Consider the following 49,288-nt stretch of genomic DNA (forward strand, 5'->3'; position numbering starts at 1 on the left):
CTTCATCCTTCATCCTTCCGAACAGAGGTTCCCTCTGTTCGGTCAAAGTCTCTGCAGGTTCTCCTGCAGCCGGTGCTCGATGCGTTCGAGGCGGGGGATGACGCAGCTGACACCGCTGGCGCGGACGCGATGGCCGAATTCGACCGCGTCCCCTTCCTCACTCTCCAGTGGTTCGAGATCGTGGTCGGCCACCTTGAGCGGATGGGGGATGCCGCGCACCTGGATGGCGTAGTACGACAGGCCGGGCAACTGCTCCAGACCGTGCATGACCAGCACGCGTTGCAGTCGGTTGCCGGTGGGTTCCGGCGGGGCGCCGAGCAGCGTTTCCATCGACACGACCGGAACCTGCTCGTTGCGCCACTCCACCACGCCGGTGAGCCACGGCGGCGCGCCGGGGACCTGGCGCGAGGACTGCTGCGTGATCACCTCCGCCACCACCGGTTGGGGCAGCAGCAGATGCTGCTCCGCGAGCGGCACGATGAAGCAGTTCAGGGTGTCGGACGGATCGCTCATGAAGTCTCGGTACCGGGTTCGGCTCGCAGTGAACTACGCAGGATCATGCGGGCAGAATGTCCTTGATATTCGCCAGCAGGTCCGCTTCCTGATAGGGCTTGCCCAGGTAGCGGTTGACGCCGATGTCCAGCGCCCGTTGGCGATGCTTCTCTCCGGTGCGCGACGTGATCATGATGATGGGCACGTTCTGCAGGCGGCTGTCATTGCGCATGTGCGTGGCCAGTTCGTAGCCGTCCATGCGCGGCATCTCGATATCCAGGAGCATGATGTCCGGGACGTTCTCCTGCAACTGGGCCACGGCATCCAGTCCATCCTTCGCCGTGATCACACGGAAGTTGTTGCGCTCCAGCATGCGCGCCGTGACCTTGCGGATGGTGATGGAGTCGTCCACCACCATGACCGTGGGCATGGCCGCCTCGGCGAGTTCCGCGTCCGGCGCACGGTAGACCAGCTGCACGCCGGCACCGATGCGCACCAGGGCCGGCACGTCGAGAATCAGCACCACGCGGCCGTCGCCGAGAATGGTCGCCCCGGAGATACCGCGCACCTTGGCCACTTGCGGACCCACGGACTTCACCACCACCTCGCGGCTGCCCAGGAGCCCGTCCACGTGCAGCGCGATGCGGTGGTCACCGGAACGGACCAGCAGCACCGGGTACATGATGTCCTCGGCATGCAGGTGGGGTTGTGACACATCGAGCAGCACGCCCAGGTGCTTCACCTCGTAGGTGTTGCCCGCGTAGTCGTACAGCGGATGATCCTGTTCGTAGTAAGCGGCCAGATCCTGCGAGCGCATGCGCACGATGCCTTCGATGCTGGACAGCGGCACCGCGTACAGATCCTCGCCCACCTGCACGAGCAGGGCCTGGTTGATGGCCAGCGTGAAGGGCAGGCGCACCGTGAAGGTCGTCCCCTTGCCCTGCACGGATTCGATGCTCAGGGTGCCGCCCAGCTGCTTGATCTCGCTGTTCACCACGTCCATGCCGACGCCGCGGCCCGAGATCTGGCTAATCTCGGCGGCGGTGGAAAAGCCCGACTCCAGGATGAACTGCATCACGTCCTCGTCCGTGAGCAGCGCCTCGTCGCCGCTGATCAGGCCGAGCCCGCGCGCCTTCTCACGCACCGCCTTGAGATTGATGCCCGAACCGTCGTCCTTGACACGGATGACCACCTCGGAGCCTTCCCGGCTGACCTCCAGGTCCAGATGGCCGGTTTCCGGCTTGCCCGCCGCCTTGCGCGCTTCGGGGGATTCGATGCCGTGATAGACGGCGTTGCGCAGCATGTGCTCCAGAGGGGCCACCATGCGCTCCAGCACGGAACGATCCAGCTCACTGCCCTCGCCGCGCACATCCAGGTTCACGCGCCTGCCCAGTTCCGACGCCGTCTGACGCACCACGCGCCGCAGGCGCGGCGCCATGTTGGCAAACTGCACCATGCGCGTACGCATGAGCCCTTCCTGAAGATCGGTACTGACGCGCGACTGCTGCAGGAGCAGCGTTTCGGAATCGCGCACCTGGTCGGACAGGATCTCCTGGATGCTCACCAGGTCGTTGATACTTTCGGCCAGCGCGCGGGAGAGCTGCTGGATGTTGGAGTAGCGGTCCATCTCCAGGGGATCGAAGTCCTCCTCGAGCCCCTGTTCCTCCTTTTCCTTCTCATACCGGAACAGGATCTGCGCCTCGGTCTCCAACTCGAGCTTGCGCAGCTGCTCGCGCAGGCGGGTCACCGTCTGCGCAAGCTCGGCCAGGTTGAAACCGAAACCGGTGATCTGCTGTTCAAGGCGGGCGTGGTAGATGTTCACCTCGCCGGCATAGTTGACCAGGTTGTCCAGCACCTCCGATCGCACCCTGACCAGTTCCTGGGCACTGGCGGCTTCACTCGTCCTGGCGGGCCGGGCGTCCTCCTCGGGTTCACGCGCGCCCGTCTGCGCTGCGGGAGCGGGGGCCTCGGCCGTCGGCGCTTCCTCGAGGCGTTCGGCGAAACCGCCGGGGGTGTCGTCGGAAGGCAGATCGTCCACGTCGAGAAGCACCGTCTCGGCCTCTTCCTCGTAGAACGATTCCGCATCCAGATCGAGGACAGGTGAGAGCTCATCCTGCGTTTCGGGCTCAACCTCGGCGACCGGCAGCGCCTCCTCGGCGGCACCGGCACTGAAGGCGGTGATGCGGGCGATCAGTTCGGGCGCCGCCTCCACGGGCTGTCGGCTGCGCGCCTGCTCCAGCTGGGTGCTCAGCCGGTCCAGAGCCGCGCCCACGGCGTCCAGCATCTCCGGCTGGGGCACGTTGCGCCCTTCGGAGATCTCGATGATCAGGCTTTCCAGGGCATGACTGAGGTCACCGATATTGCGGAAACCCGCCATGCGGGCACCACCCTTGAGGGTATGCAGCTGGCGCTGGATCTCGGCGATGGTCCCCGGGTCGGACGGCGACTTGCGCCACGCTTCCAGCAGGTTGTCCGCGGAATCCAGGATCTCGACACCTTCCTCCAGGAAGATGTCCACCAGTTCCAGGTCCTGTTCGTCTGCCACATCCGGGGGCGGCACTTCCACGGGAGCGGACACTTCGGCGACCGGCGGCTTCTCTTCCGTCTCCGCCGGGGCCGGCGGAGACGGCTCCTGCGCACCCCCGAACTCAGCCGCGAACGGCGGGGGACGCATGGCATTCTCCTGCCTCTGCGCCTCGATGCGGGCAAGTTCCTCGTCGAGCAGCAACTGCATCTCGCCGGCCAGTGCCTCGCCCGACGGCAGGGCAGCACCCCCCTGTTCCAGTGCCGACAGCACGTCGGCAACATGATCGACGAGGGCATGGAAACGCGGCAACACGTCGGCCGGCACGGGCAAGTCGCTGTCCTTTCGCGCCTTGATATAACGCTCGCAGGGCCCGCAGACCTCGGAAATCTCCGGCACCTCAGCTGTGCGTGCGGCCCCGTTCAGGGTATGGATGGCACGCAGCAGGGCATCGCTGACAGGCAGCCCTTCCTCGCCCCCCTGGCCTGCACCATGGATCAAACCCCGCAGGACTTCCAGGTGCTGACCCGTCTCGTTGCGGAAGATCTCCAGCAGCGTGGGATCCATGCGCGCCGGCGACTCTTCCTGCAGATCACCCAGCGCCCCGATATGGGCGACTCCGGATGCCGGTGCCTCCGCCTGCGCGGGCGCCGCGTCATCCTCCCATTGGCGGGCGCCGGCATCCTCCTGCGGCTCGAACCCGGCGGGCAGATCGTCGCGACGCAGCAGACGTGTCTCGTCGTCGTGGCCTGCCTGGCTCACCTCATCCAGCGCGGAAATGTCGGGCTGCGCCTCCCCGGGGACCCATTCGGACTCGAGTTCGAGTTCGCTGACCTCCGGCTTCTCGGTAACGACGGTATCGGCGTCCTGTTCGGCCGTCTCCGCCAGGGACTCCGGCTCTTCCAAATCCGGTTCGAACGGTTGCGGCGCCGTGTCCAGCGTGTCGCCACCGAGGCCGGGCAGTCCCTCATCGCCCACGTCCAGTATCACCGTGGGGGTGTCCTCGCCGGCCGCAACAAGCATCTCCAACGTGTCGTCGTCGCCGGAGGCGTCCTCGGCGGCGACGGGTTCGGCAGGCGCATCGGCGACCGGGGCGGCGGGCTGTGCCACCGGCGGCGCCGCCGGGGTCGGCACCTCGCGGTCTCCCCTGGCCAGCGCATGCGCCCGGGCCATGAGGCCGTAGACCTGTTCATCGTCGCCCGGTCCGCCGGTGATCTGCTCGCGCAGTGCCGGAAGCACACGCAACGCCTCGTCCAGGACCTGATGAACATCCGGCGACGCAGGCGCCGTCTGATCGATGACACGATTGAGCAGGTTCTCCATGGACCAGGCGAACTCGCCCAGCAGTTGCGCGCCCACCAGCCGTCCGCTGCCCTTGAGCGTATGGAAGGAGCGGCGCACCGTGGTAAGCGCCTCCTGATCAGCGGGATTGTTGCGCCACTGGGGCAGGAACTCGCGAATACGCTCGATCTCCTCCTGGGCTTCCTCCAGGAAGATCTCCAGGATCTCCTCGTCCGGCTCCCCGGACATCACCGCAAAGCGTTCCGGTTCCGGCTTCGGCTCCGCTTCGGGTGTCGGAGCCACCGCCGGCGTGCCCGTGTCATTCGGCAGTTCGGCAGACGCCCCCGCCTCGTCAGGGGCTTCCGGGGACGGCGTGCCCGCTTCCCGGACAACGGTATCCGCGTCGGATGACAACGACTCGCCCTGCGCCTCCGGCTCCGGACGGGTCACTACCCAGGTGGGCTCCTCGCTTACCGGCGAGACACCGGTGTAAACAGTCGTGGCATCGCTCGCGGCGCCGCCGTCGGTCGCCGTTCCGGCGGGCACCACCAGCCGCTCCAGGCACTGGCGCGCCGTGTCCAGCATCGGGCGCGGGTCGCCGCTGCCATTGTCCAGGGTTTCCAGGTACAGCTCGACGGCCGCGACCGATTCGGCCAGGGCCTCCTGCTCATCGATATCGGGCACGTGCCCGTGGGCAAGCACCCGTTGCTGAAGATAGCCCCGCACCCCGAGCAGCACGTCGGCCACGTCGTCCAGTGACATCATGGACAGTGCCCCCGCGACCCGGGAAAGCGTCTCGGGAACGTCGTTCAGCTGTTCCGTGCGGGCCGGTTCCGACATGAAGTCCAGGATCGCGCCCTTGGCCTTGGCGATATCCGCCAGCGCCTCGTGCAGGATGGTGGTGACGATGGTGCGTGATTCGCTGGCGGTGAGATCGCCGAAGGCGTTGGGCAACGGCCCGTCGCGCCCGGTGACCCGGCCGCGGGAGGCCACCAGACCGTTGATGGCCGTTTCCAGCTTGAGCAGGCGCGAGGCCACGTCCATGAGCACGACGTCATCGTGCCGCGACTGGTCCTTGACCATCTCCTCGATGACATCGGCCTCGCGCAGCGCCATCTCGCGCGGCTCCGCCATGCCCAGCATCGCCATGGTGTCCGCCATGCGATGCAGCTTCTCCACCAGCGGGGCAAGCTCGGACGCCGGCTGGTCCTCGTTGTGCATGAACACGTCCAGGCCGTCCTTGACCTCCGCCAGGTCCTCGCGGATGGCGCGGGACACGGTCTCCAGCAGCTGCTGGTTGGGGCCCCTGATGTCCTCCAGCGCCTGCTCGAGATCGATGCCTTCGGGCAGTAGTTCGTTGAGCCGGAAGGCGCGCTTGACGGCCTGTACCTGGTCGCCGCCGGGGCGCGAACGGCCCACGTAGTAAATCAGGTTCTTGAGCAGGTCCCCCGGCATCTGCCGGCTCAGGCCGCGCTCACCCTCCTGGATCAGCACGCGGATCTGGCGGTCCACGCGCCCCAGCAACTGCTTGACCGTGACGCTGGCGTCCAGGGCATCGTCGGCCAGCGCCTCGGCCACCGCCCCGCTGATCCAGAACAGCCGGCGCACGGCATCATCCCGGGCCGCGCGTCTCAGGCTCGAGATCACCTCCTGAATACGCCCCAGGCTCGGCTTGACGTTCTTGTGGCGGAACAGGCCGAGCAGGCCCAGCTGGTAGGCATGACGGCTGCGCCGTGCGAGTACCTGGATGTCCTCGCCGCGCTCGGCGCCCGGGGGTTCCTCACCCTCGTCGAGACCGGTGATGCCCTCCATTTCCGGGAAGAACAGCACGTTCTCCGACAGGAGGCTCGCATTGCGGGTGGTGCGCAGGTCGTTGAGCAGCGGGAGCAGGACAATGGGGATGTCCCGATGCCCGGTCTGGATGTGTTCCAGATAATCGGGCAGTTGGAGGATCGCACGCATCAGGACTTCATAGGCGTCGTCCCGGCTGGTCACGCCGCCCTCGCGGACGGCCTGCACCAGGTGGACCATCTCCTCGGCGAGCAGCGCCGCACCATGCAGCTCCACCATCTGCAGGGTACCCTGCGCCTGCCGGAGCTTGTCCGCACTCTCGACCAGCTCCTCGGAGCGGGCATCGTCCTCGATATAGGCCTCGAGCGCACCCCGCGCCTCGTCCAGCAGGGTGTCCAGCTCCTTCTTCACCCAGTGCAGCGCACTGTACTCGATGGTGTCATCCTGGCTCATGGCACACCCGGTTACGTGAGGCGACAGACAGCGGCGGAATCAATCCACATGCCCTGGTCAAGCCACCTTGTGCTCTTTCTCGTCCTGAACGTCCTGACCCCGTTCGGCCGCGGGGCTTTCGGGACCTTCGGTGCCTTTGTCTTCTTCCTCCGCCTCCTGGTCGAGGATGACCGTCTCGAGCTGCTCGGACTCGGGCAGCTTGAAGCCGGCCACCGACTTGCGCAGTTCGGTGGCAAGATTGGTGAGGTTGCCGATGGACACCGCCGTTTCGTTGGTGCCGTCGGAGGTCTGCATGGTGATCTCCTGGATCACGTTCATGGTGTTGGACACGTTCTGGGCCACCGCCGCCTGCTGCCGCGCGGCATGGGAGATGGTGGCGATCAGATCGGCCAGCTGGTGCGACACGCCTTCGATCTCGCTCAGCGCGTCGCCCGCGTCCAGGGCCAGCTTGGCCCCGTTCACCACGTTGGCGGTGGAGTGCTCCATGGAGATCACCGCCTCGTTGGTGTCGGCCTGAATGGTCTTCACCAGGGCCTCGATCTGCTTGGTGGCGTTGGCGGAGCGCTCGGCGAGTCGCTGCACTTCGTCCGCCACCACCGCGAAGCCGCGGCCCGCCTCGCCGGCCGCCGATGCCTGAATGGCGGCGTTCAGCGCGAGGATGTTGGTCTGGTCGGCAATGTCGTTGATGAGGCCCACGATGTCGCCGATCTCCTGGGACGATTCGCCAAGGCGCTTGATCCGCTTGGAGGTCTCCTGGATCTGCTCGCGAATGGTGTCCATGCCGTCGATGGTCTTGCGCACGGTGAGGGCACCCTTGCCGGCGATTTCCACCGACTTCTGCGCCACCTCCGCGGAGGTTTCGGCGTTGCGCGATACCTGTTCGATGGTGTCCGCCATGTCGGTAATCGACGACGATGCCGAGGCGATCTCGCGCGCCTGGTGGCTGGAGGCGTCGGCAAGGCGCAGCGCCGTGGACTGGGTCTTGACCGCCGCGGTCGACACCTGCATGGCCGTCTGGTTGATGGTGGTCACCAGGCTGCGCAGGGCGTCGATGGCGTAGTTGACCGAGTCGGCGATGGCCCCGGTGATGTCCTCGGTCACCGTCGCGTGCACCGTAAGGTCACCCTCGGCGAGGTTGGTCATCTCGTCGAGCAGTCGCAGAATGGCGCGCTGGTTACGACGGTTCTGCTCGGTGGTGACCGCGAGACGCCGGCGGGTATCCTGGTAGAGGATGTAACCCAACAGGATCAGGGTGGCCAGGGACAGGGCGCCGAACAGGTAGCCCGCGAACACCCACACGTCCAGGCGTCCACCGGCGCCCAGGAGACTCGACTCCAGTTCGGTAGTCACGTCGAGCATCTGCCCGGAGAGGCCCTCCACCTGCTCGGCCGCCTCCTTGATGTCGAACAACCGCGGCGCCTCCTCGAGAATGCCGCCCACGTTGTCGCTCACCATGCTGAACAGCATGGCCACTTCACGCAGCTTGTTCTGCGCTTCCGCGTCGTCCACCTGGACAATGCCAAGTGCGGGGAAGCCCCTGATCATGCCTTCCAGCACGCGACCGAACTCGGCCGCGTCCCGGCCGAAGCGGTCGGCCGCGCTGGCCGCCGCGATGCCGCCTTCGAGCACCCCGGTGAGGCTGTGCTGCACGCGCTGCGCCAGCATCAGCTGGCGGCTGGCGATGTAGATCTGCTCAGGCGCGGCATTGGCCGCCACGAGGCTTTCCACCACCTCGTCGGAGAGCGCCATCAGTTCCGGGATGGACTCGGTGATGACCTCGAAGTATTCCGACACGGCGAGCACCGCGTCCTGACCGTCGATGATGCTGTTGATATTGCCGCGGTACTCCGACCAGGCGGCCGCCACCCTATCCAGATCACCCACCACATCCTCGGGCGCCGCGGGCAGACCCGTTGCGGGATCACCCGCCTGCAGCTGCTGGAGCGCGCGGTCGAACTGGTCACGCAGGTTTCGCAGCTGCGGGAAGGCGGCCTGGTTGCCTGCCGCCGACTCCAGGGCGAAGGTGGCAATTCGCTGCGACGTCAATCGCTGGTCGGCAGCGATGGCCACGTGATCGCGGTTGTGACCCACCTGGACGGTGTAGTACACGAACGCCACCACGGTGGCCAACATGAACAGAATGAGCAGACCCACCAATATGGTGAAGGTCCGGTTGAATCCGAGCTTCAGCCCGTCAGTGGTAGTCCCCTTCATGATCTTTCTCCCTGCACCTGCCTCGGTGTATTCGTCTGAGTGGATCCCCGCCCTGCCGAGCAGGGCCCTGCTTTTCTTGTTGTATCGGGACCGCCCGCTTCGCGCGGGCACGGCCTCGGTTCAAACCATTTCGCCGGCGTGCGCCTCATCCACTGGATACGTTGAGAAAGCCCTCATCCCGGGCCAGTCGCCACGGGCTGAAGACCGCGAAGTGTTCGTTTCCAGAGCGAAACGAGCCGGACAGGTACGGGGCGAGCGCCTGATCCCGGATCGGCAGCTCCATGTCCCGGTCGTCCACCCAGAAATGTTTCATGCCCTGCACGGATTCCACGACCAGACCGGCGTAGACACCGTCGCAGTTGACCACCAGCAGCCGCTTGCGGCGCGTGTCACGCGACAGGTTCTCGCCGTAGAGAAACCCCTGCAGATCCATCACCGGCAGCAGGTTTCCGCGCATGTTGGCCATGCCGTAGGCCCAGGGCTTGACCCCCGGTATGCGTGTGCAGCGCGGCGGCGTGACGATCTCGGCCACCTCGTCCATGGGCGCCAGCAACCGGTAACCGCGCAATTCGAAGAGCACGCCCTTCCAGGCCTCTTTCTGTTCCAGCTGAACCGGCAACTGCCCGGCCAGCGTCCTGCCCTTGCTCGCCAGGGACTGCAGGTAACGGAACGGGGACTGGATGGCGGCGGCGGTCATGAGTCGGCTGGTTTCATGACACCAGCGCCTTGACGCGCTGCATCAGGTCCCCTTCCTTCACCGGCTTGACGATGTAGTCCTTGGCGCCCTGACGCATCGCCCAGACCTTGTCGGTTTCCTGGTCCTTGGTGGTGACCACGATCACCGGAATGGCGCTGGTGGCAGCGTCGTTGGCCAGCTGGCGCGTGGCCTGGAACCCGTTGAGGCCGGGCATCACCACGTCCATCAGCACCAGGTCCGGCTTGTGCTGTTTGGCGATGGAGACCCCCTCTTCGCCGCTGGCGGCAGTGAGAACGGTATAGCCGTTCTTCTCCAGCATGCTCTTGAGGACATGGACCTCCGTCGGGGAGTCGTCAACCACAAGTATGCGCGTCATTGAGTCTTGTCTCCGTCGTTTCTCGTCCGTTGCCCGCCCGGCCCCCGATGTCGGGCCCGTGTCCCTGTCGTGCCGGCAGGTCCTTCTAGTGATGTTTCACGTGCATCCTGATGGCGCCGAGCAGGTCATCGCGGGTGAAAGGCTTGGTCAGATACTGCTCGGACCCCACAATGCGCCCCCGGGCCTTGTCAAAGATGCTGTCCTTGCTGGAGAGCATGATGACCGGTGTCTGCTTGAACAGCCGGTTATGCTTGATCAGCGCACAGGTCTGATAGCCGTCCAGCCGGGGCATCATGATGTCCACAAATATGATGTCAGGCTTGTGCTCGGCGATCTTGGCCAGGGCCTCGAAACCGTCGGTGGCAGTCACCACTTCACAGCCCTGTTTCTTCAGCAGGGTCTCTGCAGTCCGACGGATGGTCTTGCTGTCATCAATGACCATGACCTTGAGTCCGCTCAGCTCCACCGGCTCGTCGGCACTGCCCTGGGTTTGTTCGCTCACAGCACCCCCAAACATCCGTCAACTGTCCGAGTTCCGGGCCGAATTTACTCCATGACCTGGGTTTAATCAAACAGATATCTCGAGGCCCGCGGACAGTTTAGAGCCCCAATGTTAGGTGACTTCTAACGCCTTCGGGCGCCCATCGGTCAGGCGAAATGTGCCCTTCATCACACTATGGTTCCGCACAGGCTGAAAACAACGCCTGTCCGTGTGCACCGGCGTTTCATTTGTGATGTCGGCACGGAGTGCATAATCTTGAGCCGGCGCCGGTATGAATCGGCCCGAACGAGGGGGACAATCAGCGTGCAGCGCTCCGCACCAAAGATCGGCGTGATCATGGATCCCGTGGGGTCCATCAACATCAGGAAGGATTCCACCTTCGCCATGCTGCTGGCGGCCCAGCGTCGCGGCTGGCCCCTGCATTACATGGAACAGCATGACCTGTGGCTCGAGGACGGCAGCGTGTTTGCTTCCACCCGGCCCCTGAGCGTGCGCGACGATCCCGCCGACTGGTTCAGCCTCGGAGAACGCGAACAGGCTCCACTCGATACGCTGGATGTCCTGCTGATGCGCAAGGACCCGCCCTTCGACATGGAATACGTGTATACCACCTACCTGTTGGAGCTGGCTGCCGGCAAGGGCTGCCTGGTGGTCAACCGGCCGGACAGTCTGCGTGATGCCAACGAAAAGCTCTTCACCGCCTGGTTTCCCCAGTGCTGCCCACCAACACTGGTGAGCCGGGACATGGGGCGGCTGCGCGACTTCCTCCAACGCCAGCAGGACATGGTGGTCAAGCCGCTGGACGGCATGGGCGGCGCCTCCGTGTTCCGGGTCCGGGATGGCGACCCCAACACGGGCGTCATCCTGGAGACCGTCACGGAACACGGCACGAGAACGGTGATGGCGCAGCGCTTTCTACCCGAATACGTGAAGGGCGACAAACGCATCCTGCTCATCAATGGCGAGCCGGTCCCCTATGCCCTCGCCCGGATCCCGGCCACCGGCGAAGGCCGCGCCAACCTGGCCGCCGGAGGGCGCGGCGAGGGCGTGGAACTCACCGAACGCGACCGCTGGATCTGCGAGCAGGTGGCACCGGCGCTGCGGGAGCGGGGATTGCTGTTTGTCGGCCTGGACGTGATCGGCGACTACCTCACCGAGATCAATGTCACGAGTCCCACCTGCATCCGGGAGCTGGACGCCCTGTATGGACTGGATATCGGCGGTCAGCTCATGGATGCCATCGAACGCCGTCTGGAGGCACAGCACTGACACTTCCGCAGGCCCGCGCCATGCGACGGATCGTTGCGCGGCATCATTCCGGGCGGGTGCCGACTTGGGCTAAGATGCCGCACGGCTGCCCGATCACTCCGTGACCTGTACGATGCGTGGCCGCCCGCAACCGGAACATGCCCCGCAAAGCTGCGCTCACCCGGTGGACAGAGCCCTGACCCACACGTCCATGACACGCACCCTCACCCTGCTGCTGATCCCGTTCGTACTGCTGCTCGCCGCCTGCGAACGGCCCGCGATTCACACCGAGCGCATGCTGGCCTTCGGCACGCTGGTCGAGGTCAGTATCTACACTGCGGACGAGGACCTTGCCCGCGCCGGTGCCAACGCTGTCCGGGAGGACTTCGAGTACATGCACCGGGCATGGCATCCGTGGCAGCCGGGCGCCATGGGACGCACCAACCAGCTGCTGGCCATGGAAGGGTGGTTCTCGGTGAGCCCCTCCATACTGCCCCTGCTGAAACTGGCCGCGGAACTGGAGGCGGCCAGTGACGGCCTGTTCAACCCGGTGATGGGCGAACTGATGGAGATATGGGGCTTCCACGGCGATGAAGAACCCCAGGCCCCGCCCGAGGAGGAGCGGATCCAGGAATGGCTCGAACGCGCCCCCTCCACCCGGTACATCGAACTGGACGGCATCCGCGCCCGCGCCACCCGGCCGGGCGTGCGCCTGGACCCCGGCGGGTTTGCCAAGGGTTACGCCGTGGACCGCGCCATGGAGCGTCTGATGGACATGGGGATTGATCACGCCATCATCAACGCGGGCGGCGACCTGCGCGCCATCGGGCAACCGGGCAGACGCGCCTGGCGCATCGGCATCCGGCACCCGGACGGCGAGGGCGTGCTGGCCTCCCTCGAACTTCAGGGCGACGAGAGCGTCTACACATCCGGGGATTACGAGCGCTATTTCGTCCATGACGGCACCCGCTATCACCACATACTCGATCCGCGCACCGCACGCCCGGCCCGTGAGACGCGCTCGGTGACCGTCATGCATCATGACGGCGCCCTGGCCGATGCCGCGTCCACCGCACTATTCGTTGCGGGCCCCGAACGCCTGGGAGAGATCGCGGGGCGCATGGGGGTGCACAAGGTCATGCTCGTGGATCCTGACGGCGAAGTGCACATGACCGGGGCCATGGCCGAGCGCATCCGCTTCGAGATCGATCCCGCGCCGACGGTGCACATCGTGGAGTTGTCGCAATGACCCGCGCCGACACCCTCGTTGTCCTGGCGGCCGCCCTGCTGGTGGGGTGGTCCTACACGCAGTTCTGGGGCACGTTATCGACCCCCGGCGCCGAGGTGCGCATCGTCGCCGGAGGAGAGGAATTCGCCCGGCTGCCGCTGAATACGGATACGCGTCTCGATGTCCCCGGCCCCGCGGGCGTGACGCTGGTGGAGATCTCCGACGGCGCGGCGCGATGCGCGCGCTCGCCGGGTGCCGCAGGCATCTGCCAGCGCAGCGGCTGGCTGAGGGAAGCGGGCGACATGGCGGTGAGCCTTCCCAACCGCGTCCTCATCGAGGTGCTGGGCGATGCGGAGACACGCTTCGACAGCATCAATTACTAGAGACAAGAGGCAAGAGGCAAGAGGCAAGAGGCAAGATCCAGGCAAAAACCCCCCTTGCCTCTTGTCCTTTGTATCTTGCCATTAGCCCGGACATTGCACCAAGGCGGCCGGCGGCTTTGTGAAACCTTTTTGAATGACCGACATAGATTCGCGCATCTGGGTACAAGGCGGCGGTGACAATGTGTACATCGCCGCCGGCCTATCGCGATCCTTGGTGCAATGTCCGGGCTGATGCTCTTATCCACGACCCGTGAGGACCATCTGGTTGCCTGGCTGGCGGCGCTGGCCATTGCGATCCATGTGCTGGAATCGGCATTGCCCAGCCCGATACCCGGGGTCAAGCCGGGGCTGGCCAACGTGATCACGGTGCTGGCGCTGGTGATGTTCGGATGGCGGGTGGCGGCCTGGGTCAGCCTGTTGCGGGTGCTCGCCGGCAGCCTGCTCACCGGCACGTTCCTGAGCCCCACGTTTCTCCTGAGCCTGAGCGGCGCCGCGGCGAGCCTGGCAGCGCTGCTCGTCGCCCACGCCCTTGTCGGACAACGGCTGAGCCCGTTGGGTCTTTGCGTGCTTGCGGCCATGGCGCACATGCTCGGCCAGTTCGCCATCGCCTACGCGCTGATCATCCCCCATCCCGCGCTGCTGAACCTGCTGCCGGTTTTGCTGAGCGCCGCCCTGCTGTTCGGTCTGGTCACTGGTACAATGGCCGCCCGCATCTACAGGCAACACCCGGCAGTATCCACATGAGCGCAGTCCGTACCGCAGCTGCCGTTACGCCGGCCGACCGGCTCGGGCTCACGCTGTTTCTAGCCGCCGTGATTCACGGCATCGTGATCCTCGGCGTGGGGTTCGGGATTCACCTGAGTTCGGGCGAGCGCACCCCTCCCATGATCGACGTGGTGCTCGTGCAGACCGAGTCACCCGTGCCGCCCGAGGAGACGGAGCGCATCGCGCAGGTGGATCAGCTCGCCAGCGGCCAGGCCGAGGAGCCGGACAGGCCCAGTGCACCGCTGACCGCCCCCCTGCCCCTGCCCACCGACGGCGAGGCCCAGGAACAGGTCACCCCCGCCACACCGCAACCGGAGCCCGTGCAGGAGGTCCCGGTGCTCACCCGGGAAGAGGCACCCACGCCGGCACCCGAACCGGAGCCCGTGGAAGAGGTCCCGCCGCGCGAACTGCCCACCGCGGATCGCCTGGTGGAACGCAGCCTGGAGATGGCACGCCTGAGTTCCGAGATCTCCGATCGCACGCGGCGCTACGCCGAGCGTCCCCGTATCCACTACGTGGATGCGCTGAGCGCGCGCAGCGCGGTGGAGGCGGCCTATATCGAATCCTGGGTGCGCAAGGTGGAACGCGTGGGCAACCTCAATTACCCGGACGAGGCCCGGCGCAACAGGCTGGACGGCTCACTGATCCTCAACGTGCTGCTGGATCACGAAGGCCGCGTACTCAAGGTGGAGGTGGCCTCCGGTTCCGGGCACCAGGTGCTGGACGATGCGGCCCGGCGCATCGTGGAACTCTCCAGCCCCTTCGCGCCTTTTCCCGCCGAGATGCGCCAGCGCTATGACCAGCTGATGATCACGCGCACCTGGGTGTTTCAGGGCGAGGCACGGATGCGCACGCGGTGACGGGGTGGCTCAATTCAAGATTCAAGATTCAAGATTCAAAGGGCAATCGGGGCACGCATCTTGATGAGGCCTGTTGCGAGGGGTGGCGTGTGGCCGGATACTATTCACAACGGATGACCGTCAGAGACCCATGACCGCTCACAGCAACTTCACCAACCAGTTCCTGATCGCCATGCCCGGGCTGGAAGACCCGAACTTCTTTCACTCGGTCACCTATATCTGTGAGCACAATGAACAGGGGGCCATGGGCATCGTCATCAACCAGCCGTCGGATCTCAATCTGCGCACCGTGCTCGAGCACATGAAGATCGAGGCGGCAGACGGCGCCGATGACACCCCGGTCTACAACGGCGGGCCGGTTCAGCCGGATCGGGGCTTCGTGCTCCATCCGCCCGGCGGTTCATGGTCTTCCTCCGTCCAGGTATCCGACATCGTGGCGGTGACCACGTCCCGGGACATCCTCGAGGCCATGGCGCGCCGCGAGGGTCCCGAACAGTTCCTGGTGGCCCTGGGGTATGCGGGCTGGGGGGCCGGCCAGCTGGAGCAGGAGATCGCCGCCAATGCCTGGCTCACCACCCCCTCCGACCCGGACATCCTGTTCACCCTGCCCGCAGACCGCCGCTGGCAGGCGGCCGCCACCCGCCTTGGGGTGGACCTGTCGCTGATCAGCGGTGATGCGGGACATGCCTGAGGGCAGGGACAAGGTACAAGATACAAGGTACAAGGGAACCGCGCTGGGGCTGGATTTCGGGCAGCGGCGCATCGGGGTGGCGGTGGGTAGTGCGGGCAGCGGTGGCGGCACGCCGCTGGGCGCGGTGTCCAACCGGGGAAACCAGCCGGACTGGGCGGCGCTGGACCGCCTGGTCGCCGAATGGCGGCCCGACGCGCTGGTGGTGGGCAAGCCCTTCAACCTGGACGGCAGCGACCACGGACTCACACCGCTGATCGACCGGTTCTGCGAAAGACTGTCCGATCGGTATAAACTGCCCGTGGCCCGCGTGGACGAACGTCTCAGTTCCCGCGAGGCGGCCGAACGGCTGCGCGATGCCCGACAGAGCGGGCGCCGGGGCCGGCGCGTGCGCAAGGAGGACGTCGACGCCATGTCGGCGGTCATCCTGCTCGAGACCTGGTTTTCGGAGAGCCCGTGACGGAAGAATCCCTGACTGACGACCTGCAGACGGTGCTCAACCGCATGGCGGAGACACTGAAGCAGCGCCTGAGCGCGCGGGGCACGCCCGACCCCGTCATGATCGGCATCCACACCGGGGGCGTCTGGGTGGCAGAGGCGCTGCACCGCCGCCTCGGACTTTCCCAGCCCCTGGGCAAGCTCGACATCAGCTTCTACCGGGACGACTTCAGCCGCATCGGCATGCACCCGCAGGTCAAACCGTCCAGCCTGCCCTTCGGGGTGGACGACCGCCACATCGTGCTGGTGGACGACGTCCTGTACACGGGGCGCACCATACGCGCGGCCCTCAACGAGATCTTCGATTACGGACGCCCCGCCTCCGTGACCCTGGCGGTGCTGGTGGAACGCGACGGGCGCGAGCTGCCCATCGAGGCGCAGGTGGCCGGCCAGCACCTCAGCCTGCGCCCCGACCAGCAGGTCAAGCTGCGCGGGCCGGACCCTCTCAGGCTGGAGGTGGCCAGCATCAAGGAGCAGCCGTGAGCAGCGCGGCCGATGCTCCGCGGCTCGTGTCGGCGCCGGGCCCGCTGCCGGCGAGCCTGCAGTTCAACGAGGAGGGCCGGCTTCGTCACCTGCTCTCGATCGAGGGCCTGTCCCGGGAACTGATCACCGAAATCCTGGACACGGCGGAATCCTTCGCCAGCATGAATGCCCAGTCGGTGAAGAAGGTGCCGCTGCTGCGCGGCAAGACCGTGGTCAACCTGTTCTTCGAGGCCAGCACTCGGACACGCACCACCTTCGAGCTGGCGGCCAAACGTCTGTCGGCGGACGTGCTCAACATCAACATCTCGGCATCCGCCACGGTCAAGGGCGAAAGCCTGCTGGATACGCTGCGCAACCTGGAGGCCATGTACGTGGACATGTTCGTGGTGCGCCACGAGGCCAGCGGCGCCGCCCACTTCATTGCCCGTCACGTGGCACCGCACGTCAGTGTGCTCAACGCCGGCGACGGCCGGCACGCGCACCCCACGCAGGCCCTGCTGGACATGTTCACGATCCGCCGCCACAAGGGCGACTTCGGCGCGCTTCGGGTGGCCATCGTCGGTGACATCCTGCATTCACGCGTCGCGCGCTCACAGATCCACGCCCTCAACATCCTCAATACCGGCGAGATCCGTGTGATCGCCCCGCAGTCCCTGCTTCCTGCCCATGTCGAGTCCCTGGGCGTGCACGTCTACAACGACATCCGCGCCGGGCTGCGCGACGTGGACGTGGTCATCATGCTGCGCCTGCAGCGGGAACGCATGGAGGCCGGGCTGCTGCCGTCGGAGCATGAGTTCTTCCAGCTCTACGGCCTCACCCAGGAACGCCTGGCACTGGCCAAGCCCAAGTGTCTGGTGATGCACCCGGGCCCGGCGAATCGCGGCGTGGAGATCGACTCCCGCGTAGCTGATGGGCCGCAGTCGGTGATTCTCGAACAGGTCACCTACGGCATCGCCGTGCGCATGGCGGTGATGTCCATGATCATGGGCGGGAGCGTCAACCCGTGAAGCTGCTCATCGACAACGCGCGCCTGCTGGACCCGGCCCAGGGAGTGGATCGCAACACGCGCATCTACATACAGAAGGACATGGTGGTGGCCCTGGACGAGGCCCCCGAAGGCTTTGAACCCCAGCGGCACATCGATGCCGCCGGCCGGCTGGTGATTCCGGGCCTTGTGGACCTGGCGGCCCGGATGCGCGAGCCCGGAGAGGAGCACAAGGCCACCATCGCCTCGGAGACCCGCGCCGCCGCAAGCGCCGGCATCACCACCCTGTGCTGCCCCCCGGACACCGGCCCACCGGTGGATTCTCCGGCGGAGGTGGAGCTGATCACCCGCCGCGCCAAGCAGGCCTGCGGTGTGCGGGTGCACGCCCTCGGCGCCCTCACCGCCGGCCTCGGCGGCGAACAACTCTCGGAGATGGCGGCGCTGAAACGCGCCGGCGTACTCGGCGTCAGCCAGGCCCTGAAACCCATGGCGAGCCACCTGCTGCTGCGCCGGGCCATGGAGTATGCCGCCAGCCATGAACTGACGGTCTTCCTGCACCCCATCGACTGGTCCCTCAATGCCCGCGGCTGTGTGCACGAAGGCCCCGTGGGCACGCGCCTCGGATTGCCCGGCATCCCCGAGGCTGCTGAGACCGCCGCGCTGGGCATGATCCTGGCGCTTTCCGAGCAGACCGGCGCCCGTGTGCACCTGTGCCGGTTGTCCACGACCCGGGCGGCGCGTCTGGTGGCCCGTGCCCGCGTGGACGGCCTGCCGGTCAGCGCCGACGTGGCCGCGCATCAGCTGTTTCTCACGGACATGGACGTGGCCGACTTCAATACGCTGTGCCACGTGATACCGCCCCTGCGCAGCCAACGTGACCGCGACGGCCTGCGCCAGGCGGTGGCAGAGGGGGCCGTGTCGGCGATCTGTTCCGATCACCAGCCCCATGAAGTGGACAGCAAGCTGGCCCCCTTCCCCGAAACACGGCCGGGTATCTCGGCCCTGGAGACTCTCCTGCCCCTGACACTGAGGCTGGTGGAGGAAGGCGTACTCTCCCTCGCGGAGGCCATCCGCCGTGTGACCAGCAACCCCGCCGGCATCCTGGGCCTCCCCGTGGGCACCCTGGCGCCCGGCCACCGGGCCGACCTGTGCATCGTGGACCTGGACACGCCCTATACACCCGAGCCCGGCAACTGGATCAGCCAGGGACGCAACAGCCCGTTCTTCGGCTGGGAATTCCGCGGCCGCGTCACTCACACGCTGGTGGCGGGACGGGTTATTCACGAACAGGTGTCGGACTGAGACAAACAAAAAATGGACAGGATTAACAGGATTTGGATGGATTGACAGGATGTTATGATCAAGACCTGAAGCAAAAGGCCTTAACCTGAAAAATCTTGTAAATCCTGTTAATCCTGTCCATTCGGCCTTTAGCGCATTTCACCGCCGCGCTGCGACTCGCACCCTGCGCATGCCGGATCCCAAACCATGAAAAAGACACATCGCGGCACCATTTTCGTCGAGGACGCCGAGATCCTCGCCCACGACGCCTTTGCGGGTGATCAGTACATCCTGCGTGTTCACGCGCCCCGTTGCGCCGCGAAGGCCGAACCCGGCAGCTTTGCGCACATCCGCTGCGATGCCTTGCTGCCCATGCGCCGGCCGCTGTCCATCATGCGCACCGACCCGCACGCGGGCTGGGTGGAATTTCTCTACAAGGCGGTGGGACAGGGCACGGCATTGCTGGCTCGCCGCGCGGTGGGAGAGACCCTCAGCGTCATGGGACCCATCGGCCAACCGTTCCGGCCGCACGGGGATCGGCCCCTGACGCTGCTGCTGGGGGGCGGTGTGGGCATTCCGCCCATGGTGTTTCTCGCCTCGCGGCTTCGCACCAACCCGGTCTACCGGCCCCTGGTCTTCATGGGTTCGGAGGCGCCGTTCCCCTTCCGCGCCAGACCCTCGGAGATCATGGTGCCGGGCATGCCCGATGGCGTGATCGCCACCATGCCGCTCCTGGAGGACTGGGGCGTCCCCTGCCGGCTCACCAGCCTGTCAGGATTCTCCGGATGTCACGAGGGCTACGTGACCGACCTGGCGCGGCTCTGGCTGGAGACACTGGACACGGCGGAGCGGCGACAGGTGGAGATCTTCGCCTGCGGCCCCCACCCCATGCTCGAGGCCTGCGCGCAGCTGGCCGAGGAGTTTCACCTGCCCTGCCAGGTATCTCTGGAGGAATTCATGGCCTGCGCCGTGGGAGGGTGTGCCGGCTGCGTGGTAGAGGTGACGACGGACCAGGGTCCGGCCATGAAGCGCGTGTGCGTGGACGGACCGGTGTTTGATGCGAAGGCAGTGTTCTGAAATACGCTTGTAGGTCGGCCTTCAGGCCGACAGCGGAATCAACCATGAACTCGCTTGTCGGCCTGAAGGCCGACCTACGGCCCCTTGTCCAGCTTCGAATCCTCAAGCGGCTTGAGGTCGTCGAAGCTTGTGGCGGGCTTGCGACTGCTCTCGGAAGGCGGTGTGATCATGTCGCTGGGCATCTGCAGCGAATCGTCCTGCTGCTTCAGTGACTTCACGCCGCCGCCGAAATGGATGCGCCACTCCAGATCGCCGCGGGAATCGGCCTTGGAGAGGGCTTCCGGCAACGTGATCTTCCCGGCCTTGTAGAGTTCGAACAGGGACTGATCGAAGGTGTGCATGCCCACCGACGCGCCCTTCTCGATGATCTCCTTGATGCCGTTGATCTCGCCCTTGCGGATCAGCTCGGCGATGTAGGGCGTATTGAGCAGCACCTCGGTGGCCGGCATGCGACTGCCGTCCTTGGTGGTCACCAGGCGCTGGGACATGATGCCCCTGATGTTGAGCGAGAGGTCCATGAGGATCTGGCGCCGGGAATCGGGCGGGAAGAAATTGATGATGCGATCCAGCGCCTGGCTGGCGTTCACCGCATGCAGCGTGGAGAGCACCAGGTGGCCGGTATCGGCATAGGTCAACGCGGCCTCCATGGTCTTGAGGTCGCGGATCTCGCCGATCATGATCATGTCCGGCGCCTCGCGCATGGCCTCGCGCAGCGCGTTCTCGTACGAGAGCGTATCCAGCCCCACCTCGCGCTGCCCCACGATGGACTTGCGGTGGGTGAAGGAATACTCGATCGGATCCTCGACCGTCAGTATGTGGCCGTGGGTCTGGGCGTTGCGGTAGTCCAGCATCGCCGCCAGGGACGTGGACTTGCCCGAGCCGGTGGAGCCCACCACGATCACCAGCCCGTTCTTGTTGAGCACCAGGTCCTTGAGCACATTGGGCAGGTGCAGCTGCTCGATCGTGGGCACCTCGGACTTGATATAACGGATCACCATGGAGACTTCGCCGCGCTGCACGTAGATATTCACGCGGAACCGCCCCAGGTCCTCCACGGAGATACCGATATTCATTTCCCGGGTACGCTCGAATTCCTCGATCTTGCGCTCGTCCATGAGTTCATAGGCCATCTCCTTGACGGCCCCCGGCGCCAGCGTATGGCGGCTGATGGGGCGCATCTCCCCCTCGATCTTCACACTGGCGGGCGCCCCCACCGTGAAGAACAGGTCCGACGCATTCTTCTGCGCCATGAGTTTGAGATAGGGTTCGATATGCATGACGGCCTCAGAGGCAAGAGACAAGAGGCAAGAGGCAAGAGGGGGGCAAAGCCAATCCGCTGAGTGGCCCGAAGCTCCCGAAATCGATCTTACTTGTCTCTTGCATCTTGTATCTTGTATCTAGCGCCTTACTTAAGCATCCCGGATTGTTCCGACGTCTCTTCCACTTCCAGGTGGCCGACCTCGTCCATCAGGTCCTGCTTGCGCACGCGCTTGCTGTCGAGCTTGATGCGCAGGCGCAGATCGTTGACGGAATCGGCGTTGCGCAGGGCGTCCTCATAGGAGATGTCGCCTGCCTCGAAGAGGTTGAACAGCGCCTGGTCGAAGGTCTGCATGCCCAGTTCGTTGGACTTGGCTATCAGCTCCTTCATCTCGTGCACCTCGCCCTTGAAGATCAGGTCTGCCATGAGCGGCGAGTTGATCATGATCTCCACGGCCGGCACACGCCCCTTGCCGTCCACCTTCGGGATCAGCCGTTGGGACACGACGCCCTTGAGGTTCAGCGACAGGTCCATGAGCAGCTGCTGTCGGCGCTCCTCGGGGAAGAAGTTGATGATGCGGTCCAGGGCCTGGTTGGTGCTGTTGGCGTGCAGGGTGGACAGGCACAGATGGCCGGTCTCGGCGAACGCGATGGCATGGTCCATGGTCTCCCGGTCGCGGATTTCGCCGATCAGGATCACGTCGGGCGCCTGGCGCAGGGTGTTCTTGAGCGCGATCTCGTAGTTGTCCGTATCCACCCCGACTTCGCGCTGCGTCACCAGGCAGTTGATGTGGGAGTGGACGAACTCGATGGGATCCTCGATGGTGACGATGTGTCCATAGCTGTTCTGGTTGCGATAACCGAGCATGGCCGCCAGCGAGGTGGACTTGCCCGAACCCGTGCCGCCCACGAAGATCACCAGCCCGCGCCGGGTCATGGAGATATCCTTGAGCTGGAGCGGCAGGTTCAGCTCCTCGAAGGAGGGGATCTCCGTGGTGATCACGCGCAGCACCATGCCGGAGGTGCCGCGCTGGGTGAAGGCGTTGACACGGAACCGCGACACACCAGGCAGGCTGATGGCGAAGTTGCACTCCTGGCAGCGTTCGTACTCGGCCGCCTGCCGGTCGTTCATGATGGAGCGCACCAGCACCTGTGTGTGCGCCGGCGAGAGCGGCTGGTTGGTGATCGGCGTCATGCGCCCGTCGATCTTCATGGAGGGCGGCGCCCCCACGGTGATGAACAGGTCCGAACCCTTCTTGCTCAACAGGGTCCGGAGCAGGTCGTGCATGAAACGTATGGCCTTTTCGCGATCCATGGTTCAGATTCCAGATATCAGATTTCAGATGTCAGACCTCAGATATCAGATGTCTGATTCACAGTGCATCCGGACTGGTCGCCTTGCGGCGCGCGTCCTCCTTGCTGATGATGCCCTTGGCTAGCAGTTCCTTGAGACTGGCGTCCAGTGTCTGCATGCCCACGCCATGGCTGGTCTGGATGGCGGAATACATCTGGGCGATCTTGTTCTCGCGGATCAGGTTGCGGATTGCCGGGGTACCCAGCATGATCTCATGGGCGGCCACGCGCCCGCCACCGATGCGCTTGAGCAGCGTCTGGGAGATCACGGCGCGCAGGGATTCCGAGAGCATGGCGCGGACCATGTCCTTCTCCGCCGCCGGGAAGACGTCCACGATGCGGTCGATGGTCTTGGCCGCGGAGCTCGTATGCAGCGTCCCAAACACCAGATGGCCGGTCTCGGCCGCAGTGAGTGCCAGGCGGATGGTTTCCAGATCGCGCATCTCACCCACCAGCACGGTGTCCGGGTCCTCGCGCAGCGCCGAGCGCAGGGCCTCGTTGAAGCCCAGGGTGTCGCGATGCACCTCGCGCTGGTTGACCAGGCACTTCTTGCTCTCGTGAACGAACTCGATGGGATCCTCAATGGTGAGGATGTGACCATACTCGGTCTCGTTCTTGTGGTTGATCATGGCCGCCAGGGTGGTGGACTTACCGGAGCCGGTGGGCCCGGTCACCAGCACGATACCCCGGGGATACTCGGAGATCTTTTCGAAGATGCGCGGGCAGTTGAGTTCCTCCAGGGTGAGGATCTTGCTCGGGATGGTACGAAACACCGCCCCTGCGCCGCGGTTGTGATTGAAGGCGTTGACACGAAAGCGGGCCAGCCCGGGGATTTCAAACGAGAAATCCGTCTCGAGGAACTCCTCGAAATCCTTGCGCTGTTTGTCGTTCATGATGTCGTACACCATGCCGTGGACAATCTTGTGCTCCAGGGCGGGTACGTTGATGCGTCTGACGTCGCCGTCCACCCGGATCATGGGTGGCAGGCCGGCGGAGAGATGCAGGTCCGAGGCCCCGTTCTTGACCCCGAACGCAAGCAGCTGCGTAATGTCCATTCAGTCCCCCAAGTCTGGCGTCCAATCTCGCTTTTGCACGGAGTCTGCCCGCCGGCGGCCGGGGCGTGAAGCGGCATCGCGCATGAACGGTAGATAACACCGGGCAGACGGATGGCCGGAGATGCGCGGCAGACCGGGAAAAGACACCGCCCCGGGCATGACACCGGGTTCGAGATCGAATATAGCACAGGGCCATGACCTCCTTCGGAGAAAGACTGGCGCGCGTACAGGCGCGCATCGATGAAGCCGCGCAGCGCCACGGACGGCTGCCCGGCGACATCACGCTGCTGGCCGTAAGCAAGACACAGCCGGTGGAAAAGCTCCGCGAGGCGCTCGCCTGCGGCCAACGTCTGTTCGGGGAAAACTACGCACAGGAACTGGCGGAGAAGGCACAGGCGCTGACCGGGGAGTCGCCGCAATGGCATTTCATCGGCCCGATTCAGAGCAACAAGACCCGGCTCATCGCGGAGGTGGCCCACTGGGTGCACTCCGTGGACCGGGAGAAAATCGCCCGCCGCCTGAGCGAGCAGCGCTCCGCGGACCTGCCTGCGCTGGAGATCTGCCTGCAGGTCAACGTCAGCGGCGAACAGACGAAGTCCGGCGTGGACCCCGGCGCGCTGCCCGCACTCGCCGACGCCGTGGCCGGGCTTGCGGGGCTGAAGCTGCGCGGCCTGATGGCCATACCCGCCGCCACCGACGACGAGCAAGCGCAGCGGCGGGCATTTGCCCGTCTCCGCACGCTGCTGGAGGATCTGCAGCACCGGGGCCACCCTCTGGACACTCTCTCCATGGGGATGAGCCATGATCTTGAGGCGGCCATCGCCGAGGGCGCCACCATCGTGCGCGTGGGCACGGCCCTGTTCGGCGAACGCCGCACCGGGTGACTGCCATACACAACTGCATCTAGTGTCGTGTCCCGTAAATATCTTGCCATTCAGCGCGGCTGTGCGGGCGTGTGGCAAGGCACGCTTGCGCAGGAATGGCCACCCCCTTTCAAGCAAGCGTAACACCGCCACACGCCCGCACAGTCGCGCCCGAAGGGAGCCCCGCAAAAGCGCCAATGCGGCGTTGCGGACTCCATCCCTGGAGTCCGCCCTTCGGGCCGGCCTGCGGCCGTCCCCATCTGCTCCCGGCAGATGGGTGCACACCTTGCCAAGGGCCTGCCATTGCCTGCGGTGTGCGCCTTGCCTTGGCGCTTTTGCGGGGCTCTGAATGGCAANNAAGTCCGACAGGCTGCTAGGCCGCCGGTGGCCTTGGCGGGTAATCCGTGAGTATCATCTGCGCCATGACACGTTCGGGAAGAGTGCTGCCATGAACGAACCCATTGCCTTTATCGGGGCCGGCAACATGGCCCGAAGCCTGATCGGCGGCCTGGTCCAGGATGGCTGGCCGGAAGACGCCCTCTGGGCCGTGGATCCCGATGCAAGCCAACGGGACGCCGTGTTGCGGCGCTGGCCGTCGGTTCACGTCCACGAAGAGGCCGGGGAAGCGGTGGCCCACGCCGATGTGGTGGTGCTCGCTGTCAAACCGCAGGTGCTGCGCGACGTGGCGCGAGGTATCGCCGAGGCGGTGCAGTCACGCCGGCCGCTGGTGGTCTCCATCGCCGCGGGGGTGCGTGGCGCGGACATCGAGCGCTGGCTGGGCGGCGACCTCCCGGTGGTACGCTGCATGCCCAACACGCCCGCCCTGGTTGGCAGTGGCGCCACGGCCCTGGCGGCCAACAGCCGCGTGGACACCGGCCAGAAGGCCGTGGCCGAGTCCATCCTGCGCGCCGTCGGGCTGACGGTGTGGCTGGATGACGAGACGGCACTGGACGCGGTGACGGCGTTGTCAGGCAGCGGACCCGCCTATTGCTTCCTGCTCATGGAGGCGATGGAGGATGCCGGCGTGCAACTGGGACTGCCGCGGGAGACGGCTCGCCTCCTGGCGCTTCAAACCGCCTTCGGAGCCGCCAAGCTCGCGCTGGAGTCGGAAGACGACGCGGCCACGTTGCGCACGCGGGTCACTTCCCGGGGAGGCACCACGGAACAGGCGCTGCGGGTTCTGGAGAGCGGCGGCTTCAGGGAGCTGTTTACGCGCGCCCTGACCGCGGCCCGGGACCGCTCCCGTGAGTTGGCGGATCAACTGGGCAAGGACTGATCAACGAATAACCAACAGAGAGTCCCGACACCATGCCGACCCCGCTTCAGGACATCAGCATCTTTCTCATCTCGACTCTGCTCAGCCTTTACGTCATTGCGCTCATGCTGCGCATGCTCCTGGCGATGGCGCGGGCCGACTTCTATAACCCCATCTCCCAGTTTCTCGTCACCATTACCAACCCCCCGGTACTGCTGTTGCGCCGCTTCGTGCCTTCAATTGGCCGTCTCGACACGGCCGTGCTGCTGTTGATCGTGGCCTTCAAGATGCTCGAGATCTGGCTACTGGCCGTCCTGAGAGGTTTCCAGCCGGCCATCGGGACCGTGTTTCTGGTGACCGTGTTTCAGGTACTGCAACTGCTCATCTACGTCTACATCGTGGCCATCATCATTCAGGTGGTGCTGAGCTGGATCATGGCCGCCGGCGGCAACATGAGCCGCAATCCGCTGGCAAGCCTGCTGTACAGTCTCAACCGGCCGATCCTGGAACCCATACGCCGCGTCATGCCGCAGATGGGCATGGTGGATCTCTCGCCGCTGGTGGCCATCATCGGTCTGAATGTCCTGCTCATTCTGTTGCGTTCGCTATTCTGACCGGACGGACATTGCACAACGGCTATCGCCGCCGGAAGCCCAGCACGTCTGACCCGTGCGCCCCCTTAAGGCGGCTTCCACGGGGCTTTGCGGCGCCTGGGCTGGTGTTCCTTGCGCCCTGCAACGAACCATGAGCCGGATCAATTGCAGTCCAGAAACTCCACCTTTCAGTCGGGATTTTTGGCTACACTGCAGCTCAGGAGCGGCCTTATCGGGGGGCTCCATGGACATCTGGAGACAAGACACGTGACGGAGGAACATCGCCATATGAAACCATTGCATCTCATATCCGTGCTGCTGCTATTCGCGTTTCTGGTCGCCAATGGCGCCAAAGCGCAGGCAGGCGGCCAGCAGGACTTCGGCGATTACGTGGTGCACTACAACGCGATCAACACAGACTTTCTATCACCGGCAGTCGCACGTTCCTACGGCATTACGCGTAGCCGCAATCGGGCGCTGATCAACATCAGCGTCCTGAAGAAGACCCTCGGCGTAGGCGCCGAACCGCAGCTCGCGCACGTGACCGGCAAGAGCGTCAATCTTCGCGGGCAGACCCGGTCGCTGGATTTTCGCGAACTGCGGGATGAGAGCGCCATCTACTACATCGCGGAAATCGGTATCGACGACGGCGAGACCATGGACTTCATCATTCAGGCCGTGCCCCGAAACGGCGACCCCCTTGCGGTGCGCTTCCGCCAGCAGTTCTTCACCCGTTGACCGGACCGGCCAGGGACGGCTGTCGCACACCCCACTGAAGGAAGCAGGATCCTGGTCACAGGCCCACCGTGAATACGGCCTGTACCACCATGAACAGCCCGAAACCCGCCACCAGCACACCTGCCGATACCCGCACCGGCCGACGGCCGAGAAAGCGGCCGAGACTCGCCGCCATGACGCCCATGAGCAACAGGTTCGGGAGTGTGCCAAGACCGAACGCGGCCATCAGTGCGGCCCCCTGAAGGGGCCCGCCGGACGCGACGGACCAGATCAGTACGCTGTAGACGAGACCGCAGGGGAGCCAGCCCCAGACCAGCCCCACTGCCAGCGCCTGGCCAGGTCGGCGCACCGGCAGAAAGCGCCTGCCCAGGGGTTCCAGTCGGCGCCAGACTACGCCACCGGCTCGCTCGAGGCGGGCCAGCGCCTGCCACCAGCCTGCCAGGTAAAGACCCAGCGCCACCATGAACAGACCGGCGACGACCTGGAGCACCAACTGCGCCTGGTTGACATCCATCATTCGCGTCGCGAACCAGCCGGCACTGCCCGCGATCGCACCGGCCGCCGTGTAGCTGAGCAACCGGCCCAGGTTATATGACAGCAGCAGCGGCCAGGAGACCCCGGGCGACGGGCCTGCATCGACGCCGGGCGCGCGCACCGTGCCCAGGCTCAGGGCGGTGACAATGCCGCCGCACATGCCCGCGCAGTGCACGCCTCCGAGCAGCCCCACCAGGACGGCGGCGATGAGGGTTCCATGCTCAATCACGGCCATCGCTCCGGACCCTGTGCGCGGCGCCCGCGCACACGCCCCGAGGGTTGTTCAAAACTGTCTCGCCAGTGCAAATCCATCGTGCTATCTTATTCCGCGTTTCACACCAACTCATCTGTAATCGAACGCGTTTCGCGTTCCAACCGGGAGCCACTTCATGGCAGCAAAGAAGACCGGTGCCGCCTCCGGCGCGGCACAGAAAGCCCCTACGAAAACGGAAATTTACACCCACATCGCCAGTGAAACCGGCCTCAGCAAGAAGGATGTGGGCGCAGTCATGGACTCGCTTCAGGGGCTCATCCAGAAAAGCGTGAAGCCCCGCGGTCCGGGTCTGTTCACGCTGCCGGGCCTGCTCAAAATCAAGGTGGTCAAGAAGCCCGCCACCAAGGCGCGCAAGGGCCGCAATCCCGCCACGGGAGAAGAGATGATGTTCAAGGCCAAGCCGGCGCGCAAGGTGGTCAAGGTACTGCCGTTGAAGAATCTCAAGGAAATGATCTGAGCGCTGCAGTCAGGCGCCATGAAAAAGCCCGGCATTGCCGGGCTTTTTCATGGCGCCTGACTGCAGGATTCAATATTCAAGATTCAAAATTCAAAGGGGCCTATCTCGCACGCCGCCCCTGAACTTTGAATATTGAATCTTGAATCTTGAATCTTGAATCAAGCATCCCCCCTCTGCTGTTCCTCCACCTTGAGCTTGGTCCTGATATACACCGAATGCGGTACGTACAGCAGGTCGGCGATCTTGCGCACGGTGTACTCCTGGTGCTTGTCGAGTTCGCCCTTTGCATAGGCGACGAGCCAAAGGTCTTCCATGATACGGGCGCGTGCCCGGGCGTCGAAATGCTCGTTGATCAGGCGTACGAACGGATGCAGTGAGAGCAATTCGTCGCTTTCCGCCCGGGCCAGATCGAGCAACTCGCGCGTTTCCTCGTCGGTGAAATCGAACTGGCGCTGCAGAATGTCGGCGATGGCCGTGAGCTCCTTGTCGTGAACGTGGAAATCCGCGCGACTGACTTCCAGCAGCAGCGCCGCCGTGGCGAGGTGCAGCCCGTGGGCCGGATCGCCGGCGGTACGGGAGATCGTCGGCGGTGATACGTCAGGTGACGCCGGCGCGATGTGCCGCTCGAAAAAGCCCCGGATGCGATCGAGCATGGTGCCGGCGTTCAGTTCACCTGGGTCCGTGCGCGATACATGCCGTTCTCGAAACTGCTGAAGAACGTCTCCACGTACGGATGTTCCACGGGCACGCTCGGGTCACCCGGCTCGAGGTTGCGCTGGGCCACATAGGTCTCCACCGGCTGACCATCCACCAGGACGTGATACCAGGGCTCGTCGCGGGGCGGGCGGCTTTGTGCCATGGCCTCGTACCACTCCTCGGTACCCTGAAAGACCGGATCCACGTCCACGACCACGCCCCGATAGCCGAACAACCGGTGATGTATGATCTGTCCGATGCTGTACATTGCCTGGTTCATAGGTTGCGGTACCTCGCGCCTGGAATCCTTCTCTCCTGAATATGGGGCCATCCTTGTCAATTTCGAGTCCCCGGCAGACCGCCGGTTCCGTGCTTCTGCTGAGTGGCGGCATCGACAGCGCCACCCTGCTGGCCATGGAGGTGTCCCGAGGCCCCGTGACGCCGCTGGTGGTGGATTACGGCCAGCGGGGCGCACAGCGCGAGGCAGCGGCCTCCCAACGGCTTTGTGCGGCGCACGACCTGAAGCCGGTGCATCTCGATCTCGCGGCCGTGGGGGAACGCTTCCGCGAGGGCCTGAACAGGCGGGCCCACGTACCCCTGCCCCATCGCAATCTGGTGATCCTCTCCCTCGCCATCAGCTACGCCGGTCGGGACGGCAGCTCCCGGGTCGCCCTGGCCCTCAATCGCGAGGACCTGACCGCCTATGCCAGCGCCTCGTCGTCCTTCCTGGAACGTTTCAGGACGCTGGCAAACACCCTGCAGCCGGGACTGGAGATCGCCACCCCCCTGATCGATCGCGACAAGGCCGGCGTCATCCGGCTTGGCCACGAACTGGGCGTGGACTTTGCAGTTACCTGGAGCTGCCTGCTCGGTTACGAGACCCACTGCGGGTCCTGCCCACAGTGCCGCCAGCGCCGTGAAGCCTTCCGGGCGGCGGAGTTACCGGATCCCACCCGCTACCGGCATAACCCCGGCACCGGGACATGAGCAGCGTGCTTGGGTATCATCCCCTTGCCGAAGGACATCGGACAGCGCGACTCTCATGAACCCGTGCCGCATATAACCTCAGTACCCGCAGTGAGACCCCCATGAACCGACTGGCCGACATACCCGTACGTCCCGCCGCCAACGTGAAGATCACCCCGGAGAACAAGTGCGACTTCTGCACCAACTCCAAGTGCTGCACCTATATCACGCAGGAAATCGACACGCCGCGTTCCAAGTACGACTTCGAGCACCTGCTCTGGCAGGTCTCCCACGAGAACGTCAAGGCCTACAAGGACGAGGACGGCTGGTATCTGCTGGTGGAGGCCCGGTGCACGCACCTGCAACCCGACGGACGCTGCGGCATCTACGCCGTGCGCCCCGAGATCTGCCGCGAACACACAAACGACTACTGCGAGTACGACGCCCCCGCCGAAGACGGATTCGACCTCTACTTCCCGGATTACGAGTCACTGCTGAAATACTGCAAGAAACGGTTCAAGAAGTGGAAGAGAGGGTGAGCGTCTTTCATCCGTAGGATGAAAGACGAAGGATGAAGGATGAATGAAGCCACCCTTCTCTTGAATGCTGAATGCTGAATGCTGAGTGCTGAGTGCTGAGTGCTGAGTGCTGAGTGCTGAGTGCTGAGTGCTGAATGAAACCACCCCTCCCTGGCCCTCCCCATGAGGGGAGGGGAATCACGGGTTACACTCTGCCTTCATCCTTCCTCCTTCAACCTTCCGAAGGAAACCCGAGTTCCCTGAAGTCCCCGATCGCCGGAAACTCGCCCGTGTCCATCTCGGGGCGGCGGCTGTCGGGGCGGCGTACGGCGCGCAGGTGTGCGATACCGTAGTCCCGTGCGGCGCGCAACACGGCCAGGTTGTCGTCCACGAACAGGGACGACGCAGGATTGAAGGGGGTCTGTTCGCGCAGCCTGTCCCAGAAACCCGGCTCCTCCTTGGCGCAACCGAGATCGTGGGCGGTCACCACCTGGTGGAAATGGCAGCCGATCTCGGTACAGGCCAGCTTGAGGTCCAGGCTGTGGCGGTGCGCATTGGTCACCAGCATCACGTGACGACCGCTGCGGCGCACGGCGTCCAGGAACGGTTCCACGTGCTCGTGCACCGATATCAGATGAATGACCTCCTGCTTGAGGGCCAGGATGTCCACCTCCAGTTCCCGCGCCCAGTAGTCCAGGCAGTACCAGGACAACTGCCCGCGCACGGCATTGGTGCGCGCGATCAGCCAGGGGCGGATCTCCGCCTCGTCCACACCCCGCAGCTGCGCCAGACGCACGGGCAGGTGCTCCTGCCAGAAATGGTTGTCGAAGTGCAGGTCAAGCAGGGTGCCGTCCATGTCCAGCATCACGGTATCCACCTGATCCCAGGACAGCGCGCCAGAATTTGATTTCTTGGGTGCAGCCATAGGGGGCATTATCCCGCAAAAGCGCCCGACGCCACACCCCGTCAGTCTCCCCCGGCGACGCCGATACTCGGCCCGCCGTCCGTACAGGCGACGGGGCACTGCGGTACAATTCGGCATCAGATCATCGGGGGTCCCACGCAGGAGACGGCAGTGCCCGAAAAGCCAAAGATCCTCAGCAGCCGCACCGTTGCCCGCAGTCGCCTGTTCCATGTGGAGGAGATCGAACTGGAGTTCTCCAACGGTGTGAACACACGCTACGAACGGCTGGTGGGATCGGGCCGGGGCGCCGTGCTGATCGTGCCGGTTCTGGACGACGGCCGTGTCCTGCTCATCAGGGAGTACGCCGCCGGCACGCATCGATACGAACTCGCTCTGCCCAAGGGACGCATCGAACCCGGCGAGGACATGCTCGTCGCCGCCAACCGGGAGATCATGGAGGAGGTGGGATACTGCGCCCGCGAACTGATCCACCTCACCTCCCTCACCATTGCCCCGGGATACCTGAGCCACACCACGCACGTGGTGCTGGCCCGCGACCTGCACCCGCAGCGCATGCAGGGTGACGAGCCCGAGGATATCGAGGTGGTACCCTGGCCGCTGGCCCGCATCGAGGAATTGAGCGGGCGCGAGGATTTCACCGAGGCGCGCAGTATCGCCGCCCTTTACATGGCCCGTGACAGGATCAAGACATGGCGTTGACAGATCTGCCTGAAGGACTTTCGCTGGAACACCTGCGCAACAACGCCTGCCTCATCGCGCGCCAGGCAGGCCGGCTGATCCTGGACGTCTACGAGCAGGCGTTCGAGGTCAGCGAGAAGGCCGACCGTTCGCCGCTCACGGAAGCGGATATGGCGGCGCATCATCACATCGTCACAGCCCTCAAGGACCTGACGCCCGACCTGCCCGTCCTGTCGGAGGAATCCGACGGCATACCCTACTCCGAACGCTCGACCTGGCGCACCTACTGGCTGGTGGACCCCCTGGACGGTACCCGGGAATTCGTCAAGCGCAACGGCGAGTTCACCGTGAACATCGCCCTGATCCACGATCACGAGCCGGTGCTCGGTGTCGTCCACGCACCCGTGCTGGACGTGTGTTATGCGGCGGCCCGGGGTCTGGGTGCGTCGCGCATCACCCACGGCGGAGATCCGGAACCCATACGCATCAGCCGGCGCCGGCGCCGGCCCGTGGTCGCGGGCAGCCGCTCCCACGGCACGGAGCGCATGGAACAACTGCTGCAGCGTCTGGGTGATCATGAACTGGTCAGCATGGGCAGTTCCCTGAAGTTCTGCCTCGTGGCGGAGGGCCGCGCCGACGTCTACCCCCGCCTGGGCCCCACCTGCGAGTGGGACACCGCCGCGGCCCAGTGCGTCGTCAGCGAGGCCGGCGGCCGGGTGGTGGACCTTAACGGCCAACCGCTGCGCTACAACACCCGAGAGTCCCTCAGAAACCCCGAGTTCCTCGTAACCGGAGACGACCGCTGGCTGGACACGCTGACCGGCATTGCGGCTTCGATCTAGTGTGCTGATTGTTTAACCACGAAGCGCACGAAGGACACGAAGGAAGTCAAAAGCATATTCCTCTCGCAAAGAACGCCAAGAGAATCTGAAACCGGGTAGGTTGGGGTGAGGAACGAACCCCAACATGCGATGTCTGATAGCCGCCAATGCTGTTGGGGTTCGCGCAGCTCACCCCAACCTACGAAACTTTCTGTGTTTCAAGAAACTACTTTTGGTTTTCTTGGCGTGCTTTGCGTCTTTGCGAGAGAAAGGTTTTTTCTTTGTTCTGGTCTCTTCGTGTACTTCGTGCGCTTCGTGGTTGAAACAATCAGATGCGCCGCTGCAAACCGGACTGGTTGAGCAGCGTGGCGGCGATTTCCTCGACGGACATGAAGGTGATGTTCAGGAAGGGGATGTGCTCGCGGCGGAACAGGGACTCGGCCGCCGCCAGTTCGCGGCGGCATTGCTCGGGACTGGCGTACTTGGTGCCGGGACGACGCTCGGCGCGGATCTGCTGCAGGCGTTCCGGATCCACGGTCAGGCCGAAGAGCTTGTTGCGATAGGGCACCAGCTGCCGGGGCAGGTCGCCGCTCGCCAGATCATCCTCGGTCAGCGGATAATTCGCAGCCTGGATGCCGTACTGAAGCGCCAGATAGAGACATGTCGGCGTCTTGCCGCTGCGTGATACGCCGATGAGGATCAGGTCCGCCATGGGGTATTCGCGCACGAGCGCGCCGTCATCGTTGGCCATGGCGTAATGCAGTGCGTTGATGCGCCGCGTGTATGTGTGCAGGTTACCCATGCCGTGGGAACGCCCGGTGGCCGGGGCCGCCTCCATGCCCAGGGCCTCCTCCAGCCGGGGCGTGAAGGCGTCGAAGAAATCGAACACCACGCCCTTGCAGTGTGCAATGCCCTCGCGCAACCGGCTGTCGATCAACGTGCTGAATACCAGCGGCGGCACGCCGTCATGGTCCGCCGCCCGCGCGATGCGCACCAGCACGGCGTCCAGTTTCTCAGGGGTATCCACGAACGGCAGGCTGACCGGGTTTACCTTCAGGTCACCGAACTGCGTCAGCAGCGTATGGCCCAAGGTCTCGGCAGTGATGCCGGTGCCGTCGGAGATGTAGAAAACGGAGCGCATGATTTGTTAAGGATGAAGGCTGAGGGCTGAATGCTGAATGCTGAATGAGAGGGTACACTCTGCCTTCATCCTTCATCCTTCCACCTTCATCCTTCCACCTTCATCCTTTCCCATTCTCCCCTCCCAGCATCAGCCAGGTATCCACGACCGTGTCGGGGTTGAGGGAGATACTCTCGATCTTCTGCTGCATGAGCCACTCGGCAAGGTCCGGGTAGTCGGAAGGGCCCTGGCCGCAGATGCCCACGTATTTCCCGGCACGGTGCGCCGCCTCGATGGACATGGCAAGCATCTTCTTCACGGCCGGATCGCGCTCGTCGAAACCGCCCGCCACCAGGCCGGAATCGCGGTCCAGACCCAGGGTGAGCTGCGTCAGGTCATTGGAGCCGATAGAGAATCCGTCGAAATGCTCAAGGAATTCGTCGGCCAGCACGGCGTTGGACGGGATCTCGCACATCATGTACACCTTGAGTCCGTTCTTGCCGCGCTTGAGGCCCAGGTCGCCCAGCAGACTGATCACCCCCTCGGCCTCCGAGAGCGTACGCACGAACGGGACCATGATCACCACGTTGGTCAGGCCCATCTCGTCGCGTACCCGGCGTACGGCCTGGCATTCCAGCTCGAAACAGGGCCGGAATTCCTTCGACAGGTAACGGGCCGTGCCGCGAAAACCGATCATGGGGTTTTCCTCATCCGGCTCGTAGCGCTCGCCGGCGAGGAGATTCGCGTACTCGTTTGACTTGAAGTCCGAGAGGCGCACGATCACCGGCTTCGGACTGAAGGCCGCCCCCAGCGTCGCGATGCCCTCCACCAGGCGATCCACGTAGAAGCTCACCGGGTCCTTGTATCCGGCGATGCGTCGATCGACCTCCGCCCGCAGGTCGTCGGGAAGCGTGTGGTATTCCAGCAGTGCCTTGGGGTGCACCCCGATCATGCTGTTGATGATGAACTCCAGCCGCGCCAGCCCGACGCCGTGGTTGGGGATGGCGCTGAAGTGGAAGGCGCGACCCGGGTTGCCCACGTTCATCATCACCTTGACGGGGATCTCGGGCATGCTGTCGGTACGTGTCTTGAGCACCTGGAAATCCAGCTTGCCCTCGTAGACGCGCCCTTCGTCACCCTCGGAGCACACCACCGTGGCCTCGACGCCGTCGGGCAGGGTCTCGGTGGCGTTGCCGCACCCTACCACGGCGGGGATGCCCATCTCCCGCGCAATGATCGCCGCGTGGCAGGTGCGCCCGCCGCGATTGGTGACGATGGCCGCGGCGCGCTTCATTACCGGCTCCCAGTCGGGGTCGGTCATGTCGGTGACCAGGATGTCGCCCGCCTCCACCTTGTGCATGTCATCCAGTCCGGCCACCACGCGGATCTTGCCGGCGCCGATCTTCTGTCCGATGGCGCGGCCGGACGCCAGCACCTTGCCGCCCTTCTCCCTGAGGTGGAAACGCTCGATGACCTGGCCGTCCAGCCGGCTCTCCACGGTCTCCGGACGCGCCTGCACGATGTACAGACCCCCGTCGACGCCGTCCAGCGCCCACTCGATGTCCATGGGACGCCCGTAGTGCTGCTCGATGATCACAGCCTGGCGGGCCAGATCGGTGATCTGCTCGTCGGTTAGACAGAAGCGGCTGCGCTCGGCCTCCTCCACGTCCACGGTGCGGGTCTGCTGACCGTCGTCTCCGAAGACCATCTTGATGGCCTTGGAGCCCATGTTCCGGCGCAGGATCGCAGGCCTGCCTTGCGCCAGGGCCGGTTTGTAGACGTGAAACTCGTCCGGATTGACGGCGCCCTGCACCACGGTCTCGCCCAATCCCCAGGCGGCCGTGATGAACACGGCATCACGGAAACCGGATTCCGTGTCCAGGGTGAACATCACGCCGCTGGCCCCCTCGTCGCTGCGTGCCATGCGCTGGATGCCTGCGGACAGCGCCACCTCGGCATGATCGAAGCCCTGGTGAACGCGATAGGAGATGGCCCTGTCGTTGTAGAGTGACGCGAACACCTCGTGGATCGCCTTGAACACGGCCTCCTCGCCGCGCACGTTCAGGAAGGTCTCCTGCTGTCCGGCAAACGAGGCGTCGGGGAGATCCTCGGCCGTGGCCGAGGAGCGCACCGCTACAGTGCAATCGCCCTCGGTTTCCTTTTCCAGCTTGCGCCAGGCCTCGCGGATGGCATCGGTGAGCGGCTGAGGAAAAGGCGTTTCCACCACCCAGCCGCGGATCGTGCGGCCCGCCTCGCGCAGCGCATTGATGTCATCCACGTCCAGACGGTTCAGCAATTCGTTGATGCGCTTGTCCAGGTCATCGTGACGCAGAAACTCGCGGAAGGCTTCAGCGGTGGTGGCAAAGCCGCCGGGCACCTGCACACCGGCCTCGGACAGGCCGCTGATCATCTCGCCGAGGGAGGCGTTCTTGCCGCCCACCCGCGGGACATCCTTCATGCCCAGTTCATCGAACCACAGCACGTACTCGCTCATTACCCGACCTCCGCGCATCAGACTGCTGACCGCCCACGGCGGCGAACCGCGGGCTGTGAAAAGATTAAAAGCCGACTGTGTATGATCCCGGCGTCCAAGGCAACCGCGCCCGGCCTGGGCCAGCCACAGGGCACCCGTAGCGGCCCGCCGGGGCACGAAACCAAAGGCGGCAGGGTCCCGTGGACCTGCCCGATGGCAGCCCATACCTATAGATGATATAGGTGACATTATAGGGGCAAACCGGTACGTGGCGCACTTCATCCCCGACTGCCGCATGGTAATGTGCCCGGAACCATATCCCCCGGCCTCGGGACAAACAGGGGAACTCCCCCCGCCTGCCGGTCCCTCTCGAGCCCCGGAGCCGGCCATCACCAAGGACCACCGACCGATGCTTCGCCTCAGATCCTGTCTGCTGCTGCTCATCGCAGCGACCCTGCCCGTCACGGCATCCGCCTCCGACGACGACAAAGCCAGCGCCCAATCCATCCATGGCTATGCGGAGGAAGTGATCATCCGGCCGGAGGGCATCCGCCTCAAGGCCCGATTGGATACGGGGGCCACCTCCTCGTCTCTCAACGCGCTGAACAAGGAGACCTTCGAGCGCGATGACGAGGAGTGGATCGCCTTCGACATCATCGATCCCGAGGACGAGGACAAGAAGATCCGCCTGGAGCGCAAGATCGTGCGCCATGCGCGCATCATCCGCCATGACGGCAACCACCAGCGCCGCCCGGTCGTGAGCATGGAACTATGCCTGGGCGAACATCGGCGTGAGGCCGATGTCAGCCTGATCGACCGCACCGCCCTGACCTACCAGATGCTGATCGGCCGCAACCACATGAAGGACATCATTCTGGTGGATTCGGGCCAGACAAACATTCAGCCGCCGCGCTGCGACGACTGATCGCACTGCCCGTGAAACGACTGCACCTTGCCCTGCTGGTGATCGTCCTGATGACCACGGGTCTGGTCATGACGGGCTACAAGGCGACCGTCCTCGGCTTCCCCCTGTTGCCGGCCCAGACCGTGGACAACTGGATCGTCGAGGCGCGCGTGGCGTTCGAGCCCACAGGCGGCCCGGTGACCGCCCGCCTGGTGCTGCCCGACGATCCGCCCGGATTCGCCATTCTGGACGAGAACTTCATCTCCCGGGGCTACGGACTGACCACCAGCCAGCAGGGTGAGAACCGGGAAGCGCATTGGACCACTCGCTATCCGTCCGGGCGGCAGGTACTGTACTACCGTGCCACGGTCTACCTGCACAATCGCACCAATGGCGAAGACGAGGCCTATCCCGGCCCCGTATCCGTGCCCGAATACGGCGAACCCTATCATTCCGCGGCCATGGCCCTGCTGGAGAGCGTGCGCGAACGCTCGGCAGACATCTCCAGTTTTGCCACCGTGCTGGTGAGCGACCTCAACGCCCCCAATCCCGGCGAGAACGCCACCCTGTTCGTCGACCCGAACGATACCGATGCGGACAGGGTGCGCACCCTCATTCAACTGCTGGCGGGCGCGCGCATCCCGGCCCGCATGTCCCACGGCATCACGCTGACGGACTGGGCCCGGGAGGCGCAGCCCATGGCGTGGCTGGAAGTACACAACACCCGCGAATGGGTGCCCATCCATCCGCGCAACGGCAGCACCGGTTACCCGGCCAACCTGCTGGTCTGGTGGCACGGCGATATCGAACCGCTGCAGGTGGAGCGCGCGCGCAACCGGGAGCTGAGCTTTTCCGTCACCCGCAATATCCACGACGCCATCGACGTGGCCGAGCAGCGCGCCCAGCTGATGGACTCGCGCTTCGTGGACTTCTCGCTGTTCGGCCTGCCGGTGCAGACGCAGAACATGTACCGGGTACTGCTCATGGTGCCTCTGGGCGCGCTGATCATCGTGTTGCTGAGAAACGTGGTGGGCATCCGCACCTTCGGCACCTTCATGCCCGTGCTCATTGCCCTGTCGTTCCGGGAGACACAACTGCTGGGCGGCATCATCCTGTTCACGCTCATCGTATCCCTGGGGCTGGCCATCCGCTTCTACCTCGATCACCTCAAGCTGCTGCTGGTGCCCCGGCTGGCCGCGGTGGTGATCGTAGTCATCATGCTCATGGCCGTGATCAGCATCCTCAGTCACAACCTGGGCATCGAGCAGGGGCTCTCGCTGGCGCTGTTCCCCATCGTGATCCTCGCCATGACCATCGAACGCATGTCGCTGGTCTGGGAGGAACACAGTCCGCAGGAGGCAATACGACAGGGCCTCGGCAGTCTGGCGGTGGCGGTCGTCGGTTACCTGTTCATGGTCAACCGCCATCTGGAACACCTGATCTTCGTGTTCCCCGAACTCCTGCTCGTAGTACTGGCCATCACGCTGCTGCTTGGACGCTACACGGGTTACCGGCTCACCGAGCTGCTGCGCTTCAGGGCACTGGGCCAATGACGGGACGCTGGTTCATCACGCCCGGGGAACTGCGCCGCCAGGGCATCCTGGGCATGAACGCCCGCAACGGTTCGTACATCGCCCAGTTGAACGCCCGCAGCAACTACCCGCTGGTGGATGACAAGCTGCAGACCAAACACCTCGCCCTCGACGCGGGCATCGCGGTGCCGGAGCTGTACGGGGTGATCGAGACACCGCATCAGGTCAGGCGCATCGGCAAGATGCTGGAGGGTCGTAACGACTTCGTCATCAAGCCTGCTCACGGTGCGGGCGGCGACGGCATCCTGGTGATCACGGGACGCATGGGTGAACACTACCGGCGTGCCAACGGCCGACTCATGGACCGCGAATCCATCCAGCACCACCTGTCCAACATCCTGAGCGGCATGTACAGCCTGGGCGGCCAGCCGGACCGGGCCATGGTGGAATACCGGGTGAAGTTCGACCCCCTCTTCGACCAGGTCAGTTTCGAGGGTGTGCCCGACATCCGCACCGTGGTGTATCGCGGCTACCCGATCATGGCCATGGTCCGTCTGCCCACGCGCGAGGCAGACGGCAAGGCCAATCTCCATCAGGGTGCCGTCGGGGCGGGCGTCGACATGGCCACGGGCGAAACGCTGCATGGCGTCTGGCACGGTCGCGTGGTCGATCAGCACCCCGACACCGGTGCGCCCATCTCGGGCATCTGCATCCCCGACTGGTCGACACTGCTTGCGCTCGCTGCACGCTGCCACGACCTGACCGGACTCGGTTACCTGGGTGTGGACGTGGTGCTGGACCGGGATCGGGGCCCCCTGATCCTGGAGCTGAACGCCAGACCGGGTCTCGCCATCCAGATTGCCAACCGTCAGGGCCTGCTCAAGCACATCGAGCGGGTGGACGCGCGCCTCGAAGGCATGGAAGCGCCCGAAGAGGCTGCGGCACGCGCGGCCTGGGTGGGCGAAGGATTTGCCCAGGCAACCGGCTGAGTCGCGTTCAGAGGTGCAGAACTGTTTCCGCGGCCGGGATGCCGTCCAGTTGCCGCGTCAGCCAGCGGGAAGCGGCACGCCAGTCCACCGCTTCCCGGACGAGCGCCGGGAGGGGCACGAGCAGATAGTCCCCGCGCGCGTTCACCGTCACCCGCTGCATGCCCGCGCCGGGCTCATCTGCCACCACGAGCCGCGACCACTCGATCAGCGCGCCATCACGCCGGACCCCGGCAAGGGCTGCCGCCAGTGTCTGCAGTTCGGCGACCACTCGCCGGCACAGGGTCTCCCGCTCTGCCCGATGACTCAGGTCCGGAAAGGCACAACGCACGCCGTCCTCCGACTCCCATCCTGCACCGCCCTGCTGTGTGAAACTCCATGCGCCGCGCACCTCCACCGGATCAGCCACAGGCCGGGGCGCGCCGGGCTCGGCCGTGCGCGGGCAATCGTGCAGGGCGCAGAAGCGCTGCACGATGGCCGCCTCCCGTTCCACCTGGGCGGCCACCCGCGGCCAGCTCACCAGAAGCGGCGCACCTTCCACCATCAGCAGGATCTGGCCCTGGCGCTCCACCTCCACCGATGCCTCGCGGCTGTGCATGAGGCTTAGCTGAGAGCGCTGCAGCCGCTGCAGTTCAAGGTCCATGGCCCGGCGCCAGCGTTGCATCCTGTGCGCCCGTCCGGTGTCATCTGTCCGGACCGTGGCAGCCTGCGCCATCTCATCGCGGTAGGCATCCACGAGACTCTCGAGGACCAGTGCGGCGAAATCCGCCTGCGTCGAGGCCGGTGCGCCGCCCAGATACTCGGCCAGTTGCACCAGCGCGGACGGCTGCACATACAGCTGCCTGGGCTCGGCCGCAACGGGAGACGACACTATCCACAGCAGGGACAGAATCGCCAGGATTCTCAGGGGCATCATCATGGGAACACAACCGCGTCAGCGGGCCGGGGCCGGCTCAAGCCGGGATCGTGCCGCACTGACACCGACGAGCGTAAACACGCCCAGCAGGGTGAAACCCGCCACTGCCCAGAACACCAGGGCAGGCTGACCGAGGTCCACCACCCAGCCGAGCAGCGCCGGGGCCACGACGGCCCCCGCGCTGAACCCCGTGGTCACCAGACCAAACGCCGTGCCGACGGTGCCGCGGGGCGCGGCCTGGCGCACCATCACATCGCGCATGGGCGCCACCACCGCAATGAAAAATCCCGCCCCCAGCATCAGCCCGAACACGCCCGCCAACGGCAACCCGGCCATCGTGAGCAACATGACGAAACCGGCCGAAAGAATGAACGCCACCGCCGTGGCCAGCTCACGGCGTTGCACACGGTCCGCCATCCAGCCACCCAGCAGAGTGCCCGCGGCTGCCGCGACGAAGTAGGCGCTAAGCGCCATGTTGGCCCCGGCCAGACTGATCCCGTGCAGGTCCACCAGGGCCACCACCGAGAAGCTCTTGATGCCGCTGCCCGCCATGGCAATGATCACGTAAAAAGCGAACAGCGCAGCGATCACCGGCGTCATCAGCAGGGCAATGCCCGTGCGTTCGCCGTTGGCCCGGCTGCGCGCAGCGGCGTCCCTCGCCGCATGACGCTCGTCGGCGTCGCAAAGCGACCCGCGCTGCAGCGCCAACAGGCCCGCATAGGCGATGCCCGCCGCACCCAGAATGACCAGCGCGGCGCGCCAGCCGAACAGCCCGGTGAGCACCAGCACCGCCGGCGGCGCCGCCATCCAGCCCAGGTAGCCGGCAAACAGGTGCATGCTGAACGCCCTCCCCACGCGGCCCTCGCCGACCCGCGCCGAGAGAATCGCGTAGTCCGCCGGATGAAACACCGCATTGCCGGCGCCCGCCAGCACCATGCACCCGAGCATCGCCCAGTACCCGGGCACCAGTCCCACCAGCAGGATGCCCGTCCCGTTCAGGGCCAGCCCCAGCACCAGGATCGCACGCCCGCCCACCCGGTCCACCAGCAACCCCATGGGCAGCTGCATCAACCCGGTCACCACCGCATACACCGACAGCAACAGGCCCAGCGCCGCATAGCTCAGGCCCAGTTCCCCGTGCAGCAGCGGGAACACCGGCGGCAGCACCAGCATGTAGAAATGACTGAAGGCATGCGCCGTGGACACCAGGCCCACGGTCCTGCGTTCGCCCGCAGGAAAGGGTGCGATCAAAGAAAGAACGGCCGAAGCCATCAAACACTCCTGCTCGGGAAGACATCAATGGTGCCGTCGCCCGTGGGACGACACCGGGGATGCTTAGCGTAACATTCCCATGGTCGCCCCCGTCGTGACCTGCGGTCAGCGGGAAACAGTGGCAGGAGGATATTCCCAAGACCGTGGCCTGTCCCCGGTATCGCGTATCGCGCTGCGCCGCGCCCATGAACCGGCGGGGATCGGATCCGAGGGCTCGTGAAGCAGCCACACCGGACACGGTCGCCGGGGTCGTGGACCACACACGGACATATATGCGGACATCAAAGAGGCATATTCCCGGGTTTTGTTTATCATAATTTATTGATATATTGAACTATATGCATGAGATAGATTCGGACATAAATGGGGACATGAGCACGGCCCTGGATCGGGGTGAAAGCACCTGCCTGATGGAGCCCTTGCTGATTGGGGAGACATCGCGTCACAGAGCCCCTCTGACCGACCTGGCCGTTGATCTGGCGGCCCGGTCTGCCGGCTTGCGGCGCAGCCTCCCGAAAGGCATCTCCACGGCGCTTGCCGATCTTGTCCGAGCCATGAACTGCTACTACAGCAACCTCATCGAGGGGCACGACACCCATCCCGTGGATATCGAGCGAGCGCTGAAAAACGATTACAGCAACGACGCCCGCAAACGCGAGCTGCAACTTGAGGCGAAGGCCCACATCACAGTCCAGCGATGGATCGACGGCGGTGGGCTTGGGGGCCGGGCGGCGACAGCGGACGGCATGCGCGAGGTTCACCGTCGCTTTGGCGAACTGCTGCCTGAAGAATTCCTGTGGGTCGAGGACCCGGAGACGGGTGAGCGCCTTAAGCTCATTCCCGGGGAACTCAGACGCCGTGATGTAAAGGTGGGCCAGCACGTCGCAATCAGCCCTGGTGCCATTGTGCGCTTCCTCGCACACTTTGAGCGCACCTACAGCCAGCTTGGCAAGGCCGACGCCATTTTAGCCCTGGCGGCAGCGCATCATCGTTTGCTCTGGATTCACCCGTTCCTGGACGGCAACGGGCGCGTTGCACGCCTGATGTCTCACGCAATGCTGTTGGAAATACTGGATACCGGCGGCATCTGGTCGGTCGCACGCGGACTCGCCCGCAACGTGGCCGCGTACAAGAGCCATCTCGCAAACTGCGATCTGCCGCGCCGCAATGACCTCGACGGCCGCGGTACTCTGAGCGAGGAAGCACTCGCCGGTTTCACCCGCTTCTTCCTGGAGACATGCATCGATCAGGTCAGCTTCATGGAAGGACTGATCCAGCCGGACCGGCTGCGCGCCCGCATCCTTCTATGGGCCGATGAAGAAACACGTCTCGGCGCACTGCCGCCCAGGGCAGGCAATATCCTGGAAGCGGTCCTCTATCGCGGCGAGCTGCCCCGCCGCGATGTGGCCGGATTACTCGGCACGACCGCACGCCATGCCCGACGCATCGTCGCTGCGCTGAGCGATCGCGGCGTCCTCGTCTCGGAGGGCCCCCGCGCCCCACTGCGGCTTGCCTTCCCTGCCGTGCTGGCATCGCGATGGATGCCGGGATTGTTTCCGGAACGAGTGGCGTGAGACGAACCCGCACCGCTCATCCGGCAATTCCCTTCCCCTCCACCGTAACCAGCACCTCCATCAGGCGCCGCTTGGGCTTGTGCCGCTCCCGCAATCCGTCCAGTAACGACTTCCATTCGCCCAGGGATTTCTCTCTCGTATGCACCTTGCGCATCTTGCGCAGATACACAGCCGCCTCCTCGTAGGCCTTGGGCTTGACCTGCGCAATGAGTTCCTCGGCGATGGTTCGCCAGATGTCCAGGGCGACCCTGGGGTGGCTAGCGGCAACGGCTTCGGCCACCTGTTTATCGGTTTCCTGGCCCCAGTGGAGGGTCGTGCCCAGGCGTTTATAGAGGGCGACCACGTCATCGAAGCGTTGCTCCAGGATGGCGATGTCGATGAGGGTGTCCAGATCGGGAGACCATTGACCCGGGCGGCGCTCAGGCAACAAGGACCCCACCTCCGGCGCCGGCAACGGCCACGCCCTGTCGGCGGGAGGCTTGCCGGTTTCGAGATAACCCAGCACGGCCTCCCTGACCGCCGGCCAGCAGCCGGCCTTCTCGGACGCCTTGCGCAGTTCCCGGTAAGCTGCAACTGCCGGATAGGAGAAGAAGTCCTGTGCCCGGTAGGCAGCAACCAGATCATGCCGCCGCGATCTCTGCCCCATGGCCCGCAGGCGCTCCTGCAGATGTGCGGCGATGCCGGGCGCCTCCTTAACGGTCTGCTGGTAGCCCTTTATACACCACTGTCGCGCCCGGTCCCGTTCGCCCGCCGCCAGCAGGGCGTCCACCAGCGCCCCGTAGCATGCGCAAGACTCAGCCTCCGTCTCCAGGCGCGGAATGATACGGTCCTTCCAGCCGGCCCGCTCGTAGGCCTCCAGCAGGACACGCAAGACGCGTTCGCGGAAATAACGCACCCGGAAGCCGCCACCCTTCGGCCTGGGCATGGCATCGAGCCGCGCTTCGAGCACCCCGGCCACCTCCCGCCAGTGGACGCGGGTGTAGACGCGCTTCTTCAACACGGCGTCCGCCCCGCCCAGAAGATCGAACTCGTCCTCGAACAGGCGATCGATCAACCACAGCAACTGGGCCGGCGGCGCGAGGGAGGAACGCGGCAGGGCCTCCAGCACGACATCCATACATGCGGTCAGACGGATGCCGGTCTCGCCCTCGTCATCGGATTGCTCGACCTGGGCATTGCCCTGTTCCCAGAGCGTCTCCCCCAACTCGACCACCGCGTCGGCATGACCGTGATCGAGCAGGGCGCGCAGGCGTTCAGCCACGGGGCCATAGTCGGGGATGCTCCCTTCGCCGCGCCAGGGGTTGTACCAGGCCGGCTCGGCGGTCAGCCGCGCGATGTCCTTGCGCAACGCGCGTATCAATTGGTCCGTCCGACCGTCCGCGAGCTGCTCCGTTTCAAGGATAAGCCGCTTGATGTGGGGATGGCGCGCGGCCAGATCGCACAGCAGGCGGAGCAACGCCTCGCGGCTTTGTCCGGCGAGCGCCTTCTCCACCGTCGCCTGTCGGTCGGCGCCGCGGCGCGCAGGGATCCGCGGCGTATCCCATTCATCCTCTTCGTGATCCCAGTCGTCGTCCTCATCCCAGGCATCTTCCAGATCACCCGAAAGCGCCCGATCGAGAGCACCGTCCTCGGCGAGCGGTGCAATGGCCTTGCCGCCCTTCAGCGCTTCCGCCGCCGCGAGCACGAGCGCCACCGCGTGCTTGCACGGCCCGCCCCAGTCGTAGGGACAGGTACAGGCATGCTCGAGCCGCTTACCATTCAGGATGCGGACCGAGGTGGCGTAACGCTCGCTGCCGCTTACCCAGGCGGCGATGCCACCGTCGGCGGTGGTGGAAAGCCCGGAGACCTTCTTCACATAAGCCCGGGCGCGCCCCAGAATCTTCGTACCGGCCCATTCCTGCAGATCATCGATAGTGAACTGACGCAGCCTGGACTCGAGAGGCTTGCGCTCGGGGGGCCGTCTGGTTGCCGTGGACTTGCGTGCACACATGAAACCCAGGTTTCCTTGGTTCGTTGATTCAAACGCAAAGAAGCCGACTGCTCGACCGACTCAGCCCTTGTTCATGCAGCATTTCTTGTACTTCCTGCCGCTGCCGCAAGGGCACGGATCATTACGCCCGACCTTCGGCGTCTCACGCACATAGGTCTGCACAGGCGTCCACGCCTCATCGTCGAATAGCCCGGCCCCCTCGTCCTCATGGAACCACCGCAACCTTCGTTGCCGGATGGCGATGGGGTCATAGAAGCACAGGAAGTGGCCGAGATCGCGAGCGGGTCGGCGGGGCCCGTCGAACGCATCCTCCACATCGGCGACCCCGAAGGCGTAACCGAACCGCCGGTCGCCCGCCTCGTTGATGCGCGCCTGCTCCAGGAGCGCTGGCCGGTGTCGTTCCCTGGGACAATCAAGCAGCGTGAAACCGACCAATTCATGCAGGTCCCTGTCCTGCGTCGGATCACGCATGAGCGCTGCGGCATAGTCCAGCACCTCCTCGAGCCCTTCTTCACCGGACCCATAGGTCGATACCAGCCATTCCAGGGCGAGACCCCGTCCGATGGGGGAGACGGATTCGTCTTCCAAAATGGAGTGCAGAACGGGCCTGACCTGAACCTCCTTGCCCGCGCAAAGTTGTGCATGATGAGGATGGAGCCATTCCCAAATCTCATCCTCCCCGTGGTTACGCAACTGGGCCAGTCCCGCCGCGAGCGCGGCCCCGGCAGCATCGCCCGACAGCACCCCAAGGATGTGCATGGCATGAAGCAGGGACCACCACACACCCACGTCAGCGCCGTCCGGGGACCAGTTGGCCTCGTCTTCCAACAACGCCAGAAGCCGGGGAATCAAGGCCTCGCCGCGGCGAATACACTCGTCGATCAGGACCCTCGGCACCTCATCGTGCAGCTCCTGCAGCTGTTCGAGCAACTTGTCGTCACTCAACGCGGCGAGTTCCTCGCCCCCCCAGAGTTCGTAGAAAGGATCATCATCCTCCAGGAGTTGGGACAGTACCTCATCGCCAGCAAGGCGAAAGATGGCGATCTTGCGCACCGCGGGTGCCACCAGAGCGGTCAGCTCGTCGATCAGTTCCGGCTCCTGCGCCCGATCGGGCGCGAAGAACATATCCCGGAACTCCGCGTTGCACACCGCGTGGATAGGGAACATGGCCTTGCCGACATCCACACAGGCATCGGTCCATTCGCGCCATAGCGGATCGGCCATACCGACACCCTCGACGAATCCCTCGCACCAGGATGTGATCCGGGTGGCGCCGGCCGAGGGGGGAAATCCGAAGTTGCCGGCGCGAAGGGCCGCGGCAATGGCCTCCAGGGCCTCGTGCAGGGCGTCCTGCGCCTCCGGCGAAAGCCCCTCGAGCCCGGCAACGTGAAACCCCGGCTCCAGCCAGTCCGCAACGGACGCCCCCGAAGGGGTAAGCAAGCGGGCAACCAGGAATCCGTGGAGTGCCTCCGGGCTGCCGCGTCGTTCGATCGCCTTGGCCAGTGGCGTGTTCAGATGGGTCGGAAAGAAGGACATGCCGGCGTACCGAAAGGGACTGGGCAAGGGGGCAGATTGTCGCATAGAACGGCACGCAACCTCATGGCCGGAATGCGGCGTTGCGCGCACAGCGGCCAAATCAAGATGGGGTCTTGCCGACAGCATAAGGCACGGCAACTTGAGTAGGTCCGACTGAAGCGTGTCGTCATGTTTCTTCGTCGGGAAGCGATAGCAGCCTCTCACTTCGCCACACCCGAACCAAATTGACCGATGTCGCATTCCGCAGATAGACCACGCGGAACGGCGGATGAATTATCTCCCGGATGTGTTCTTGATCGAACTCCGGGACTTTTCTGCCGGAATCCGGATGATCACGAAGCCGTTGCACACTTTTCAATATGGCGCTTACATACTTCTGTCCGATGTCCGATACGCCCTGTTCCTGATAGTAACTCTTGATCTCCTGAAGGTCGTTCAGGGCAGACCGGGCGATAGTAATCCTCACCTATTCTGCGCCCAGTATTCTTTTGGCTTCGGCCAGAGTGACGGTGTCACCCTCACGGATGTCGGCCAATCCCCGAGCCACTGCCTTGACGAATCGCAGCTCTTCGGCGGTCTTCTCGTAATCATCGAGACCTTGGACGATGGCAACCCCTCTGCCTCTGCTGGTCAGCAGAACCGGTCTGTGTGTGTCGTTCACCCGATTGATCACCTTGCCTGGATTGACCTTCAGATCGGATATGGGAATGACGTCCTCTGAGAATTTGGTTTGCATAACAATCCCCTCATTTCGCATAGGGCCATCATTAGCACCTGCTTATAGGTGCCGTCAAGACACCAGATAGCAGGACGAGATGTGCCCGTAGGGCCTCAAGAGACATAAGAGCTGAAGGCGGCGAAGAAATTATCTTCCGGTCGCAAAGGACGCAAAGGAATGCTTTTCCTCAAAAGATCTTCTTGGCGTGCTTGGCGTCTTCGCGAGAGAAATGCCTTTGGCGGTGTCCGGTGAAGTCGGTGGGGAAACGTTCAACCACGAAGACCACGAAGGTATCTGATCAAGAAAACCAGGGAGCTTAAAGGGGACGAAGGAATTTTTCTTTTCGATTTCGAGGCTCTTTTTCAGGCTAATCCCACGGCTGCCGCGGTCCGACCCCGTCGCCACGGTCGTACTACTCCGCCCTGCCATGCGTCGGAGCAGGCCTTGCCACGGCAAGGCACGAAGCCCGATGCCCGTGATCAGCCAGTGTGGTGAATTCCTCCAGCGCCAAGCCGGCGGCACGGATCTGGCCCTTGAGGTCTTCCTCGTAGGTGACGCGACCGAAATCAATGCTCGTGATCCGCTTCAGCATGGGCTTGAGGATTTCCATGAAGCGGTCGGGACGCTTCTGGATCGTCTGCGTGAAAAAGAGGCGTCCGCCCGGGTTCAGCAAGGCACAACAATGCCGCAACGCCCGCTCGGGCTCGGGCAGCAGCATAAAACTTGCGGAGAAATACACGGCGTCGTACGGCCCGCCCTGGTGATCGTAGACGGACTCGCGATACACCTCGACACGGTCAGCCAGCAGGGAATCCCGAAGCCTTCGCCGCGCACGGGCTATGTAATCCCCATCAATGTCGATGCCGGTCACGCGTAAATCCTTGCGTTCCACCAGATCGGCATTCGCCGCCAGGGCGCCGGCCGTGCCGATGCCGACATCCAGCAGCGCGGCGCCCTCGGGTAAGCGCCTCAGCACCTCCGCGTACCAGCGGGAGGTGAGTCCGAGGATCAGGGTGTCGTAAATGAAGCTTCGAATCATAGGCTCCAGCTGAACGGCCGCGCACCGATTGAATGCCCTCTTAACCGGGTCCACCGGCGTTCCAGCGCACAGCGAGGGTTCAATAAAAAGGCCAACCGAGAACGGTTGGCCTATAGGTATTGGTGGCCAGGGACGGAATCGAACCGCCGACACGGGGATTTTCAGTCCCCTGCTCTACCAACTGAGCTACCTGGCCAGTGTCTTGGGACTCGCCCGATTCAGGCCTGCGGGGGGAGGCCATGGGCGGGGGTCGAAGGGGCTGTATTAAAGCGGGCTCACGGGCCGGCGTCAAGAAAGGCAGTCTCAAGTGGCAAGGGACACCACCCCCTCCCCGACCCTCCCCCATGAGGGGGAGGGAGAAAGATGGGAGAGAGGGGGATAGTCCTGGCGTTGCCTCGTAGCCCCCTCCCCCGCTTGCG

Annotated in this window: 46 protein-coding genes and 1 tRNA gene; 24 read left to right on the forward strand and 23 right to left on the reverse strand. The window is 64.7% G+C overall.

Translation table 11 applies throughout. The annotated features are described in order from the left end of the window. Positions 1-42: 42 nt before the first annotated feature. The 6 genes from B1C78_RS01635 to B1C78_RS01660 form a co-directional block, all read right to left on the reverse strand. Entirely contained in the window at positions 43-513 is a 471-nt protein-coding gene (locus tag B1C78_RS01635) for a chemotaxis protein CheW (protein ID WP_077277397.1), read from the reverse strand. Positions 514-556: 43 nt separating this feature from the next. Next, positions 557-6,541 carry a hybrid sensor histidine kinase/response regulator gene (locus tag B1C78_RS01640; protein ID WP_077277398.1) on the reverse strand — a complete coding sequence of 1,995 codons (5,985 nt, stop codon included), beginning with the start codon at positions 6,539-6,541 and terminating at the stop codon, positions 557-559. A 57-nt stretch (positions 6,542-6,598) separates the two neighbouring features. Further along, the gene (locus B1C78_RS01645) at positions 6,599-8,755 is read right to left on the reverse strand and encodes a methyl-accepting chemotaxis protein (RefSeq protein ID WP_077277399.1); all 2,157 of its coding nucleotides are present in this window, start codon (positions 8,753-8,755) and stop codon (positions 6,599-6,601) included. 145 nt (positions 8,756-8,900) lie between these two features. Continuing rightward, the gene (locus tag B1C78_RS01650) at positions 8,901-9,452 is read right to left on the reverse strand and encodes a chemotaxis protein CheW (RefSeq protein ID WP_077277400.1); all 552 of its coding nucleotides are present in this window, start codon (positions 9,450-9,452) and stop codon (positions 8,901-8,903) included. Positions 9,453-9,465: 13 nt separating this feature from the next. Next, entirely contained in the window at positions 9,466-9,828 is a 363-nt protein-coding gene (locus B1C78_RS01655) for a response regulator (protein WP_077277401.1), read from the reverse strand. A gap of 85 nt (positions 9,829-9,913) precedes the next feature. Continuing rightward, a complete protein-coding gene (locus B1C78_RS01660) occupies positions 9,914-10,270 on the reverse strand; it encodes a response regulator (protein ID WP_175628200.1) in 357 nt (118 codons plus the stop codon). Positions 10,271-10,633: 363 nt separating this feature from the next. On the opposite strand from B1C78_RS01660, the gene gshB reads away from it, so the two are divergent. The 11 genes from gshB (at position 10,634) to B1C78_RS01715 (ending at position 19,826) form a co-directional block, all read left to right on the forward strand. Beyond that, positions 10,634-11,599 carry a glutathione synthase gene (gene gshB / locus B1C78_RS01665; protein WP_281250590.1) on the forward strand — a complete coding sequence of 322 codons (966 nt, stop codon included), beginning with the start codon at positions 10,634-10,636 and terminating at the stop codon, positions 11,597-11,599. A 190-nt stretch (positions 11,600-11,789) separates the two neighbouring features. Then, entirely contained in the window at positions 11,790-12,827 is a 1,038-nt protein-coding gene (locus tag B1C78_RS01670) for an FAD:protein FMN transferase (protein ID WP_077277403.1), read from the forward strand. After that, positions 12,824-13,189 carry a NusG domain II-containing protein gene (locus B1C78_RS01675; RefSeq protein ID WP_077277404.1) on the forward strand — a complete coding sequence of 122 codons (366 nt, stop codon included), beginning with the start codon at positions 12,824-12,826 and terminating at the stop codon, positions 13,187-13,189. Before B1C78_RS01670 ends, B1C78_RS01675 begins: the two co-directional genes overlap by 4 nt. A 231-nt stretch (positions 13,190-13,420) precedes the next feature. After that, positions 13,421-13,933: a Gx transporter family protein gene (locus B1C78_RS01680; protein WP_077277444.1), complete on the forward strand. Its 513-nt coding sequence runs from the start codon at positions 13,421-13,423 to the stop codon at positions 13,931-13,933. Further along, positions 13,930-14,814, forward strand: coding sequence for an energy transducer TonB (locus B1C78_RS01685; RefSeq protein ID WP_077277405.1), 885 nt, complete (start codon positions 13,930-13,932; stop codon positions 14,812-14,814). Before B1C78_RS01680 ends, B1C78_RS01685 begins: the two co-directional genes overlap by 4 nt. A gap of 130 nt (positions 14,815-14,944) precedes the next feature. Then, positions 14,945-15,505 carry a YqgE/AlgH family protein gene (locus B1C78_RS01690; RefSeq protein ID WP_077277406.1) on the forward strand — a complete coding sequence of 187 codons (561 nt, stop codon included), beginning with the start codon at positions 14,945-14,947 and terminating at the stop codon, positions 15,503-15,505. Next, positions 15,498-15,962, forward strand: a complete 465-nt coding sequence (gene ruvX, locus B1C78_RS01695; protein ID WP_077277445.1) for a Holliday junction resolvase RuvX — start codon at positions 15,498-15,500, stop codon at positions 15,960-15,962. Before B1C78_RS01690 ends, ruvX begins: the two co-directional genes overlap by 8 nt. A gap of 11 nt (positions 15,963-15,973) precedes the next feature. After that, entirely contained in the window at positions 15,974-16,483 is a 510-nt protein-coding gene (gene pyrR, locus B1C78_RS01700) for a bifunctional pyr operon transcriptional regulator/uracil phosphoribosyltransferase PyrR (RefSeq protein WP_077277446.1), read from the forward strand. After that, positions 16,480-17,490, forward strand: a complete 1,011-nt coding sequence (locus B1C78_RS01705) for an aspartate carbamoyltransferase catalytic subunit (protein ID WP_077277407.1) — start codon at positions 16,480-16,482, stop codon at positions 17,488-17,490. Before pyrR ends, B1C78_RS01705 begins: the two co-directional genes overlap by 4 nt. Next, positions 17,487-18,770, forward strand: a complete 1,284-nt coding sequence (locus B1C78_RS01710; RefSeq protein ID WP_077277408.1) for a dihydroorotase — start codon at positions 17,487-17,489, stop codon at positions 18,768-18,770. The genes B1C78_RS01705 and B1C78_RS01710 overlap by 4 nt, the downstream gene beginning before the upstream one ends. A 186-nt stretch (positions 18,771-18,956) precedes the next feature. Continuing rightward, a complete protein-coding gene (locus B1C78_RS01715; RefSeq protein WP_077277409.1) occupies positions 18,957-19,826 on the forward strand; it encodes a dihydroorotate dehydrogenase electron transfer subunit in 870 nt (289 codons plus the stop codon). 74 nt (positions 19,827-19,900) lie between these two features. On the opposite strand, the gene B1C78_RS01720 is transcribed toward B1C78_RS01715, so the two are convergent. The 3 genes from B1C78_RS01720 to B1C78_RS01730 all read right to left on the reverse strand — a co-directional run bounded on the left by B1C78_RS01720 (position 19,901) and on the right by B1C78_RS01730 (position 23,491). Continuing rightward, a complete protein-coding gene (locus tag B1C78_RS01720) occupies positions 19,901-21,103 on the reverse strand; it encodes a PilT/PilU family type 4a pilus ATPase (RefSeq protein WP_077277410.1) in 1,203 nt (400 codons plus the stop codon). A 128-nt stretch (positions 21,104-21,231) separates the two neighbouring features. Then, a complete protein-coding gene (locus B1C78_RS01725; RefSeq protein ID WP_077277411.1) occupies positions 21,232-22,398 on the reverse strand; it encodes a PilT/PilU family type 4a pilus ATPase in 1,167 nt (388 codons plus the stop codon). Between the two features lie 58 nt (positions 22,399-22,456). Further along, on the reverse strand, positions 22,457-23,491 hold the full coding sequence (locus tag B1C78_RS01730) for a type IV pilus twitching motility protein PilT (protein WP_077277412.1): 1,035 nt from the start codon (positions 23,489-23,491) through the stop codon (positions 22,457-22,459). Positions 23,492-23,685: 194 nt separating this feature from the next. Here B1C78_RS01730 and B1C78_RS01735 point away from each other — a divergent pair, with 194 nt between their 5' ends. From B1C78_RS01735 to B1C78_RS01750, 4 genes are all read left to right on the forward strand, one after another. Beyond that, a complete protein-coding gene (locus B1C78_RS01735; RefSeq protein WP_077277413.1) occupies positions 23,686-24,375 on the forward strand; it encodes a YggS family pyridoxal phosphate-dependent enzyme in 690 nt (229 codons plus the stop codon). Between the two features lie 427 nt (positions 24,376-24,802). Continuing rightward, complete coding sequence (gene proC / locus B1C78_RS01740) at positions 24,803-25,630, forward strand: pyrroline-5-carboxylate reductase (RefSeq protein ID WP_077277414.1); 828 nt, start codon at positions 24,803-24,805, stop codon at positions 25,628-25,630. 32 nt (positions 25,631-25,662) lie between these two features. Beyond that, entirely contained in the window at positions 25,663-26,223 is a 561-nt protein-coding gene (locus tag B1C78_RS01745) for a YggT family protein (protein ID WP_077277415.1), read from the forward strand. Between the two features lie 267 nt (positions 26,224-26,490). Next, positions 26,491-26,940, forward strand: coding sequence for a DUF4426 domain-containing protein (locus B1C78_RS01750; protein WP_077277416.1), 450 nt, complete (start codon positions 26,491-26,493; stop codon positions 26,938-26,940). Between the two features lie 55 nt (positions 26,941-26,995). Here B1C78_RS01750 and B1C78_RS01755 read toward each other — a convergent pair whose 3' ends face one another. Next, a complete protein-coding gene (locus B1C78_RS01755) occupies positions 26,996-27,703 on the reverse strand; it encodes a sulfite exporter TauE/SafE family protein (RefSeq protein WP_077277447.1) in 708 nt (235 codons plus the stop codon). Positions 27,704-27,863: 160 nt separating this feature from the next. Between B1C78_RS01755 and B1C78_RS01760 the strand changes: the two genes are divergently transcribed. Continuing rightward, on the forward strand, positions 27,864-28,205 hold the full coding sequence (locus B1C78_RS01760) for an HU family DNA-binding protein (protein WP_077277417.1): 342 nt from the start codon (positions 27,864-27,866) through the stop codon (positions 28,203-28,205). A 158-nt stretch (positions 28,206-28,363) separates the two neighbouring features. Here B1C78_RS01760 and B1C78_RS01765 read toward each other — a convergent pair whose 3' ends face one another. After that, positions 28,364-28,858, reverse strand: a complete 495-nt coding sequence (locus tag B1C78_RS01765; protein WP_077277418.1) for a tellurite resistance TerB family protein — start codon at positions 28,856-28,858, stop codon at positions 28,364-28,366. Positions 28,859-28,869: 11 nt separating this feature from the next. Next, positions 28,870-29,181 (reverse strand): heat shock protein HspQ, encoded by a 312-nt coding sequence (gene hspQ / locus B1C78_RS01770; protein ID WP_077277419.1) that lies wholly within the window; start codon positions 29,179-29,181, stop codon positions 28,870-28,872. Positions 29,182-29,234: 53 nt separating this feature from the next. On the opposite strand from hspQ, the gene B1C78_RS01775 reads away from it, so the two are divergent. Together B1C78_RS01775 and B1C78_RS01780 are read left to right on the forward strand one after the other, a co-directional pair. Beyond that, the gene (locus B1C78_RS01775) at positions 29,235-29,888 is read left to right on the forward strand and encodes a 7-cyano-7-deazaguanine synthase (protein WP_077277420.1); all 654 of its coding nucleotides are present in this window, start codon (positions 29,235-29,237) and stop codon (positions 29,886-29,888) included. 101 nt (positions 29,889-29,989) lie between these two features. Beyond that, positions 29,990-30,406 (forward strand): YkgJ family cysteine cluster protein, encoded by a 417-nt coding sequence (locus B1C78_RS01780; protein ID WP_077277421.1) that lies wholly within the window; start codon positions 29,990-29,992, stop codon positions 30,404-30,406. A 211-nt stretch (positions 30,407-30,617) separates the two neighbouring features. On the opposite strand, the gene yrfG is transcribed toward B1C78_RS01780, so the two are convergent. Then, the gene (yrfG, locus tag B1C78_RS01785) at positions 30,618-31,310 is read right to left on the reverse strand and encodes a GMP/IMP nucleotidase (RefSeq protein WP_077277422.1); all 693 of its coding nucleotides are present in this window, start codon (positions 31,308-31,310) and stop codon (positions 30,618-30,620) included. A gap of 150 nt (positions 31,311-31,460) precedes the next feature. On the opposite strand from yrfG, the gene nudE reads away from it, so the two are divergent. After that, positions 31,461-32,009 carry an ADP compounds hydrolase NudE gene (gene nudE / locus B1C78_RS01790; protein WP_077277423.1) on the forward strand — a complete coding sequence of 183 codons (549 nt, stop codon included), beginning with the start codon at positions 31,461-31,463 and terminating at the stop codon, positions 32,007-32,009. Next, positions 32,000-32,830, forward strand: coding sequence for a 3'(2'),5'-bisphosphate nucleotidase CysQ (gene cysQ / locus B1C78_RS01795; RefSeq protein ID WP_077277424.1), 831 nt, complete (start codon positions 32,000-32,002; stop codon positions 32,828-32,830). The genes nudE and cysQ overlap by 10 nt, the downstream gene beginning before the upstream one ends. Positions 32,831-33,137: 307 nt before the next feature. On the opposite strand, the gene ppsR is transcribed toward cysQ, so the two are convergent. Both ppsR and ppsA read right to left on the reverse strand, forming a co-directional pair. Continuing rightward, on the reverse strand, positions 33,138-33,950 hold the full coding sequence (gene ppsR / locus B1C78_RS01800) for a posphoenolpyruvate synthetase regulatory kinase/phosphorylase PpsR (protein WP_077277425.1): 813 nt from the start codon (positions 33,948-33,950) through the stop codon (positions 33,138-33,140). 100 nt (positions 33,951-34,050) lie between these two features. Beyond that, entirely contained in the window at positions 34,051-36,423 is a 2,373-nt protein-coding gene (gene ppsA / locus B1C78_RS01805; RefSeq protein WP_077277426.1) for a phosphoenolpyruvate synthase, read from the reverse strand. A 388-nt stretch (positions 36,424-36,811) separates the two neighbouring features. On the opposite strand from ppsA, the gene B1C78_RS01810 reads away from it, so the two are divergent. The 3 genes from B1C78_RS01810 to B1C78_RS01820 are packed head-to-tail and all read left to right on the forward strand — an operon-like array spanning position 36,812 to position 39,827. Next, positions 36,812-37,327, forward strand: a complete 516-nt coding sequence (locus B1C78_RS01810; protein WP_077277427.1) for an ATP-dependent zinc protease family protein — start codon at positions 36,812-36,814, stop codon at positions 37,325-37,327. 11 nt (positions 37,328-37,338) lie between these two features. Further along, positions 37,339-38,859, forward strand: a complete 1,521-nt coding sequence (locus B1C78_RS01815; RefSeq protein WP_077277428.1) for an inactive transglutaminase family protein — start codon at positions 37,339-37,341, stop codon at positions 38,857-38,859. Then, positions 38,856-39,827: an alpha-L-glutamate ligase-like protein gene (locus B1C78_RS01820; RefSeq protein WP_077277429.1), complete on the forward strand. Its 972-nt coding sequence runs from the start codon at positions 38,856-38,858 to the stop codon at positions 39,825-39,827. The genes B1C78_RS01815 and B1C78_RS01820 overlap by 4 nt, the downstream gene beginning before the upstream one ends. 7 nt (positions 39,828-39,834) lie before the next feature. Here B1C78_RS01820 and B1C78_RS01825 read toward each other — a convergent pair whose 3' ends face one another. Both B1C78_RS01825 and B1C78_RS01830 read right to left on the reverse strand, forming a co-directional pair. Continuing rightward, positions 39,835-40,743: a hypothetical protein gene (locus B1C78_RS01825; protein WP_077277430.1), complete on the reverse strand. Its 909-nt coding sequence runs from the start codon at positions 40,741-40,743 to the stop codon at positions 39,835-39,837. A gap of 15 nt (positions 40,744-40,758) precedes the next feature. After that, complete coding sequence (locus tag B1C78_RS01830; protein ID WP_077277431.1) at positions 40,759-42,012, reverse strand: MFS transporter; 1,254 nt, start codon at positions 42,010-42,012, stop codon at positions 40,759-40,761. A 371-nt stretch (positions 42,013-42,383) separates the two neighbouring features. On the opposite strand from B1C78_RS01830, the gene B1C78_RS01835 reads away from it, so the two are divergent. Continuing rightward, on the forward strand, positions 42,384-43,586 hold the full coding sequence (locus B1C78_RS01835) for a Fic family protein (protein ID WP_139349770.1): 1,203 nt from the start codon (positions 42,384-42,386) through the stop codon (positions 43,584-43,586). 16 nt (positions 43,587-43,602) lie between these two features. Here B1C78_RS01835 and B1C78_RS17305 read toward each other — a convergent pair whose 3' ends face one another. The 6 genes from B1C78_RS17305 to B1C78_RS01865 all read right to left on the reverse strand — a co-directional run bounded on the left by B1C78_RS17305 (position 43,603) and on the right by B1C78_RS01865 (position 49,065). After that, the gene (locus tag B1C78_RS17305) at positions 43,603-45,576 is read right to left on the reverse strand and encodes an SWIM zinc finger family protein (RefSeq protein WP_139349771.1); all 1,974 of its coding nucleotides are present in this window, start codon (positions 45,574-45,576) and stop codon (positions 43,603-43,605) included. A 60-nt stretch (positions 45,577-45,636) separates the two neighbouring features. Beyond that, positions 45,637-47,112, reverse strand: a complete 1,476-nt coding sequence (locus B1C78_RS01845; protein WP_175628199.1) for a UPF0149 family protein — start codon at positions 47,110-47,112, stop codon at positions 45,637-45,639. 166 nt (positions 47,113-47,278) lie between these two features. After that, positions 47,279-47,578, reverse strand: coding sequence for a type II toxin-antitoxin system RelE/ParE family toxin (locus tag B1C78_RS01850; RefSeq protein ID WP_077277434.1), 300 nt, complete (start codon positions 47,576-47,578; stop codon positions 47,279-47,281). Beyond that, a complete protein-coding gene (locus tag B1C78_RS01855) occupies positions 47,579-47,848 on the reverse strand; it encodes a type II toxin-antitoxin system Phd/YefM family antitoxin (protein WP_077277435.1) in 270 nt (89 codons plus the stop codon). Positions 47,849-48,242: 394 nt separating this feature from the next. Beyond that, positions 48,243-48,866: a class I SAM-dependent methyltransferase gene (locus B1C78_RS01860; RefSeq protein WP_175628202.1), complete on the reverse strand. Its 624-nt coding sequence runs from the start codon at positions 48,864-48,866 to the stop codon at positions 48,243-48,245. A 123-nt stretch (positions 48,867-48,989) separates the two neighbouring features. Beyond that, a tRNA-Phe gene (locus B1C78_RS01865) sits at positions 48,990-49,065 on the reverse strand. Positions 49,066-49,288 lie beyond the last annotated feature (223 nt).

Origin of the sequence: Thioalkalivibrio denitrificans (genome assembly GCF_002000365.1) — a bacterium.
Taxonomy (GTDB): domain Bacteria; phylum Pseudomonadota; class Gammaproteobacteria; order Ectothiorhodospirales; family Ectothiorhodospiraceae; genus Thioalkalivibrio_A; species Thioalkalivibrio_A denitrificans.

Excerpts from the sequence above, each read along its gene's own strand:
- B1C78_RS01635 (WP_077277397.1), bottom strand. The coding sequence starts at position 513 with ATGAGCGATCCGTCCGACACCCTGAACTGCTTCATCGTGCCGCTCGCG.
- B1C78_RS01640 (WP_077277398.1), bottom strand. The coding sequence starts at position 6,541 with ATGAGCCAGGATGACACCATCGAGTACAGTGCGCTGCACTGGGTGAAG.
- B1C78_RS01645 (WP_077277399.1), bottom strand. The coding sequence starts at position 8,755 with ATGAAGGGGACTACCACTGACGGGCTGAAGCTCGGATTCAACCGGACC.
- B1C78_RS01650 (WP_077277400.1), bottom strand. The coding sequence starts at position 9,452 with ATGACCGCCGCCGCCATCCAGTCCCCGTTCCGTTACCTGCAGTCCCTG.
- B1C78_RS01655 (WP_077277401.1), bottom strand. The coding sequence starts at position 9,828 with ATGACGCGCATACTTGTGGTTGACGACTCCCCGACGGAGGTCCATGTC.
- B1C78_RS01660 (WP_175628200.1), bottom strand. The coding sequence starts at position 10,270 with ATGGTCATTGATGACAGCAAGACCATCCGTCGGACTGCAGAGACCCTG.
- B1C78_RS01670 (WP_077277403.1), top strand. The coding sequence starts at position 11,790 with ATGACACGCACCCTCACCCTGCTGCTGATCCCGTTCGTACTGCTGCTC.
- B1C78_RS01675 (WP_077277404.1), top strand. The coding sequence starts at position 12,824 with ATGACCCGCGCCGACACCCTCGTTGTCCTGGCGGCCGCCCTGCTGGTG.
- B1C78_RS01680 (WP_077277444.1), top strand. The coding sequence starts at position 13,421 with ATGCTCTTATCCACGACCCGTGAGGACCATCTGGTTGCCTGGCTGGCG.
- B1C78_RS01685 (WP_077277405.1), top strand. The coding sequence starts at position 13,930 with ATGAGCGCAGTCCGTACCGCAGCTGCCGTTACGCCGGCCGACCGGCTC.
- B1C78_RS01690 (WP_077277406.1), top strand. The coding sequence starts at position 14,945 with ATGACCGCTCACAGCAACTTCACCAACCAGTTCCTGATCGCCATGCCC.
- ruvX (WP_077277445.1), top strand. The coding sequence starts at position 15,498 with ATGCCTGAGGGCAGGGACAAGGTACAAGATACAAGGTACAAGGGAACC.
- B1C78_RS01715 (WP_077277409.1), top strand. The coding sequence starts at position 18,957 with ATGAAAAAGACACATCGCGGCACCATTTTCGTCGAGGACGCCGAGATC.
- B1C78_RS01720 (WP_077277410.1), bottom strand. The coding sequence starts at position 21,103 with ATGCATATCGAACCCTATCTCAAACTCATGGCGCAGAAGAATGCGTCG.
- B1C78_RS01725 (WP_077277411.1), bottom strand. The coding sequence starts at position 22,398 with ATGGATCGCGAAAAGGCCATACGTTTCATGCACGACCTGCTCCGGACC.
- B1C78_RS01730 (WP_077277412.1), bottom strand. The coding sequence starts at position 23,491 with ATGGACATTACGCAGCTGCTTGCGTTCGGGGTCAAGAACGGGGCCTCG.
- B1C78_RS01735 (WP_077277413.1), top strand. The coding sequence starts at position 23,686 with ATGACCTCCTTCGGAGAAAGACTGGCGCGCGTACAGGCGCGCATCGAT.
- proC (WP_077277414.1), top strand. The coding sequence starts at position 24,803 with ATGAACGAACCCATTGCCTTTATCGGGGCCGGCAACATGGCCCGAAGC.
- B1C78_RS01745 (WP_077277415.1), top strand. The coding sequence starts at position 25,663 with ATGCCGACCCCGCTTCAGGACATCAGCATCTTTCTCATCTCGACTCTG.
- B1C78_RS01750 (WP_077277416.1), top strand. The coding sequence starts at position 26,491 with ATGAAACCATTGCATCTCATATCCGTGCTGCTGCTATTCGCGTTTCTG.
- B1C78_RS01760 (WP_077277417.1), top strand. The coding sequence starts at position 27,864 with ATGGCAGCAAAGAAGACCGGTGCCGCCTCCGGCGCGGCACAGAAAGCC.
- B1C78_RS01765 (WP_077277418.1), bottom strand. The coding sequence starts at position 28,858 with ATGCTCGATCGCATCCGGGGCTTTTTCGAGCGGCACATCGCGCCGGCG.
- hspQ (WP_077277419.1), bottom strand. The coding sequence starts at position 29,181 with ATGAACCAGGCAATGTACAGCATCGGACAGATCATACATCACCGGTTG.
- B1C78_RS01780 (WP_077277421.1), top strand. The coding sequence starts at position 29,990 with ATGAACCGACTGGCCGACATACCCGTACGTCCCGCCGCCAACGTGAAG.
- yrfG (WP_077277422.1), bottom strand. The coding sequence starts at position 31,310 with ATGGCTGCACCCAAGAAATCAAATTCTGGCGCGCTGTCCTGGGATCAG.
- cysQ (WP_077277424.1), top strand. The coding sequence starts at position 32,000 with ATGGCGTTGACAGATCTGCCTGAAGGACTTTCGCTGGAACACCTGCGC.
- ppsR (WP_077277425.1), bottom strand. The coding sequence starts at position 33,950 with ATGCGCTCCGTTTTCTACATCTCCGACGGCACCGGCATCACTGCCGAG.
- ppsA (WP_077277426.1), bottom strand. The coding sequence starts at position 36,423 with ATGAGCGAGTACGTGCTGTGGTTCGATGAACTGGGCATGAAGGATGTC.
- B1C78_RS01810 (WP_077277427.1), top strand. The coding sequence starts at position 36,812 with ATGCTTCGCCTCAGATCCTGTCTGCTGCTGCTCATCGCAGCGACCCTG.
- B1C78_RS01820 (WP_077277429.1), top strand. The coding sequence starts at position 38,856 with ATGACGGGACGCTGGTTCATCACGCCCGGGGAACTGCGCCGCCAGGGC.
- B1C78_RS01825 (WP_077277430.1), bottom strand. The coding sequence starts at position 40,743 with ATGATGATGCCCCTGAGAATCCTGGCGATTCTGTCCCTGCTGTGGATA.
- B1C78_RS01830 (WP_077277431.1), bottom strand. The coding sequence starts at position 42,012 with ATGGCTTCGGCCGTTCTTTCTTTGATCGCACCCTTTCCTGCGGGCGAA.
- B1C78_RS01835 (WP_139349770.1), top strand. The coding sequence starts at position 42,384 with ATGAGCACGGCCCTGGATCGGGGTGAAAGCACCTGCCTGATGGAGCCC.
- B1C78_RS17305 (WP_139349771.1), bottom strand. The coding sequence starts at position 45,576 with ATGTGTGCACGCAAGTCCACGGCAACCAGACGGCCCCCCGAGCGCAAG.
- B1C78_RS01845 (WP_175628199.1), bottom strand. The coding sequence starts at position 47,112 with ATGTCCTTCTTTCCGACCCATCTGAACACGCCACTGGCCAAGGCGATC.
- B1C78_RS01855 (WP_077277435.1), bottom strand. The coding sequence starts at position 47,848 with ATGCAAACCAAATTCTCAGAGGACGTCATTCCCATATCCGATCTGAAG.